Annotated in this window: 63 protein-coding genes; 9 read left to right on the top strand and 54 right to left on the bottom strand. The window is 42.8% G+C overall.

All coding sequences use genetic code 11. The features are described 5' to 3' along the window. Positions 1-336: 336 nt before the first annotated feature. The 3 genes from serS to KI210_RS07610 form a co-directional block, all read right to left on the bottom strand. Entirely contained in the window at positions 337-1644 is a 1308-nt protein-coding gene (serS, locus tag KI210_RS07620; RefSeq protein ID WP_212781288.1) for a serine--tRNA ligase, read from the bottom strand. 219 nt (positions 1645-1863) lie between these two features. Continuing rightward, a complete protein-coding gene (locus tag KI210_RS07615) occupies positions 1864-2412 on the bottom strand; it encodes a GNAT family N-acetyltransferase (protein ID WP_212781287.1) in 549 nt (182 codons plus the stop codon). Between the two features lie 6 nt (positions 2413-2418). Then, positions 2419-3024, bottom strand: coding sequence for a TVP38/TMEM64 family protein (locus KI210_RS07610; RefSeq protein ID WP_212781286.1), 606 nt, complete (start codon positions 3022-3024; stop codon positions 2419-2421). A gap of 148 nt (positions 3025-3172) precedes the next feature. On the opposite strand from KI210_RS07610, the gene KI210_RS07605 reads away from it, so the two are divergent. Then, the gene (locus KI210_RS07605; protein WP_212781285.1) at positions 3173-3964 is read left to right on the top strand and encodes an alpha/beta hydrolase; all 792 of its coding nucleotides are present in this window, start codon (positions 3173-3175) and stop codon (positions 3962-3964) included. 31 nt (positions 3965-3995) lie between these two features. On the opposite strand, the gene KI210_RS07600 is transcribed toward KI210_RS07605, so the two are convergent. After that, positions 3996-4499, bottom strand: coding sequence for a nucleoside 2-deoxyribosyltransferase (locus KI210_RS07600; RefSeq protein ID WP_212781284.1), 504 nt, complete (start codon positions 4497-4499; stop codon positions 3996-3998). Positions 4500-4665: 166 nt separating this feature from the next. Here KI210_RS07600 and KI210_RS07595 point away from each other — a divergent pair, with 166 nt between their 5' ends. Continuing rightward, on the top strand, positions 4666-6048 hold the full coding sequence (locus tag KI210_RS07595) for an NAD-dependent succinate-semialdehyde dehydrogenase (protein WP_212781283.1): 1383 nt from the start codon (positions 4666-4668) through the stop codon (positions 6046-6048). 97 nt (positions 6049-6145) lie between these two features. On the opposite strand, the gene KI210_RS07590 is transcribed toward KI210_RS07595, so the two are convergent. The 8 genes from KI210_RS07590 to KI210_RS07555 all read right to left on the bottom strand — a co-directional run bounded on the left by KI210_RS07590 (position 6146) and on the right by KI210_RS07555 (position 13396). After that, positions 6146-6364, bottom strand: a complete 219-nt coding sequence (locus KI210_RS07590) for a P8 family protein (RefSeq protein ID WP_212781282.1) — start codon at positions 6362-6364, stop codon at positions 6146-6148. Between the two features lie 70 nt (positions 6365-6434). Next, the gene (locus KI210_RS07585) at positions 6435-7022 is read right to left on the bottom strand and encodes a hypothetical protein (RefSeq protein WP_212781281.1); all 588 of its coding nucleotides are present in this window, start codon (positions 7020-7022) and stop codon (positions 6435-6437) included. Between the two features lie 175 nt (positions 7023-7197). Then, positions 7198-7950: a 23S rRNA (guanosine(2251)-2'-O)-methyltransferase RlmB gene (rlmB, locus tag KI210_RS07580; protein ID WP_212781280.1), complete on the bottom strand. Its 753-nt coding sequence runs from the start codon at positions 7948-7950 to the stop codon at positions 7198-7200. Beyond that, positions 7937-8380: a Mini-ribonuclease 3 gene (locus tag KI210_RS07575; protein WP_212781279.1), complete on the bottom strand. Its 444-nt coding sequence runs from the start codon at positions 8378-8380 to the stop codon at positions 7937-7939. The genes rlmB and KI210_RS07575 overlap by 14 nt, the downstream gene beginning before the upstream one ends. Next, positions 8373-9794 (bottom strand): cysteine--tRNA ligase, encoded by a 1422-nt coding sequence (gene cysS / locus KI210_RS07570; protein ID WP_212781278.1) that lies wholly within the window; start codon positions 9792-9794, stop codon positions 8373-8375. The genes KI210_RS07575 and cysS overlap by 8 nt, the downstream gene beginning before the upstream one ends. A gap of 95 nt (positions 9795-9889) precedes the next feature. Then, a complete protein-coding gene (gene gltX, locus KI210_RS07565) occupies positions 9890-11392 on the bottom strand; it encodes a glutamate--tRNA ligase (protein WP_212781277.1) in 1503 nt (500 codons plus the stop codon). 80 nt (positions 11393-11472) lie between these two features. Continuing rightward, positions 11473-12849, bottom strand: coding sequence for a DNA repair protein RadA (gene radA / locus KI210_RS07560; RefSeq protein ID WP_212781276.1), 1377 nt, complete (start codon positions 12847-12849; stop codon positions 11473-11475). A 4-nt stretch (positions 12850-12853) separates the two neighbouring features. Then, complete coding sequence (locus KI210_RS07555; RefSeq protein WP_212781275.1) at positions 12854-13396, bottom strand: dCTP deaminase/dUTPase family protein; 543 nt, start codon at positions 13394-13396, stop codon at positions 12854-12856. Between the two features lie 138 nt (positions 13397-13534). Here KI210_RS07555 and KI210_RS07550 point away from each other — a divergent pair, with 138 nt between their 5' ends. Continuing rightward, complete coding sequence (locus tag KI210_RS07550; protein WP_212781274.1) at positions 13535-13810, top strand: hypothetical protein; 276 nt, start codon at positions 13535-13537, stop codon at positions 13808-13810. Between the two features lie 80 nt (positions 13811-13890). Next, positions 13891-15240, top strand: coding sequence for an aminopeptidase C (pepC, locus tag KI210_RS07545; RefSeq protein ID WP_212781273.1), 1350 nt, complete (start codon positions 13891-13893; stop codon positions 15238-15240). A gap of 49 nt (positions 15241-15289) precedes the next feature. Here pepC and KI210_RS07540 read toward each other — a convergent pair whose 3' ends face one another. The 6 genes from KI210_RS07540 to KI210_RS07515 form a co-directional block, all read right to left on the bottom strand. Continuing rightward, the gene (locus KI210_RS07540; protein ID WP_212781272.1) at positions 15290-16225 is read right to left on the bottom strand and encodes an AAA family ATPase; all 936 of its coding nucleotides are present in this window, start codon (positions 16223-16225) and stop codon (positions 15290-15292) included. Positions 16226-16327: 102 nt separating this feature from the next. After that, a complete protein-coding gene (locus tag KI210_RS07535) occupies positions 16328-17008 on the bottom strand; it encodes a 2,3-bisphosphoglycerate-dependent phosphoglycerate mutase (protein WP_212781271.1) in 681 nt (226 codons plus the stop codon). Positions 17009-17012: 4 nt separating this feature from the next. Continuing rightward, complete coding sequence (locus KI210_RS07530) at positions 17013-17183, bottom strand: hypothetical protein (RefSeq protein ID WP_212781270.1); 171 nt, start codon at positions 17181-17183, stop codon at positions 17013-17015. A gap of 2 nt (positions 17184-17185) precedes the next feature. Continuing rightward, positions 17186-18079 carry a cation diffusion facilitator family transporter gene (locus KI210_RS07525; RefSeq protein ID WP_212781269.1) on the bottom strand — a complete coding sequence of 298 codons (894 nt, stop codon included), beginning with the start codon at positions 18077-18079 and terminating at the stop codon, positions 17186-17188. 67 nt (positions 18080-18146) lie between these two features. After that, on the bottom strand, positions 18147-18833 hold the full coding sequence (locus tag KI210_RS07520; protein ID WP_212781268.1) for a histidine phosphatase family protein: 687 nt from the start codon (positions 18831-18833) through the stop codon (positions 18147-18149). Positions 18834-18872: 39 nt separating this feature from the next. Then, positions 18873-19634 (bottom strand): sulfite exporter TauE/SafE family protein, encoded by a 762-nt coding sequence (locus KI210_RS07515; RefSeq protein WP_212781290.1) that lies wholly within the window; start codon positions 19632-19634, stop codon positions 18873-18875. A 92-nt stretch (positions 19635-19726) separates the two neighbouring features. On the opposite strand from KI210_RS07515, the gene KI210_RS07510 reads away from it, so the two are divergent. Next, positions 19727-20302, top strand: coding sequence for a DJ-1 family glyoxalase III (locus KI210_RS07510; protein WP_212781267.1), 576 nt, complete (start codon positions 19727-19729; stop codon positions 20300-20302). Positions 20303-20399: 97 nt separating this feature from the next. On the opposite strand, the gene KI210_RS07505 is transcribed toward KI210_RS07510, so the two are convergent. After that, positions 20400-22313, bottom strand: a complete 1914-nt coding sequence (locus KI210_RS07505) for a PTS sugar transporter subunit IIABC (protein ID WP_212781266.1) — start codon at positions 22311-22313, stop codon at positions 20400-20402. A gap of 176 nt (positions 22314-22489) precedes the next feature. On the opposite strand from KI210_RS07505, the gene treR reads away from it, so the two are divergent. The 4 genes from treR (at position 22490) to KI210_RS07485 (ending at position 26687) form a co-directional block, all read left to right on the top strand. Beyond that, on the top strand, positions 22490-23191 hold the full coding sequence (gene treR, locus KI210_RS07500; protein WP_212781265.1) for a trehalose operon repressor: 702 nt from the start codon (positions 22490-22492) through the stop codon (positions 23189-23191). 10 nt (positions 23192-23201) lie between these two features. Next, complete coding sequence (gene treC / locus KI210_RS07495) at positions 23202-24860, top strand: alpha,alpha-phosphotrehalase (RefSeq protein WP_212781264.1); 1659 nt, start codon at positions 23202-23204, stop codon at positions 24858-24860. A gap of 109 nt (positions 24861-24969) precedes the next feature. Next, positions 24970-25494: a GNAT family N-acetyltransferase gene (locus KI210_RS07490; protein ID WP_212781263.1), complete on the top strand. Its 525-nt coding sequence runs from the start codon at positions 24970-24972 to the stop codon at positions 25492-25494. Between the two features lie 14 nt (positions 25495-25508). Further along, positions 25509-26687: an MFS transporter gene (locus KI210_RS07485; protein ID WP_212781262.1), complete on the top strand. Its 1179-nt coding sequence runs from the start codon at positions 25509-25511 to the stop codon at positions 26685-26687. 82 nt (positions 26688-26769) lie between these two features. Here the strand turns inward: KI210_RS07485 and rpsI are convergent, their stop codons facing one another. The 35 genes from rpsI to rpsJ form a co-directional block, all read right to left on the bottom strand. Further along, on the bottom strand, positions 26770-27165 hold the full coding sequence (gene rpsI, locus KI210_RS07480; RefSeq protein WP_212781261.1) for a 30S ribosomal protein S9: 396 nt from the start codon (positions 27163-27165) through the stop codon (positions 26770-26772). A 13-nt stretch (positions 27166-27178) separates the two neighbouring features. Next, positions 27179-27622, bottom strand: a complete 444-nt coding sequence (gene rplM, locus KI210_RS07475; protein ID WP_212781260.1) for a 50S ribosomal protein L13 — start codon at positions 27620-27622, stop codon at positions 27179-27181. A gap of 109 nt (positions 27623-27731) precedes the next feature. Then, on the bottom strand, positions 27732-28514 hold the full coding sequence (gene truA / locus KI210_RS07470) for a tRNA pseudouridine(38-40) synthase TruA (protein ID WP_246487337.1): 783 nt from the start codon (positions 28512-28514) through the stop codon (positions 27732-27734). Then, positions 28514-29311, bottom strand: a complete 798-nt coding sequence (locus KI210_RS07465) for an energy-coupling factor transporter transmembrane component T family protein (RefSeq protein WP_212781259.1) — start codon at positions 29309-29311, stop codon at positions 28514-28516. Before KI210_RS07465 ends, truA begins: the two co-directional genes overlap by 1 nt. Beyond that, positions 29308-30168, bottom strand: a complete 861-nt coding sequence (locus KI210_RS07460; protein ID WP_212781258.1) for an energy-coupling factor transporter ATPase — start codon at positions 30166-30168, stop codon at positions 29308-29310. Before KI210_RS07460 ends, KI210_RS07465 begins: the two co-directional genes overlap by 4 nt. After that, positions 30144-30995 (bottom strand): energy-coupling factor transporter ATPase, encoded by an 852-nt coding sequence (locus tag KI210_RS07455; RefSeq protein WP_212781257.1) that lies wholly within the window; start codon positions 30993-30995, stop codon positions 30144-30146. The genes KI210_RS07460 and KI210_RS07455 overlap by 25 nt, the downstream gene beginning before the upstream one ends. A gap of 180 nt (positions 30996-31175) precedes the next feature. After that, the gene (rplQ, locus tag KI210_RS07450) at positions 31176-31559 is read right to left on the bottom strand and encodes a 50S ribosomal protein L17 (RefSeq protein ID WP_212781256.1); all 384 of its coding nucleotides are present in this window, start codon (positions 31557-31559) and stop codon (positions 31176-31178) included. A gap of 24 nt (positions 31560-31583) precedes the next feature. Then, positions 31584-32522 (bottom strand): DNA-directed RNA polymerase subunit alpha, encoded by a 939-nt coding sequence (locus tag KI210_RS07445; RefSeq protein ID WP_212781255.1) that lies wholly within the window; start codon positions 32520-32522, stop codon positions 31584-31586. A gap of 45 nt (positions 32523-32567) precedes the next feature. Continuing rightward, a complete protein-coding gene (rpsK, locus tag KI210_RS07440) occupies positions 32568-32957 on the bottom strand; it encodes a 30S ribosomal protein S11 (protein WP_212781254.1) in 390 nt (129 codons plus the stop codon). A gap of 24 nt (positions 32958-32981) precedes the next feature. After that, entirely contained in the window at positions 32982-33332 is a 351-nt protein-coding gene (gene rpsM / locus KI210_RS07435) for a 30S ribosomal protein S13 (protein WP_212781253.1), read from the bottom strand. Positions 33333-33350: 18 nt separating this feature from the next. Next, positions 33351-33467, bottom strand: coding sequence for a 50S ribosomal protein L36 (gene rpmJ / locus KI210_RS07430; RefSeq protein ID WP_212781252.1), 117 nt, complete (start codon positions 33465-33467; stop codon positions 33351-33353). Positions 33468-33478: 11 nt separating this feature from the next. Beyond that, the gene (gene infA / locus KI210_RS07425) at positions 33479-33700 is read right to left on the bottom strand and encodes a translation initiation factor IF-1 (protein WP_212781251.1); all 222 of its coding nucleotides are present in this window, start codon (positions 33698-33700) and stop codon (positions 33479-33481) included. 68 nt (positions 33701-33768) lie between these two features. After that, positions 33769-34422, bottom strand: a complete 654-nt coding sequence (locus tag KI210_RS07420; protein WP_212781250.1) for an adenylate kinase — start codon at positions 34420-34422, stop codon at positions 33769-33771. 11 nt (positions 34423-34433) lie between these two features. Next, a complete protein-coding gene (secY, locus tag KI210_RS07415; RefSeq protein WP_212781249.1) occupies positions 34434-35729 on the bottom strand; it encodes a preprotein translocase subunit SecY in 1296 nt (431 codons plus the stop codon). After that, positions 35729-36169 carry a 50S ribosomal protein L15 gene (rplO, locus tag KI210_RS07410; protein WP_212781248.1) on the bottom strand — a complete coding sequence of 147 codons (441 nt, stop codon included), beginning with the start codon at positions 36167-36169 and terminating at the stop codon, positions 35729-35731. The genes secY and rplO overlap by 1 nt, the downstream gene beginning before the upstream one ends. A 20-nt stretch (positions 36170-36189) precedes the next feature. After that, a complete protein-coding gene (gene rpmD / locus KI210_RS07405; protein ID WP_212781247.1) occupies positions 36190-36375 on the bottom strand; it encodes a 50S ribosomal protein L30 in 186 nt (61 codons plus the stop codon). A gap of 11 nt (positions 36376-36386) precedes the next feature. Then, positions 36387-36902 (bottom strand): 30S ribosomal protein S5, encoded by a 516-nt coding sequence (gene rpsE, locus KI210_RS07400; protein WP_212781246.1) that lies wholly within the window; start codon positions 36900-36902, stop codon positions 36387-36389. A gap of 16 nt (positions 36903-36918) precedes the next feature. After that, on the bottom strand, positions 36919-37278 hold the full coding sequence (rplR, locus tag KI210_RS07395) for a 50S ribosomal protein L18 (RefSeq protein ID WP_212781245.1): 360 nt from the start codon (positions 37276-37278) through the stop codon (positions 36919-36921). A gap of 23 nt (positions 37279-37301) precedes the next feature. After that, positions 37302-37832: a 50S ribosomal protein L6 gene (gene rplF, locus KI210_RS07390; protein WP_212781244.1), complete on the bottom strand. Its 531-nt coding sequence runs from the start codon at positions 37830-37832 to the stop codon at positions 37302-37304. A 24-nt stretch (positions 37833-37856) separates the two neighbouring features. Next, positions 37857-38255: a 30S ribosomal protein S8 gene (gene rpsH / locus KI210_RS07385; protein WP_212781243.1), complete on the bottom strand. Its 399-nt coding sequence runs from the start codon at positions 38253-38255 to the stop codon at positions 37857-37859. Between the two features lie 23 nt (positions 38256-38278). After that, positions 38279-38464 (bottom strand): type Z 30S ribosomal protein S14, encoded by a 186-nt coding sequence (locus KI210_RS07380; protein ID WP_212781242.1) that lies wholly within the window; start codon positions 38462-38464, stop codon positions 38279-38281. Positions 38465-38476: 12 nt separating this feature from the next. Then, on the bottom strand, positions 38477-39019 hold the full coding sequence (rplE, locus tag KI210_RS07375) for a 50S ribosomal protein L5 (RefSeq protein WP_212781241.1): 543 nt from the start codon (positions 39017-39019) through the stop codon (positions 38477-38479). A 17-nt stretch (positions 39020-39036) separates the two neighbouring features. Then, positions 39037-39276, bottom strand: coding sequence for a 50S ribosomal protein L24 (rplX, locus tag KI210_RS07370; RefSeq protein WP_212781240.1), 240 nt, complete (start codon positions 39274-39276; stop codon positions 39037-39039). 18 nt (positions 39277-39294) lie between these two features. Then, positions 39295-39663 carry a 50S ribosomal protein L14 gene (gene rplN / locus KI210_RS07365; protein ID WP_212781239.1) on the bottom strand — a complete coding sequence of 123 codons (369 nt, stop codon included), beginning with the start codon at positions 39661-39663 and terminating at the stop codon, positions 39295-39297. Positions 39664-39689: 26 nt separating this feature from the next. Continuing rightward, the gene (rpsQ, locus tag KI210_RS07360) at positions 39690-39956 is read right to left on the bottom strand and encodes a 30S ribosomal protein S17 (RefSeq protein ID WP_212781238.1); all 267 of its coding nucleotides are present in this window, start codon (positions 39954-39956) and stop codon (positions 39690-39692) included. An 18-nt stretch (positions 39957-39974) separates the two neighbouring features. Then, a complete protein-coding gene (gene rpmC / locus KI210_RS07355; RefSeq protein WP_212781237.1) occupies positions 39975-40172 on the bottom strand; it encodes a 50S ribosomal protein L29 in 198 nt (65 codons plus the stop codon). After that, a complete protein-coding gene (rplP, locus tag KI210_RS07350; RefSeq protein WP_212781236.1) occupies positions 40162-40602 on the bottom strand; it encodes a 50S ribosomal protein L16 in 441 nt (146 codons plus the stop codon). The genes rpmC and rplP overlap by 11 nt, the downstream gene beginning before the upstream one ends. Further along, on the bottom strand, positions 40602-41264 hold the full coding sequence (rpsC, locus tag KI210_RS07345; RefSeq protein ID WP_212781235.1) for a 30S ribosomal protein S3: 663 nt from the start codon (positions 41262-41264) through the stop codon (positions 40602-40604). The genes rplP and rpsC overlap by 1 nt, the downstream gene beginning before the upstream one ends. Before the next feature lie 13 nt (positions 41265-41277). Next, positions 41278-41631: a 50S ribosomal protein L22 gene (gene rplV / locus KI210_RS07340; RefSeq protein ID WP_212781234.1), complete on the bottom strand. Its 354-nt coding sequence runs from the start codon at positions 41629-41631 to the stop codon at positions 41278-41280. A gap of 18 nt (positions 41632-41649) precedes the next feature. Further along, a complete protein-coding gene (gene rpsS / locus KI210_RS07335) occupies positions 41650-41928 on the bottom strand; it encodes a 30S ribosomal protein S19 (protein ID WP_212781233.1) in 279 nt (92 codons plus the stop codon). An 18-nt stretch (positions 41929-41946) separates the two neighbouring features. Then, entirely contained in the window at positions 41947-42783 is an 837-nt protein-coding gene (gene rplB, locus KI210_RS07330) for a 50S ribosomal protein L2 (RefSeq protein WP_212781232.1), read from the bottom strand. A 15-nt stretch (positions 42784-42798) separates the two neighbouring features. Beyond that, positions 42799-43104, bottom strand: coding sequence for a 50S ribosomal protein L23 (gene rplW / locus KI210_RS07325; protein WP_212781231.1), 306 nt, complete (start codon positions 43102-43104; stop codon positions 42799-42801). Further along, positions 43104-43721 carry a 50S ribosomal protein L4 gene (gene rplD / locus KI210_RS07320; RefSeq protein ID WP_212781230.1) on the bottom strand — a complete coding sequence of 206 codons (618 nt, stop codon included), beginning with the start codon at positions 43719-43721 and terminating at the stop codon, positions 43104-43106. The genes rplW and rplD overlap by 1 nt, the downstream gene beginning before the upstream one ends. A 14-nt stretch (positions 43722-43735) precedes the next feature. Next, the gene (gene rplC, locus KI210_RS07315; RefSeq protein WP_212781229.1) at positions 43736-44374 is read right to left on the bottom strand and encodes a 50S ribosomal protein L3; all 639 of its coding nucleotides are present in this window, start codon (positions 44372-44374) and stop codon (positions 43736-43738) included. 24 nt (positions 44375-44398) lie between these two features. Then, complete coding sequence (gene rpsJ, locus KI210_RS07310; protein WP_003549023.1) at positions 44399-44707, bottom strand: 30S ribosomal protein S10; 309 nt, start codon at positions 44705-44707, stop codon at positions 44399-44401. Positions 44708-45083: the final 376 nt, after the last annotated feature.

The following is a 45083-nucleotide window of genomic DNA, read 5'->3' as shown; positions in this document are numbered from 1 at the left end:
GGCTTCTTTGTCAACTGCTTTTTTTGATATCTGCTCGCCGCCTTGGCTCCTCGCCAAGCGACGTATATTACTTTACAGGTCCTCGCCTCTTTCGTCAACTATTTTTTGTAACAGTGTTTTGTTCGGCTTTGGTTAATATTTCGCCTGCTTTTTTACTATTATCGGAATGAAACAATCTAAACTTTTCTAATTTCAAGGCTCTTTAATGCGATAAGATTGGATATTTTGCTTAATTTACGAATTATGCTTTTTAAATTGCTGCGATAATTTTTTTATTTATATGAAAAAAAGGCGCAAACTCTCACGAATTTGCGTCTTTAATTGAGTTTATTTACTTTAAATCAAACTATCTTCTTTAGTAATCTTGGTCATCCCATGCATGTATGGAACCAATGCATCTGGAACTGTGACTGTACCGTCTTCGTTTTGGTAGTTTTCCAAAATTGCGGCTACAGTACGACCAACAGCTAAGCCTGAGCCGTTCAGAGTGTGTGCCAAGTGCAGCTTGCCATTTTCATCACGGTAACGAATTTGAGCACGCCGAGCTTGGAAGTCAGTACAGTTTGAACAACTAGAAATTTCACGGTATTTGTCTTGGGCAGGCATCCAAACTTCCAAGTCATAAGTCTTTGCACTAGTGAAACTTGCATCCCCAGTTGACAAAGCAACTACGTGGTATGGCAAGTTAAGCTTTTGCAGCAAAGATTCAGCTTGGTGGGTCAGGTTGTCCAATTCCTTCCAAGATTCATCTTCTTTACAGATCTTGACCATTTCTACTTTGCGGAATTCGTGCATTCTGATTAAGCCACGCGTATCACGACCAGCAGAACCTGCTTCACTTCTGAATGCTGGTGATAAGGCAGTCACATTAATTGGCAGCTTTTCACCGTGAATAATTTCATTTCTAAAGTAGTTGACCAAAGGTACTTCAGCCGTTGGAATCAAAGTTAAGTCCAAAGGCTTGTCTGGGTCGTCGTTATCAACAATCGTGTAGACGTCTTCGTGGAACTTAGGGAATTGACCAGTTCCTTGCATTGAAGCATCGTTTACCAAGTATGGCGGCAAAACTTCAGTATAGCCAGCCTTCATGTTTTCATCCAAGAAGAAATTGAAAACAGCTCTTTCTAGCAAGGCGCCAGCACCCTTGTAGTAAACAAAACGAGCAGCTGACACTTTAGCAGCCCGGTCCCAATCCAAAATATCAAGATCAGTACCCAAATCCCAGTGAGCTTTAGGTTTAAAAGCAAACTTAGTTGGTTCGCTCCACTTGCGAACTTCTTCATTGTAGCTGTCATCTGGGCCAATCGGGTCAGAATCGTCTGGGAAGTTAGGCAAACGTAACAAAATATAGTTTTGCTTATCTGCTAATTCCTTGATTTCACCATCAAGCTTCTTAATTTCAGCCCCTACTTCACGCATGGCGCTGATGGCGTCTGAAGCATCTTGCTTGTTGCGCTTAGCTTCCGCAATTTGCTTGGAAACTTCATTCCGCTTAGCCTTCAATTGTTCACTTTTAACCATAGCATCGCGACGCTTTTGGTCAATTTCAACCAATTCGTCTAATGTTTCCGGCTTGATGCCGCGAGTTGCTAACTTTTTCTTCGCCCAGTCGAGCTTTTCACGAATAACTTTAATATCAAGCATTGATACAAAAACCTCCGAAAAAAAGAGCCGATCCATCCTCATATTGGGACGAATCGGCTCATACGGCTTCGCGGTACCACCCAGTTTCAGCTGCTGATGCAGCTGCACTCATTTGTGACGATAACGGTGCCTACCGTGCAAGTATTAGTTGCCCACTTGAATGAAGGCTGGAAACGACGTCCGTTCACTCACACCACCCGTGAACTCTCTGAAGCTGTCTTAGGCCTTCGTGTTTGCTTTTATTTTATGCCATTTGCTGCGTTTGAGCAAATAATATTTTTCATCATGAACCATCCCATAACGAGCTAATACAGAAAGATCCACCGTATACTGGTATACAAAGCCCAGGCGTTCAAGCAAACTCTGGGAACGAGTATTAAAATCAAAAGTTTTAGCCCATAGTTCTCGCTGGTTTAAGTCATCAAACGCATAGTCAAACAGGATCGTTAAAGCTTCGGTCATATAGCCGCGATTCTCAAAATCACGGTCAAGCATGAAGCCAAGATCTTTAGTTTGCAAAAATTCCCCTGGAACCGTCCCGCGTTCGTATAATTCAACCAGTCCAATCATTTGATTGTTTTTCAGCAAACAAACCGCAAAACTGTACGGTCTCTGCGCATAAATTTCTGCTCCTTTATGGGCTGCTAATAAGTCCTGATAGGGTTCTAGCCCAGCAGTAATTTGATAATGCGGGTCTTGTGACCATTTAAATAAAACCGGCGCATCCTCAATTGTGATGCGCCGCAAATATAGACGTTGATACTTCAAAACTCTTTATTTTCCTATTAGTTTCATAACCCACTTGCTGCCCCAACTGAGTCCCAGACTATAAACCGCAATAGTCCACGGCTTGCAGAGTATGATTATCCAAAAGTAGGTCGATACTTTCATTTCCGTTAACCCAGCTATTAAGCATAACACATCATCAGGGGCAACAGGCGCCAAAATACAGACCGCAAAGAACCAGTTGAACTTTTTCTGATTTTTGGTCCATTTCATATATTTATTCAAAGTTTCTTCGGAAACAATATGTAAAATGAATGGACGACCATAATAGCGTGCCAGGAAAAAATTAATAAACGAACCAATGCAAATACCAACATAGTTATAAATAAACCCTTGCAATGGTCCAAAAAATACTACCCCCGCCAAGAGGGAAACTCCACCTGGAATGATTGGCACAACAACCTGCACAATTTGGATTAACACAAAAATAATCGGCCCAATAATTCGTTTATTGCGCAGGTAGGCGTTCATCTTTGCTTGACTGGTAAAAATCCCCAAATTGTACCAATAGATACACAAAAGTACAATAATTATTGCTGATGCTACAGTCAAAATACTGATCAAACGTCGACTGGCTTTAGGTGATAAGTGCATAGCAATTCTTCCTCTCCATCAACCTTTAGTAGCTTAATTTTATCAAAAACTACTCTAGGGAATATTTTTTTGACTGATTCTCAAGAAAAGATTAAGGTTTTTTCGCATTTGACGCTTATACTATAAATATACAGAAAGGAGCTACCATATGGTTGTAATAAAAAAAGACATTGTTTTTGACCCGGCCCACAAGCTGGCAACAGATATCTACTATCCAAATGATACCAGTTCAGCCACCAAAATCCTGATTTTCTGGCATGGTGGCGGTTGGTTCCGAGGAGATAAAAAGGGCCTCAAAAGTTTAGGCGTTGACATGGCTAATGCCGGTTTCATGACCTTTATCCCTAACTACCGTTTAGCCCCAGGCGACATTTTCCCTGCAGCCCATCAGGATTGCGAAACTTTTGTCAAATGGCTGCTGGCAAGCGAGTACACCGATCCCGACGATCAAGCTAACATTTACCAAATCGGTGCCAGTTGTGGCGGCACGATGGCCTTGGCGTTAGCTGGTAAATACGGATTTCCAACTATCACTTGGTCGGCTCCAGTTGACTTTAGCAATTGGTTTAAAAACCATCCTGAAGTTGTTCCATCCCCTCAAGCCAAGGAAGAATTGGGCCTAGAAAAGCGCGAAGATATCGCGAAGGCTTTTTATAAGTATTTCGTTCAAACCTATGCTGGTTCGGCTGATCAAAAGGTTTTGCAAAAGCTTGATGCCACCAGCTACGATTATCAAAATTTAGGACCGCTGTTCATGTTGAATTCCGTTGCCGAATTAACGCCGCTTTCAGGGGTCTTGCAATTTATCAGTTTCTTAGGTGAACAAAACAAGTCAGTACAATTGCTGACCCTGCCAGGTCACGGTCACGCAATGGATTATAGTGCAGAATATTTGGATGAAAGTTTGGACTATTTGCGCCAAATTGCCAAACGGCGCTAAAAAGGGACCCCGGAAGGGATCCCTTTTAGAATTATAAAATTACGTAACCAGTTACTGGGTTAGCAGGAACATCGTTAAAGTCAAAAGTCTTCAAGGCTTCAAAATTAGTGGTTCCATCAATCAGCGTAGTAACGCCATTGGCCAGCATTAAATTCATTTGTTTTTCTTTTTCTGGATGCTTGGTGAATGGTACCAGGACGACTGGCTTGTGCAAGGCCCGCATAAAGCCGATCTCAAAGGCAGAACCGTCATCAATCATATCCATATCGTATAAGAAAACCCCAACGGTTGCCGTCACGATATTGTTAACGTCATTTTGGTAGGTTGCTTCCCGCCAAAGCATGCTGCGTTTGCCCTTGGCTTCCTCTGCCGTTTCATTTGGGTCAGTAAAGTTTTGGTCGAATGGGAAAAAGACCCGCTCCACGGTTGGATTTTGGGCTAAATAATCCTTCGCAATATCAACGCGCTTGCGTTCATCATCGCTGTAGAATGGAGAACCTAAATAAATATTAGCGGTTCTTGGAGTATCACTCATTTTGGTTGCCTTTCTTTTTACTAATAACTTTTTTCGGTTTGGCTTAATTCTACCATGCTAGACCAGTCGTAACAATCGATCATTTTAGTAGACTTATTTCAAGTAAGCGCTTTATAATAAGACTGTTACCACTACTGTAGTTTTGGAAAAAAATAGAGGTAAATAAATGGCTAAATATCAATCAATAAATCCATATACCAATGAGGTATTTGCAAGCTTCGATAATCCTACTAGCGAGCAGATTGAAGATGCGCTTAACTTAAGCGATCGCTTATATCACAAATGGCGTCATGAGGACCCAAGCACTCGAGTAGCCCAGCTAGCCAAAATCGCTGCTGAAATGAAAAATAGTCGGGAAGAATTGGCTGCTTTAATGACCAAAGAAATGGGTAAGCGAATTGCTGAAGCTCGTGAAGAAGTAGATATTTGTGTTGAAATTTGTGACTACTATGTGAAACATGGCGAAGAATTGCTTAAACCAACTCCCCTTCCTACGACTTTGGGGTCTGCTTACTATGCCAAGCAAGCTACCGGGGTAATCATGGCTTGTGAGCCGTGGAACTTTCCGCTTTACCAAATCATCAGAGTATTTGCGCCTAACTTTATCGTCGGCAATCCGATGCTGCTGAAGCATGCGCACAATGTTCCAAGCACGGCTGCATATGTTGCTAAGTTGGTAAAAAGAGCAGGAGCTCCTGAAGGGGCTTTACTCAACTTATATTTAAGCTACGAGCAACTAGCTGATGTCATTGCTGATCCGCGAATCCAAGGCGTAGCCTTAACTGGTTCAGAACGTGGCGGTGCAGCGGTAGCTGAAGAAGCTGGCAAAAACTTGAAAAAGTCAACAATGGAACTTGGTGGCAACGATGCCTTTATCGTCCTGGATGATGCCGATCCGGCTTTGTTGAAAAAAGTATTGGCTGATGCCCGGACCTACAACAATGGGCAGGTATGTACTTCATCCAAGCGCATAATTGTAACGAGCAAGCGGTACGATGAAGTAGTTAATGATTTAAAGGAATTATTTGCTAACTTAAAACCGGGCGATCCGCTTGATGAAGCAACCACCTTGGTTCCAATGAACAGCATGCGGTCCAAGGAAAAATTGGAAAAGCAAGTTGCCGAAGCTCTTGGCCATGGTGCTAAGGTTCTTTACCAATATCCTGAAATTAAAGAGACCGGTGCGTTCTTTAGACCAGTCATTTTAACGGACATTAGCAAAGACAATCCTGCATACAACCAAGAATTGTTTGGTCCGGTAGCTGAGATTTATCAAGTTAAGGATGAAGCAGAAGCCATCCAACTTGCTAATGACTCGAGCTATGGTTTGGGATCTTCCGTAATTGGTCAAGATGTGGCTCACGCCCAAAAAGTTGCCGAGCAAATTGAAACCGGGATGACCGTGATCAACGGCCGCTGGATTACTGCCGGCGAGTTGCCATTTGGCGGAGTCAAGCGGTCTGGTTACGGCCGAGAGCTAGGACCTCTAGGCATTATGGCCTTTGTCAATGAACACTTAGTAATCGATGTCACCAAAGCAAATTCATAAACTTGCCCAAACAAAAACGGCCCGCTAAAAAACGGGTCGTTTTTTGGTGGTCAAACTTGCGTGACCACGGTGCGTAGAACATTGTTATAGTCGGATGTTACTTCTTAAGATTTTCGTTGACGAAGCTTTCAATCTTGTCGTCAGAATAGTCTAGGAATGGAAGCATATCTTCTTCCGTCTTCATGGTATCTCTACCATTCTTTTCCATAAAGTAGTCCCAAAGGGCGTCTCTAACAGGAGTTTCAGAATCGCTCCAGTCAAAAACTTCCTTCATGTGACGGTCTAACAATGCAGTCTTTACTAATTCGTCTGCCATCTTAAATTACCTCCTAATAAAATATTCTACGATTCCTATTATACCTTTCTAATAACTAAAATGCGCATTTTTATTCTGGTGGATTTAAAAGCCTTTTTCGTAAAGCAGATTTAGTTTTTAGAACACTCTCTGGCTTATACCCATAACGCTGGCACACCTCGTGCAATTCATAAGCACCGGTAAATACCAACAAGCCAGCCAATTCTCTTTGCGTTAGTGAACCAATGATTTTTTCATATGACGTGGACAAGGGGATTTCACAAGCCTGTTCGCATCCCAAACAAGTCTCTTTCAAAACTTCATCCCCATCATAGGAAATTGCTCGCTGATTACCCACCCGGCGGGCACATAAAGTGCGTCTAAGGAGCGTTTTGCTCCAATTCAGCAATTTAACGCGATAAAATGAGCGCCAACTACCACGCGCTTCGTCATAGCAGAGGGCCGCTTCATAACAGACCAGCATCCCCTCTTGTTCCCAATCTTCATCGCTCATCATTCTAATATATGATCGTCGTTTCACATTTAGCAAGATCCAGTGGTACTTATTGTACAAACGAACCAAAGCATCTTCATTTCCGTCAATTTTGATCAGTTTTACCAAAGCCAAGTCTTCAATTTGGGCTTGTACTTCCTGGGGTGATAGTTCTCTCGGTTCCATAACCATTTCTCCTCCAAAAATTAATAAATTGAGGATAATGGATTTCAGCTGGTGGTTGGGGCAAATCAGCAGATTGTTTGACACTTTAAAATAAGTGTCCAAGCCCCGCTACACAGTTATTTGAAGAATGTAAAAAAAGCCATCTTCCGGCGTGAAGACAGCTTTTAAGACTTAATTACGATAAAGGATTTCGAGAATTCAGCATTTGATATAACAGGATCCCGGTAGCAACACTAGCATTCAAGGATTGAACGTGCCCCACCATCGGCAAGGTTAAAGTTTGATCCATTTGCTTTTTCAACAAAGGACTAATCCCCTTGCCTTCATTGCCAATGACTAGCACCGTCTTGCCCTTGGCATTCCAGCGACGATAATCTGTCCCCTGCATATCGGTTCCAAACAGCCAGTAGCCCCGATCTTTCAAAAGCTGGCTCGTTTGGACCAAATTATTTACGCGCGCAACCGGTACATGGTCAATGGCTCCCGTGCTAGTCTTAGCAACCACTGAAGTCAAGCCACTAGCCCGGCGTTTAGGAATAATAATCCCATCAACCCCAGTCGCATCAGCCGAACGCAAAATTGAACCTAAATTATGCGGATCTTCAATTGAATCCAGCATTAATAAAAAAGGTTCTTCCTTTTGGTCCAGCTGGTCCAGCAATTGGTCAAAATCCGCATATTCAAAACTTGAGACCGCCAGCACCAAGCCTTGGTGGTTGCCCCCATTAGCCAGATGATCAAGTTTGTGTTTCGGAACTTCTTGAACCACCAAGCGTTTCTTTTTCGCTAGCGCATAAACCTGACCAGCGAAATCATTCGCCACGCCAGTTTGCAAAAAGACTTTGTTAATGCGGTCAGCACTCTGCGTTTTCAAAAAATCAATTCCGGAATGCCGACCAAAGACAAAATCGCCATCATTCAAACTCATAATCAGCTAACCCTCCATCTTCTACTGTTTTTATGCACCAACGAGCTAGTTCAGCTACTCGTTCATCTTGGCCTGCCAAATTCAAATAGCCAATCAGACACTCAAACCCAGTAGAAAACTGATAGGTCCTCAGCTGGGTATGTTTTGCTTTAGTGTAGGTTTTGGCGTTACGCCCGCGTTTAAAAATGCCTTGCTCCTTTTCACTAAGCAAGCCGTCGTCGATCAGCTTCATCACTAATCCAGCTTGTGCTTTAGCGGAGACATAATGCGTAGCATCGCGTTGCAAAACCTGCGGGCGCACTACGCCGCCACGAATTAGGTGTTTGCGAATAAAAGTTTCATAGACGGCATCCCCCAAATAAGCGAGCGTTTGGCCGCTTAAAGTCTCTGGGTTCACATCTTGTTCAGTTAGCTTTTTGATCTTACTCACGAGTCCACCTCGTTCCCTGAGGCGTATCTAACAACTTGATGCCGCGTTTAGCTAATTCGTCCCGGATTTGGTCGCTGACGGCCCAATTCTTTTCTTTACGTGCCTGATCCCGCTTTTTAACCAAAGCATCGATTTCGGCATCGTCAGCAGCTGCAGAGCTAGTTAAGTTATCCAAATCAACGCCAAATACTCCCAGCCAGCCTGCTAAATGCTGTAAAAAGCTAGTTAGTTCGGTCTTAGCTACTTTTTCTTGGCTAGCCTGCTTATTTACCAGGGGCAACAAGTCATAAATTGCAGTTAAGGCATTTTGGACGTTAAAATCATCATCCATAGCCGCAACAAACGCATTTTCGGTCTTTTCAATTGCCTTAGCCAGTTCTGGCGCAGTGGTTTCGGCAGCCTTTCCAGCTAACCGGTATTGCACGCTTTCGACCGTATTCTTGAAACGATCCAAAATGGTTTTGGCCTGGTCCAAATTTTCTTCGGAATAGTTAATCTGGCGCCGATACTGTACACTGGCCATAAAGAAGCGCAAAATTTGCGGATCGATTTCTTGCAAAATATCATGCACCGTCACAAAATTGTGCAATGACTTAGACATCTTTTCTTCGTCCTTGCCCACAGTCACAAAACCATTGTGCAGCCAATAATTGACAAACTTCTTACCGGTCTTAGCCTCGCTTTGGGCAATCTCATTTTCGTGGTGAGGGAACTCTAGGTCTTGGCCACCACCATGAATATCAAACGTGTCGCCTAAATATTTAGTTGACATGACTGAACATTCAATATGCCAGCCGGGACGACCTTTGCCCCAAGGAGAATCCCACGCAATTTCGTCGGCCGTTTTTTGGGCTTTCCACAAGGCAAAATCAATTGGATCTTCTTTTCTGGCCTGTTCTTCATCATTGACGTGTTCAGAAGCGCCCTCTTCAAGTTCGGCAATATTTTGATCACTGAGTTTGCCATAATCTGGGAATTTCTTAGCCCGATAATAAACATCGCCATCAGCTTCGTAAGCATAGCCCTTGGCGATCAAGGTTTGCACAAAATCAATAATTGCCGGGATTTCCTGGGTAGCCCGCGGATGCAAGGTGGCTGGTTCAACATTTAGCGCTGCCGTATCTGCCAAAAAAGCCTTGATGTAGCGATCAGCCAATTCCGGCACACTGGTCCCCTCGTTTCTGGCCTCGTTGATCATCTTGTCATCAACATCAGTAAAGTTAGAAACATATTTGACCTTGTAGCCACGATATTCGAAATAGCGGCGAATCGTATCAAAAGCAATCACGCTCCGAGCATTGCCGATGTGGATATAGTTGTACACAGTTGGTCCACATACATACATGCTGACTTCACCTGGAACCAGGGGTTTAAATTCTTCTTTTTGTCGTGTTAGGGTATTGAAGACTTTCATGCTAAAACCTTTCTACTGCTTGTTTTATTTACTTATTTTAGCATTTTTCCACTTACCAAAAATGACTGACCGTCAGGCCAGCCATTTTAGTTTATTTACTTAATTCCTGCTTGGTCAAGTTCAGCTAGGGTTTGATCAAGATGACCCATTACCTTTTCCTTGCCCATCAATTCAATCGCTTCGCCAATACCAGGTCCAACCATTGACCGCGTAGCCGCAATCCGAATTGGCATAAAGAGCTTGCGACCCTTAACGCCAGTTGCAGCTCTAGTAGCTTGAATGGCATTCATTGCTTGTACCGCAGTAAAGCGTGGAACAGCGTCTAATTGCTTTCTAAATTCTTCAATTACTGGCCGAGCCTCATCCTGCTTGATTTCTTCAAGTTCTTCGTCATTAAGCTTAGCTGGCGACTTGAAGAAGATCTGTGCTAAGTCAACGATTTGCTTGGTGTAGGACATTTGCACAGCATAAATGTTAACTAATTGACGAACCCATTCCATTTCTTGCGGACTGATCTTTTCGTCAACTAAACCTGCTTCTTGCAAGTTGTTCAAGGCTAAATCTAACAAAGTATCCCGGTTAGCAGACTTAATGTATTGGTTGTTGATCCATTCCAGTTTCTTTTGGTCAAAAGCAGCTGGTGACTTAGACAAACGCTTTGGATCAAATTGTTTGATAAATTCCCGTTTGGTGTAAATTTCCTTTTCGCCAACTGGTGACCAGCCTAATAAAGTGATGAAGTTGAACATGGCGTCTGGCAAGTAGCCAAGATCACGATATTGTTCAATAAATTGCAGCAAGGATTCATCACGCTTAGACAGCTTTTTACCAGTTTCTGAGTTAATGATCAAAGTCATGTGACCAAACTTTGGTGGTTCCCAGCCTAATGCTTCGTATACTACCAATTGCTTTGGCGTGTTAGAAACGTGGTCATCGCCACGGAAGACATGGGTGATCTTCATCAAGTGGTCATCAATAACTACGGCAAAGTTATAAGTTGGCATGCCGTCACGCTTTTGAATGACAAAGTCGCCACCGATAGTGTCAGATTCAAAGCTCAAGTGACCCTTAACAATATCATCCCATTCATAAGTTTCCATTTCTGGAATGTGAATCCGAACAACTGGCTGCAAGCCTTTAGCCCGTGCTTCTGCTTGGGACTTAGCAATTTCTTCAGCAGTCATGCCTTCATATTCGTAAGTGTAGTGCGGCGCAATGCCCATGGCCCGTTGTTCTTCACGTTGGGCTTCCAGCTCTTCTTCCGTCTTGAATGAGTAGTAAGCTTTGCCTTCATCCAAAAGTTGTTGAATGTATTTGTTATAAATTTCTTTACGTTCTGATTGACGGTAAGGGCCGTATTCGCCACCCTTATCCGGTCCTTCATCCCAATCAATTCCCAACCAGTGCAGGTTTTCCATTTGAGATTTTGAACCACCCTTGACGTTTCTGGCCAGGTCGGTATCTTCGATCCGCAAAACCAAAGTACCTTTGTTGTGACGAGCAAATAAGTAGTTGAACAATGCAGTTCTAGCGTTACCAATGTGTAAGTGCCCTGTTGGACTTGGAGCGTATCTTACACGAACTTTTTCTTTAGCCAAAATTCATGCCTCTTTCAAAAAATAGTAGATTTAAACAAGAATAGTTTACTCGTTAAATAAGAAATGAGCAAATCTAATTACTAGCCAAAAACCAGCTTCATCGCCTGGGCAATGCTGGCAACCGGAATAACTTCAATTCCATAATTGGGCAATTGGTCAGACATATTATGTCGCGGAATGTAAATGCGTTTAAAGCCAACCTGGGCTGCTTCCTTAATGCGGGCTTCAATTTTATTGACGCGCCGAACTTCGCCAGTTAGGCCCACTTCGCCCACAAAGGCATCAGTAGAAGGAATTTCCATACTCTTATAACTGGAAGCAATGGCCATGACAATTGCCAAATCAATTGCCGGCTCATTCAAGCGCATCCCGCCGATAGAAGTTAGATAGGCATCCTGGTTTTGCAGCATCAAATTGCCTTGCTTTTCTAAAACAGCTAGCAGCAAGGCGGCCCGATTATAATCAATGCCACTAGTGGTCCGCTTGGCGTAGCCAAAAGCGGTTGGGGTCACTAAGGCTTGGATTTCTGCTAAAATCGGCCGCGTTCCTTCAAGGGAAACCACAATGGCGGACCCAGTAGAATTAGGCAAGCGTTCGTTTAAAAAGATCGCCGAGGGATTATCAACCTCTTTTAGACCAGCATTCTCCATTTCAAACATGCCAACTTCATTAGCTGCCCCAAAACGATTTTTAACAGAGTGCAAAATGCGGTATGCGTGGTGCTCATCGCCTTCAAAATAAAGCACCGTATCAACCATGTGTTCCAAAATTTTAGGTCCGGCAATTGCGCCTTCTTTGGTGACATGGCCAATCACAAAGACCGTAATCGTATCGATTTTAGCGATTTTCATTAACTCGCTAGTAACTTCCCGCACCTGCGAAGCCGAACCTGTCATGGCGTCAAGGCTCGGTTCATTCATGGTTTGAATTGAATCGATCACCACAAAGTCAGGCTTTATTTCATCAATCGTATCGCGGATTTTTTCCATATTGGTTTCAGGATATAATAACATCCCGCTCTGGTCTAAGCCCAAACGCTCAGCCCGTAATTTAATTTGCCCGGCTGACTCTTCTCCTGAGATATACAAGACCTTGTATTTTTGAGCCAGTTCGCCAGTGACTTGCAGCATTAAAGTCGACTTGCCAATTCCCGGGTCCCCACCAATTAGGACCAAGGATCCAGGTACGATGCCGCCGCCCAAAACTCGATCCAATTCTTCCATGTTGGTAGAAATGCGGGACTCGACTTTTGCCTCAACCTTAGCCATGGCCACGGGCTCATTGTTGCCAATTGCTGAAATCATCCGACTAGGCGTTGCTTTATTTGAAACTTTTTTTACTTCTGAAGTCTGTTTTTCAAACTGATTCCATGCGCCGCAATTAGGACAGCGTCCTAAGTAAGAAGCAGAAATATAGCCACAAGATTGACATTTATATTGGGTTTTTACTCTAGCCATAAAATTATTCCTTATTAGTGGAGCCAAAGCCGCTCACGCGCTGGCGATTAATTGGATTATCATCATCAGTCCGTAAGTACTTGGTAAAAATAGCTTGGGCAATTCGTTCGCCTTTTTTGATGTGCAGAGGACGGACGCCATAATTAATTACCTGCACGCCCAATTCGCCTTCATTGTTAGGATTGTTGTAGTAGTCGCTATCAACGACGCCAATGCCATTAGGCAAGGTAAAATTGCGCCGAAAAGTGTTGGAAGACCGATTGGCAATAATTAAAACCTCATCTTCTGGCATATAAGCCTTTAAGCCAGTAGGAATAATGATCGGTTTTAAAATTTGGTCAGCCATGTGATAGTCGCGTTCATATAATTGGTGACCATTTCTAATCATGCGAAAAATGCGCACGAAATTTAACCGCCAAATACTTGGAATTACCATATCTTCGGCTGCTTCTAAATCATATCCAGCTGAACCTGGAGTCTGGCGACGAGGCAGCTTGATCCCCTGATCTTGATACTTGCTGATTACTTCAAAGCCCCTGGTTTTCATAGTTTTTTAGCTTGCTCCTTTTTTTAGTCAGAAATCTATTCTACACTAGTTTTGTTACAAAAACCTCAGTTTATCCATGCTTATTTTAAGCGAATTTTCGTTAGCTTGGATAAAAATTGTTTACAAAAAGGCAGAAAAATGGAAAAAGAAATTTATAGTTTTGAACACCGCACCGATCAGCTGCTCAGTCGCGTTGAAATCGACCTGGTTTCCCGCCCTGAGGGGAAAGTTTGGGCCGTTGGAGCCGTGATGGTCAACCCCAGCGCTGATCAGACCGCAGAATATGCCAACCTGTATGGGCAAATTGCTAAATTTAATCAAAAGTACAATTTTCCGCTGTGGCTGTTAGACCCCAGTTTTAAGTCATATATCGTAGAGCATGCACCAGCTAACGAAGTGCTTTACCGAAATTAAGAGACTAGCCCCTTGCAGGAAAATAAGATAGAATGATAATTATATGATATAGATGATATTGTTATTCTGAGGAGGATTTTATGGCAAAAGAAATTACTAATAAAACCATTGCTGATTTTGAAGCTGATTTAGCCAAGCATCCCGCATATAAAGTGGCTGCGCGGGCTGCGCAAGAAAATGGCATTTTTAAGGCTAGCCAAGATTTAGAAACTAAGAAGAATTTAACGCCAACTTTTTCAATTGAAATCGACACTGGCAAAGTCTCGAATCAATTACGGTCTGGTCGCTGCTGGATGTTCTCAGCCTTGAACACCATGCGCCACCCACTGCAATCCAAGTTCAAGATCAAAGACTTTGAACTTTCTCAAAACTACACTAACTTCTGGGACAAGTTCGAAAAGTCCAACTGGTTCTTTGAAAATGTAATTGCTACTGCCGACCAAGAATTGGGCGACCGGAAGGTTTCATTCTTATTTGCTACCCCGCAACAAGACGGTGGTCAATGGGACATGCTTTGCGGAATCATTGAAAAGTACGGCATCGTACCAAAATATGCCTACCCAGAAACTGCTAACTCTAACAACTCCAGTGCTTTGAACGACACTTTGAACCACTTGCTGCGTAAAGATGGGTTGAAATTGCGTGAATTAGTAAGAACCGGCAAGAGCAGCGACGAAGTTGAAGCGCAAAAGCAAGCAATGCTAAACGACGTCTTCCGAGTTTTAGCTACTTCATTAGGCGTTCCACCAAAGAAATTTGACTTTGAATACCGGGATGACGACAACAACTACCACCGCGATCCAGATTTGACGCCTCAAGAATTCTTCAAGAAATATGTTGGCATGAACTTGACTGACCATATTTCTACCATCAACGCCCCAACTACTGACAAGCCATGGCACAAGGTCTTCTCCGTTGAATACCTAGGCAACGTCGTGGGCGGCCGCCAAGTTCGTCACTTGAACTTGCAAATTGATGAAATGAAAGATTTAATCATCAAACAACTCAAGGACGGCGAAGTGGTATGGTTTGGTTCAAACGTTGTCAAAGATTCTGAACGCCAAGCAGGCTTTTTGGACACTGCCCTTTACCGGCGTGATGAACTGTTTGATGTTGACTACTCCATGACCAAGGCTGAAGCCCTTGACTCAGGCGAATCAATGATGGACCACGCCATGGTTATCACTGGGGTTGATTTAGTTGACGGCAAGCCAACTAAGTGGAAGATTGAAAACTCCTGGGGTGAAAAGGCCGGCTTCAAGGGTTACTTTATTATGAGCGATGCTTGGTTTGATAGCTTTGTTTACCAAGCCGTAGTTGATAAAAAGTACTTGCCAGCAGACTTAAAGCAAGCCTTTGAAGAAGGCAGCAAGAACCCAATCCAATTATTGCCTTGGGACCCAATGGGTGCTTTAGCTGACTTATATTAATTGCTAATAAATAAACAAAAATCGCGATCGTTAATCGATCGCGATTTTTTTACCAAATATGCAGCAAACGAGTTGGATCAAGTTTGCTTAAATTGAACTGGTGCACGTGTTGTTGCTTGTTTTCAGGGAATTCCTTAACAAAATCAGCAACGTTGTAGAGCCCCGTGCTATAGCTCCAGACCCCTTTGACCTTATGAATTGGATCCAGCATTTCATTTCTAATCGGATAAGCCGAAACCAAGAAATGCTTATGGTGGAATTTAAACACAAAATACGGCAACTTAAATTCATTTACCGCTTCGTCAATCGTCTTGGCAATCGTCACGACATTGCGGTAGCTGCCATACTTGGCAGTGAATTTATCGTTGAATGAAAAATAAAAATTAGAGATATGCACATGGGGAAAATCCGCTTCTTCTACCTTGTCAGGTACGGCAATCACATGTGCATAACGATCCAAATTAGTTTCTCGCTGCATTAAGGCTTTATCCATTTGCGCAGGACTAATTTGGTGTGCCCATTCTGGAACCTCCGGATGCGCCTTATAGGCCCGGTACATTGACTTGATTACCTCAGGTTTAACCCAGTCATATTGCATTCTAATTTCATTGCGCTTCAGTAGACCTGCCAAGTCATTATGAGCCATCAAATCCACCACAAACAACTCATAGTGGTACTTATCCACCCATGGCTTAAAGTGTTCAATGGCGCTAGGAACAATGTGGGTTCCATCAACAATTACGGTTTCGCCATAGGACATTTTATGTTCCACTAAGTTATCCACCATTTGTTCAGTTCGCACAGTTACGTGCCGGGGAATAACCTGATGAAGCGAATCAGTTGAATCCTCATAATACACCGTCAAGTCCGCCAATAATAACCGAATCTGATCACGACTGATCGCATACGGTGTTAAGTGATGGCGAGCAATAAAAGAAGATTTCCCGGAGCCTGGTGCACCTCGTAATAAAAATATTTTACGCATGCATGTTCTCCAAACTAAGAAAAATAAATACTAAATAGTCATGATAGATTTTACCACAAAAGTACCGTTTTTTGATAGTTCGTAATTATCCCCAGGAAAAATTTATCCCCTGAGGATTTCCTTGTGGATAATATTTAGGTGTTGATCAAAAGTATAAACAATTGGTTCGGCATTGGGAACTTCCAACTTGATGATGTCATGATCATTGATCGCTTCAAGATACTTGATCAAAGCTCGTAAACTTGACCCGTGCGCAACCACCAGTTGATCTTGCCCCTGAACGAGACGCGAGGCTACTTGGTCCTCATAATAAGGCAAAAGTCGCAGCTGCGTTTGGTGCAAACTTTCGGCTCTCGGCATTAAGCGCTGGTCAAATTTAGCATAACGGCGATCAATCACTGGTGACCCTTGAGCTGGTGGCACGGAATCAAACCCCCGACGCCATTCCAGCACTTGTTCTTTACCAAATACCGCGCGCGAAACATCCTTATTCAAACCGCGCAAAGCCCCATAATGGCGCTCATTTAAGCGCCAGGTTTTATAAAGCGGCAAATAAAGCCAGTCGCAAGTTTCAGCTACAATATTAGCAGTCATAATAGCGCGCGACAAAACCGAGGTATGAATCGCCGTTGGGTTAAAATCCCCTAATTGTTGAATTAACTGCCCCGCTCTACGGGCTTGCTCCTGCCCTTTTGGCGTTAGCGGCACATCGTTCCATCCAGTATAGACATTTTGCTGATTGGCAATACTTTCACCATGTCTGACTAAAACTAATTTGACCATTTTCCTACCGTAGCACCAGCATAACTATTCCGCCAACCGTGAACAAAACGCCTAAAATGGCAAAGCCAATCACGCCGGTTTTCTTCCCTGGTTGGGACCGACGATTAAAAGCATATGCTAGATCATATAAGCCCACAATCAAAACGATAATCGCCGTAAATAAATTATATTTCACAACTAGTCCTCCTGGCCTTTCGGCTTAATCATGCGATCGTTTCTCCCGCGCTCACATTCTGCCTGTAGGGTAACATGGTTAATTCCAAACTTGCTTTTCAAGACAGCGGCAATTTGGCCATTCAACTCTTCCAACTCGGCCGCACGGCAGTTTTTGTCAACATTAATATGCGCATCCAGCATCACCACATCATCACTATAGCGCCAGAGGTGAACGTGATGCACATTTTCAACTTGGGGAAAAGTTAAAATCGTTTGGTGCACTTGCTCCAAATCAACGTTAGGGTTAGATTCCATCAAAATGTTGGCCGCTTTTTCAGTAATCTCCCACGCTTCATGCAGGATAAATAAGGAAACCAGCAAGGTCAACAAGGGATCGAGCCATGGCAGATCAAGAAAATTCAAAATAACTGCTCCCACAACCACCGCTACGCTCGAAAGCGCATCACTCATCATATGGGCAAAAGTAGCACGCAGATTTAAATTCTTTCCGGTTTGACTGACCACAACCAGCATCGAAATTACATTTGCTGCTAGGCCAATCACGGCAATGATCAGCATCAATTTGCCCTTGACCGGTTCAGGATTAAAGAAGCGCTGAATTGCTTCGCCTAACAAAAACAAGCTAATCACAATTAAAACCACGCCATTGGTAAAAGCAGCTAAGGTTTCTGCCCGCTCATAACCGAAGGTTTTGGAAGTATTTCGTTGGCGCTTGCTAATTAAGTGAGCCACAAAGGCCAAAACAATAGCTCCAACATCGCCTAAATTATGAAAAGCGTCGGATAAAAGCGACAAAGAACCAGACAGTGCACCACCAATAAATTCGGCAATGGTAATAACTAGATTTAGGGCCGTTACCAGCACATATTTTTTAGTTGAACTATCTTTTGGCATCGCAACTCTCCTCTCTATTTAACAGTGTAGCAAAAAAAGAGGCTAAAAAAAGCCTCATTATTTTGAGCTAAATTACGATTTCAGCAGCGTTCATATTGTAGTCGACAATTTCAAAGCTGCCGTCCGAGTGAATTATGCCCCGGGAAATACTCCCATTATCTGGGAAAGGAATATCGTGAATGCCGTCGCTTTCATTCCAGTACTTAATTCCAAGCGTCTTAATGAAATCACCATGACTAACCAAGAGCACCCGCCGTTCATCCAGAGTTAGTTGGTGCAAAACCGCAATTGCCCGTTCCATCCGCTGGTCGAGTTCTTCCTTGTTCTCTGCTAAATGACGCGGGTCAGCCTTTTTAGTGGCCTCGCGAAACTTATAAATGCCAACTTGATTGATAATTTTGACCACATTGTTTGTAGGAGCAAGCCCGGCTGCATTAGCTACTGCTTGCCAGGTTTGGTCAATGTCATCCCCTTCAAATGAGCCAAAAAAGACCTCTCTGAATTCAGGCAGCTTGCGAATTTTGCCAATTGTCGAAACTTGATTGTAATTTTTCATCAAGTGGACCGTATCAATCGCTCTTTTTAAGTCAGAGGAATACATATTATCAAAATGAACCTGTGACAAGGCATTGGCAGTGCGTTTTAAATCATTAATGCCTTTCACGGTGAGTGGCGAATCGCACCAGCCCTGAACCTTGTTCAATTGATTAAACATCGTTTCACCGTGTCGTACCAAATAAACTTCTGTTGTCAAAAGCATTCCTCCATTCATAAAAACTTGCAATTAATTTTACTACATGTAAGCTTGATATCCTAGATAAAGAGCTAAGAAGATGGCAAAAACAAAAGTGATCCACTTAACCGCTTTAATTGGTAAATAGTGAATTAGTTTTTGCCCTAGATAGCCACCGATAAATAAACCAATAGCTAAAGGAATAGCGCGATTCCAGTAAACTTTTGACGTAAAGACAAAGACGAGGAGCGCAATTAGGTTTCCTAAAGAGCCAATCACATTTTTAAAAGCGTTTTGGACGATAAAATCGTCATCCGTTACTTTGGTTAAGACAAACAACAGCAAAACGCCGGCTGCTGCGCCAAAATAACCAGTGTAAAGACCTGAAAGAAAAATTCCAAAATAAGCCGCTAATTTCTTAACGCCGGTCAGCTGTTCGCGTTTATAGGCATTTTTGTCATTGCTAAGCAAGAACAATAAGGCTGATAAAAGTACAAAAAAGGGCACTAATTTTTCGAACACCTTGCCTGGAAAGGCCGTTAACAAAAGACTGCCGCATAATGCTCCAGCCATTGCCAGCCCTAAAATCCACAGATATTTACGCCAAGTTGCTTTAATTTCTTTGAGCGATGATAAAGCGGCTCCGCCACCGGTAAAAATCAAGGCTGCCGTATTAGTCATATTGGCATACACGGGACTGACGCCAACCATCAGCAAGGCGGGGTAAGAAACCAGGGATGCCATGCTAGACACCACCGAAACAATGCCGGCGACGATCCCGGCAAAGATCAAAAATATAAAAATTCCAAATTCCAAGATAATGACCTCCAAAATTGTCACTACCTAAATTCTACCCTTCCACGGAAAAAATGCGTACAATATTGTTAGACATTTGATAAAGAAAGGATGATTTGATGACCAGAGCTGCTGTTGTCTTTGCAGACGGCTGTGAAGAAATTGAAGGTTTAAGCCAGGTCGATGTTTTTCGGCGCTTAGGCGTGGAATGCGACATGGTTGGGTTAAACAAATTAGAAGTTAACGGCGATCATAACATTAAAATCATTTGCGACAAATTAGTCGACGAGTCACTTTTGGATTACGATATGGTTTCCTTCCCTGGTGGCAAACCAGGGGCTATCCATCTGCGTGATTCCGTAAAATTGAACAAGCTCATGAATCAACGCCATGCGGCTGGCAAGTGGTGTGCGGCAATGTGTGCTGCTCCGATTGCCCTTGGCAAGTACGGCTTGCTGAATCAGGCGGAATTTACCTGCTACCCTGGTTTTGAAAAAGAAATCTTAGCCGAAGCCCCAGAAGCCAAATTCTCTGAGGCAATCACGGTAACTGATAAGAAGCAAAAGATTGTAACCAGTCGTGGCCCGGCCACTGCTTTAGCATTTAGTTATGCCTTGGCAGAAGCACTAGGAATTGACACTGACCAGTTACAAGAAGGGATGCTTTACAAGCAATTTAAGCCGCAGAATAGTTAAAAGCATGATTTAAGGATCTAGAAGTTGAAGACTTCTGGATCTTTTTTATTTCCCAGGAAATAAAAAATGACTCTTAAAAGAGTCATTTTATTCTGCACTACTTTGGAGTTGCCTTTTTAGTAACTTTCTTACCCATCTCCATTTCATCGTTGTAGCCCCATACCCAGGTTACGATAAATGAAACGGTGATTGCGACGACGCTTGAAAGCAAGAAAGCATAGAAACTAGTTAAGTCAGCTGGGTTCTTTGGATTGAAGAATGAGGAGAAACCAATCAAAGATCCAGTAAAGCCATACATCGTACCATGCATTAAACCGGTAATGAAACCACCAACGCCGGAGCCGATTAAGCCAGATACAAAGACCTTCCGGTAACGCAAGTTAATCCCATAAATAGCTGGTTCAGTAACGCCGCAGAAAGCTGAAATCATGGCAGCAAAACCAAGTGATTTCATGTCGCTCTTCTTTGACTTAATGGCAACTGCCAAAACGGCTGCCCCTTGAGAAACCATCGTAACTGAGATAATCGCATTTAGAGCACTTTGTCCTGAACCGGCAATTTGTTGTGCAACCAGTGGAACAACACCCCAGTGTAGGCCGAAAATAACCAGCACTTGGTAAAAGGCACCAATGATCAAACCGCCAATCCAGCCTGAGCTCTTAACCAGCATGTTGATTACGTCAGCAATGCCGTTTGCCAAGCCTTGAATTACCGGGCCAGTAATTACAATGGTAATGGTTGAAACTACCAAAATCGTAATCATTGGGTTGAAGATCATCTGCAAGTAAGATGGCAAAACTTTCTTTAGCCAGTCCCCTAATTTCTTAGCCATCCAAGCAGCCAAGATCATTGGGAAAATTGAATAAGTGTAGTTCAAGAATTGGAACTTAAAGCCGCCAATCGCAAACATCGTGTGGTACTTGCCACCCCAAGCGACAATTTGCGGATAAGTCAAGAAAGCCCCGATCACGGCAGCGACAATTGGATCTCCGCCTAATCTTTTGGCAGCAGAGTAACCAACCAAAACCGGCAAGAAGTAGAAGGATGCATCGGCCATTGCGCTAACCGTGATATATAAAGTACTAGTGGTACTTAAGAGACTGCCTAATTGTGGCAAAGTCAGTAAAGCCAAGATCCCTTTGATAATACCTGAAGCGGCAATTACCCCAACTACCGGACTCATCGAACCAGTAATGATGCCGATCAAATTGTTGAAGCCCCGTTGAAAAGCGTTGCCTGATTGGTCAACTGGCGTCGTATCCATATCTGAATCTTGCAGCTTGGGCAGTTTTTTCATTACTGCATCGTAGACGTCAACAACCTCGTTGCCAATCACAACTTGATATTGGCCACCTGCGTGTAAAATGTCGATAACGCCCTTGGTATTCTTTAACACATCATCGTTAGCTTTAGCTTCATCTTTTAAGTAGAAGCGCAAGCGCGTGATACAGTGGATCAAACCCTTGATGTTTTCCTCGCCGCCGACATTTTTAATAATCACATCAGCCAATTCATCATAGCTCAATTTAGTTTTGGCAGCGGTTTGCTCTTTGACATAAGCCGTACCAACTGCATCCCCACCATTTACCGTACCTTCTTCAAAATCAAAACCGGTCAGCATATCTTGGGAGTTGGTAATCACCGTCAAAACCGTGGTTGGCAAGTTTGCCATCTTAATGCTTTCAATGCTCATCTTGGCAATTGCTTGTCCAGCTTCAACTTGAGCATTTTCTTCAACCAAAATATCAAACGGTTCGCCATGCAGCTGAACCGTGTCTAGTCCCATGTGCACCAAAACTTCTAGGCCATCGGCGGTTTTAATTCCCAAGGCATGCTTAGATTCAGCTATCATCGTGATGGTACCTGAAACAGGCGCTTTGATTTCTTCACCGCTCGGCTCAACGCCAAAGCCTTCGCCCATCATTCCTGATGAGAAAACGTCATCCTTTACTTTGCTTAAAGCGATTACGTCACCAGATACCGGTGCGTAAATTGAAATTTTATTAGTCATAATCGTTTCCCTCTGTAAGCGTTTTATCAATTTCTGAACTAAGTATACTATCTTGTCTAGACATGTGTCAATAATTTTATTAAAAGTCTATTCTTAAACTATTTATAACCGCATTTTTCTTGTTTTTAAAGTCTAGACATGATTATAATAAAGGCAAATATAGAAAGGGTTAAATCATGGAAAGCAAGCAGCGTTTAATCGCGAAAGATTTATTAGCAAAAATAAAATCCGGGCAATATCGGCCGGGTGACCTTTTACCAGGCGAAGTCCAATTAACCGAGCTGTATGGCACCTCCCGCGAGACCGTCCGCAAGGCTTTACGGCATCTGGTCGATTTGGGACTGATTCAAAAAGTCCGTGGACGGGGATCAGTGGTACTTAATCTTGATCGCTATAAATTTCCGATTTCCGGCTTGACTAGTTTTAAGGAACTTAACGCTTCACAAGGTTTGAATGCGGAAACCAAAGTTTTAGTTTTGGAAGAACGCCCCTCGCCGGAGTACTTTATGACAGCAGAACTGACAAGCGAGCCAGCCACCTTTATTCGGCGCTTGCGGATTATTAATGGCGAGCCTGATGTGGTCGATGAAGATTTCATTTTAAAATCAGTCGTGCCCGAAATTCCGCTGGGTGAAGCAGCCAACTCACTTTATCGCTACTTTGAAGATGACTTGGGGTTAGACATTTCATATGCCACTAAATTGGTTACTTTTGAAAAAGCTCCCCAACATGTGGCTAAACTGTTGCAAGTTGCTAGCGTTGCGGTTGTTCGCAGCATGGTTTATTTGCAGGACACGCGGCTATTTCAGTTAACCACCTCTTATCACCGACCAGATAAATTCGAATTTTCAGATTTTGCCCGCAGACAGAAACTATAGAGGTATTACGATGACAAATTTAGGAAAGAAAGTTATTTACCAAATCTATCCCAAATCTTTTTATGATGCCAATAACGATGGAGTTGGAGATTTACAGGGCATCATTGCTAAAATCGATTATCTAGCTAAACTTAACGTTGATTTTATTTGGTTCAATCCATTTTTTGTTTCACCGCAAAAAGACAACGGCTATGATATCGCCGACTATTACCAAATTGATCCGCGGTTCGGTACGATGGCGGACTTTGAGGAACTGGCAGCCAAATTAAAAGCCCATCACATTGGCATCATGCTCGATATGGTGTTAAATCACTGCTCGACTGAACATGAATGGTTTAAAAAGGCGCTGGCTGGAGATAAATACTATCAGGACTTTTTCTACCTTCGCCCAGCTAAAGCTGATGGCAATCTGCCCAACAATTGGCAATCCAAATTTGGTGGCCCGGCTTGGGCAAAGTTTGGTGATACTGGTCTTTACTACCTCCACTTATATGCCCCGCAGCAAGCTGACCTCAATTGGCATAATCCCCATGTCCGTCAAGAAGCTGCTAAAATTGTTAATTTCTGGCATGAAAAAGGCGTAACTGGTTTTAGATTTGATGTTTTGAACGTTATTGGCAAAGATGAAAAGCTGGTTGATTCCCAGGATCCAGTCAGTGAAAAACTGCTCTACACCGATACGCCAATTGTTCATGATTACATCAAAGAGTTAAACCGCAATAGTTTTGGGCAAGATCCGGAAGCCATAACTGTGGGGGAAATGTCCTCGACTTCAATTGCAAATTCGATTGGTTACACTAATCCGAAAAATCATGAATTATCAATGGTCTTCAGCTTCCATCATCTGAAGGTTGATTATGACCATGGTGAAAAATGGTCCCAGATCCCCTTTGATTTTGCAAAATTAAAGCAGCTTTTGTTTGACTGGCAAACTGGCATGGATCAAGGCGGCGGCTGGCAAGCCCTGTTTTGGAACAACCATGATCAACCTTGGGCCTTAAACCGCTTCGGCGACCCAGTTCACTACCGGGAAAAATCCGCTGAGATGCTAGCTACCACGATGCACCTTTTGCGCGGAACTCCCTATATCTACATGGGTGAAGAACTCGGCATGGTTGATCCAGATTATCACTCAATTAAGGACTATTGCGATATTGAAGCCCTAAACGCATATCAAGAATTGCTTGACCAAGGCAAGACTGAACAGGAAGCTTTTGCGATTGTTCATGCTAAGGCCCGCGACAATTCCCGTACGCCCATGCACTGGGATGATTCTGAATATGCCGGCTTTAGCACCCACAAGCCATGGCTGACGCCAACCGACCAAAAACAAATTAACGTTCAAAAAGAACTAGCTCATGGTGAAATTTTCAATTATTACCAAAAGTTAATTGCTATAAGGAAGCGTGAAGACCTAGTTAGCGATGGCCACGTTAAGCCAATCGCACCAGAGCATCCCCAAGTTTTTGCCTTTGAGCGTTTCTTGAATAACGAACGCCTATTGGTGGTAAATAATTTTTATGGTAAAAAAACTAAACTAGACCTGCCAGCTGAATGGCAAAATGTGGCTGGTTCAACCCTAATCAGCAATTATGACCGCTCAATAACTAAATTAGGAGTAGCTCTTGAACTAGCACCATATGAAAGTTTAGCCTTTAAATTGCAATAGCAAAAAATCCCGTTTCTCGCTTGAAACGGGATTTTTAATTCAATTAGCTTTTTTCTGTAAGCTTGGTTAGAATAAATTGGTAACTGTAAATAGGAGGAAAGAGAGTGTTATGAGTTTAATCTATATCCAACCAGCTGCAGAAGCAGATCTGGCTGAGATAATGGCGATTATGCAAGACGCCAAGGCTTTTCTCAAATCATCCGGCAGCTCGCAGTGGCAAAACGGGTATCCCGATACTGCTGCTATCAAGAATGATCTTGTCCATTCTGCCGGATGGTTGTTGAAAGTCAACGGAGAAACTGCAGGTTATTTAGCAGCCATTACTGATGGCGAGCCAACATATAAAGCAATCACTGGTGGCTCTTGGCAAAACGACCAAGATCCTTATGTCACTATTCACCGACTGGCAGTCAAAAGCCGTTATCGCGGCCAGCACCTGACCAGTTATTTCTTTGCCAGCATCATCAGTTTGATGTTGCAGGAAGGTTTCCACAATTTCCGAATAGATACTTCACCTGTTAATCAGCCGATGCAGCAAGCAGCACTCAGCCAAGGCTTCAAATTGCGCGGCCATATCTTAGTTGCTACTGATCCCGATTCACCAGACCGTTTAGCATATGAATTAAATCTTTAGGAAAGAAGGAAAACATGCCAAAATATCGAATTCAGTCCTTGATTTTCATCTTGACCACCTTTATGTTGGGATGCAATGAGTACATGATCGTTGGAGTGCTATCAGATATCCACAAAGATTTCGGCACTTCAATGTCGAACCTCGGAATTTTAATCACAGCTTTTGCACTGACTTATGCAATTGCTACTCCACTTGTCAGCATCTTAACATCGAAATTTAAACGACACCAAGTTTATTTTGGGCTGTTAGCAGTCTTTTTTGTCGGTAACACCTGGACGGCTTTAGCCACCAATTACTTATCGCTCATGGGATCGCGCATCCTTACAGCATCTACTGCTGGAGCCATCTGTTCGTTAACTTTAACCATGACCAACTTTGTGGTCCCACAAGAAAAACGGGCTGCTACCATTGCTTGGGTGTTTGCGGGCTTTAATATTGCTTCGGTCGCTGGGGTTCCCTTGGGAACTTTTATCTCGACCAACTGGGGCTGGCACGCAAGTTACTGGCTAGTGGACATCATAGCCGCAATTACAATTAGCTTGTTGATATTTTTAGTTCCGCGCAATACTCCACAGGCTATCCACAAGAAAGATGCTGCAAATGCCGGCGGCGTGAAAGACTTTATGCTGGATAAACGGGTAATTCTCACGGTTAGCTTTATTATGGCAATCTGTGCCGCCCAATTCAGCTTCTACACGTATATCCGGCCAATCATTACCGGACAAATGGGTTTTAGCGTATCCTCGCTTAACCTGCTTTTACTGATTTTGGGCTTAATGGCGATTGTCGGCAACAACCTCGGAGGCTGGTGTGCTGATAATGGCGGGGTCAAGGTCCTACCACGCTTATACGTAATAATGGGGATCTTTTTGATCATAGCTGGTTTGACTATGAAAAATTTAGCCGTGGTCTCATTTATTTGCATCGCTATTGTCTGCATTTTCAATTCAAGTTATGGTGCTACCGTGCAGGTATTGATGATGGACATTGCTTCAAAGGAATCCCCTGCTGCCTTAGATCTCGCTTCATCATTAAACCCAGTCTTTTCAAATGTTGGTATTTCAATTGGGTCATTCCTGGCAGCGCAAATGTTGCACTTCACTACTGTTAACAACATTGTTTACCTGTCAGCAATCTTTGCCTTTGCTGGCTTTGGGATTATTTTCCAACTGAAACGAATTTATTCTAAATAGGCGTGACGACGCCTATTTTTTTACATCAAAAAAACACACCAGCAAATTGCTGATGTGTTTTGAGAAACGCTGATAATAAATATTAACGCTTTGAGAATTGTGAAGCCTTACGAGCCTTCTTCAGACCTGGCTTCTTTCTTTCCTTCATTCTTGGGTCACGAGTAAGGAAACCAGCCTTCTTAAGTGGACCACGGAAGTCTGGGTCAACTTCAAGCAAAGCCCGTGCAATACCGTGACGAATGGCCCCAGCTTGACCTGAGAAGCCACCACCGTTAACGTTTACTAAAACGTCGTATTGACCATCGGTTTCAGTTAAAGTCAAAGGTTGCTTCAAGTCCTTAACCAAGTTTGGGTATGGGATGTATGAGTCAACATCTTTGCCGTTAACAGTAATTGTACCGTTGCCTGGTACTAAACGAACGCGCGCAACTGAATCCTTGCGACGACCAGTACCTGCGTATGCAGCTTGTTGTGCCATTTAGATAACCTCCTTAAATCAATTCGTTGATGTCTAATGCTTCAGGCTTTTGTGCTTCGTGCTTGTGTTCAGCATCTGCGTAAACGTGCAGCTTTAAGAATTCTTGGTGACCAAGAGTGTTCTTTGGAAGCATACCCTTAACTGACAATTCGATCAATCTAACTGGGTTTTCTTCACGCATTTGGCCGGCTGGAGTAGCCTTCAGGCCGCCACGCCATGATGAGTGGTGGTAGTAAATCTTGTCAGTAGCCTTCTTACCAGTCAACTTAACCTTTGAAGCGTTAATGATAATAACGTTGTCGCCAGTGTCAACATTTGGTGTGTATTGAGGCTTGTTCTTACCTCTCAAGATAGTAGCTACGGCTGCAGACAGACGACCTAAAGATACGTCAGTTGCATCGATAACATACCACTTACGTTCGATTTCACCTGATTTTGCTAATGGTGTAGTACGCAATTTAAATTCCTCCGTATTTTTGCAGTTTGAAAACAATAAGTTTCCGGGGCCTATCGTGGACAAACATACTATACTAATGTACGTCGAAATGGCCTAAAAGTCAATTATTTTATTGTAGATCGAGTCGATATTTTGCTGGTACGTCTTCATAGAATACATGATACAAATATAACCCGCTTGCATGGGCCGTTCCTTGAACCTCCAGGCGATTTTTGGCTGCTATTACCCGGGGAATATCATCTACCGGACGCCGGCCATTGCCTATTTCTAGCAGCATGGCAACCAAAATGCGGACCATATTGTACAAAAATCCGCTGCCGATAAAATCAAAAATGATTTCATTATTGGCCTTATCTTCTTGAATATTCACGTAGTAAATGGTTCGCACCTTGTCTTCGATCGACCCGCCACTAGCTGCAAAACTGGTAAAATCATGTGTTCCAATTAGGTCGCTAGCGGCTTTTTGCATCTTAGCTACATCCAAGGGATAGGGAAAATGTCCCGTATAGAAACGCTTAAAAGGATTTACAAAGTGATCCAAGCTGCAGCGATACCGATACCACTTGCCTTTGGCACTGTAGCGGACGTGAAAATCATCATCGACAATTTCGCAATTTGTAAAGATGATATCCGTCGGCATTTGGGAATTGAGTGCCGGTAACATTCTTTCGGCAGGTATTTCGCGCTGCGGGTAATCAAAATGAATTACCTGCCCCATCGCATGTACTCCTGCATCGGTGCGCCCGGAACCTTCCACTTTGACATACTTGCCTTTAGTCATTCTTTTTAAAACGTCTTCAACTACCCCTTGAACGGTCCGTTGATCAGGTTGAACTTGAAAACCATGAAAAAGATGGCCATCATAAGCCATCGTCATTTTATATCTTGTCATTAGCGTATTCTAAAAATCTCTAGTAGTACTATGAGGGCGATAAAACTGCCCAAATTAATCAAATCGTATCTGCTCCAGCTCAGTACCCGGTATTTGGTACGGCCCTCGCTGCCTTGATATCCCCGCGCTTCCATCGCAGTAGAAAGATCTACCGCCACTTCTAGGGAATTGATAAATAGCGGGACGATCAGGGGAGCAATTGCCTTGATCCGCTTGATCAACCCACCGTCGTTGAAATCAGCCCCGCGTGCGCGCTGCGCGTTCATGATTTTTAAGGTTTCATCAAACAGTGTAGGTACAAAACGGAGTGCGATTGACATCACCAAGGCAATTTTTTCTACCGGAACCTTAATCCACTTTAAAGGCCACAGCAGCCATTCAATTCCATCAGCAATTTCTAAAGGCTGCGTAGTAACCGTCATGACCGTTGAGATCAGGATGATTAGGGTAAAGCGTAAGAAAATGTAAATCGCATTGCGAATGCCGTAATTAGTTATCCACAGCCCCCACCAATGCCAATAAACTTTTCCACCTGTGGTAAAAAACAATTGCAACAGCGATGTAAATAGAATCAGGAAAACCATTGGCTTTACCCCATCCCAAAACACCTTTGGGCGCAAATGCGTGCCAATAATTGCTAGTAGAGTATACAAGGTGATGATGCTGTAGGTCACCCAATTGTTGGCTAAGAAGATGACAAACACAAAAATAAAGCACGTCAGCAACTTGCCCCGGGGATCCATTTTATAAATATAGGTATCACCAGGGATGTATCGACCAATTATGATTTTGCTCATGCTTCACCTGCTTTCATTTTTGCTTTTAGAGCTTGCGTTAACTCATTTAAGGTTAAAACCTCGTCATCTAGCTGCAAGCCTTTTTGTGCTAGCTTTTGGGCAAACTTAGCGGCGGTTGGCGAACCCAAGTGGTGAGCAGTCAGCCAAGAAGCGTCAGCAAATACCTCCTTGGGTGTGGCATGCTTGATCAACTTTCCGCCTTCCATGACCAAAACGTCGTCAGCATAGTCTGCAACATCGTCCATATTGTGGGTTACCAAGATTACTGTGTGGCCGCTTTCTTGATATTCTTTGAATAATTCCAGCATTTCTTTGCGCCCGCGCGGATCGAGTCCGGCAGCTGGTTCATCTAAACACAAAATGGCTGGTTCATAGGCCATTACCCCAGCAATTGCAATTCGCCGCATTTGACCGCCTGAAAGTTCAAACGGCGACCGCTCGGCGACGGTTTCATCTAGACCAACTTTCTTTAACCACTTCAGTGCAAGTTCTTTAGCTTCGTCCTCGCTATAACCAAAATTCTTGGGTCCAAAAGCAATATCAGCTAACACTGTGTTTTCAAAGAGCTGACTTTCTGGAAACTGAAATACCAGACTTACATTTTTGCGCAACTGTTTTAGATTTTTGTTGCTAGTGTCTTTATTGATGGTGTATCCCGCAATCGTGATTTCACCCTCAGTCGGTTTTAAGAGCGCATTAAAATGCTGCATTAACGTGGACTTGCCACTGCCAGTATGGCCGATTAAAGCAGTAAAACTATTCTCTTTGATCTTAAAACTTACCTGGTCCAGCCCTTTTTGTTCTAAGGGACTTCCTGGTGAATAGATATAACTTACATTTTTGAATTCAATTGACATAAGTAGTTAACCAACTCTTCTTCTGAGCTAATAGACGATGGCACGCTAACTCCAGCCGCCTCTAGGCTATCGCGAACTTGATAAAAGAAAGGCACGTCTAAGCCGATTTCGCGCAGCAGCTTGGTATGGGAAAAAATCTTGTCAGGCTGGTCATACGCTAGCAGCTTCCCGTCATCTACCACTGCTACTAAATCACTGTTATTAACAGCATTAATGTCATGAGTAATTGAGATTACCGTCAGGTGATCGCGTTTTTGCATTTCACGCACTATGTGCAGAATTTCATCGCGACCTTCCGGATCAAGCATCGAAGTAGCTTCGTCTAAAATGATAATTTGCGGATGAACAGCCAAGATCCCAGCAATCGCGACACGCTGTTTTTGACCGCCTGAGAGGTTGCTTGGCTCTGTTTTAGCATAATCATCCATTCCCACATCTTTAAGGGCCTGAGCGACTCTCTTAACCATTTCTGGGCGGGCAATGCCACGATTCTCTAGGCCAAAGGCAACATCATCAGCAACCGTCGCTCCCACAAATTGATTATCGGGATTTTGAAAAACAATTCCGATCTGCTTGCGTAAATCCCAAACAGTCTCTGGAGTCAATTCTACTCCATCAATGAAGATTTTTGATTTTTCAAGATTGTCTGATGCAATTAAACCATCGATCAGCCTGGTTATGGTTGATTTACCACTGCCGTTATGACCGATGATTGACACCCAGCTGCCCTTTGGAATATCGAGATTTAAATTGTCTACAGCTGGTTTTGAAGCTTCACGGTATGTAAACGTTACATTTCGCATGCTGACAATATTTTCTTGTACCATTTGATCACCACCTAAAACAGTTCAATTTTACCAAAAATAAGTGTAAAAAAAAAATCATCCATGATGAGGGATGATCAAAATCATCTAAGCTAGACTAAGCCTTTCGGCCATCATCATCGCGCTTATTCTCGCTTCCATGGATAATTCTTAATACGTATTAAGTTTGGTTATCTTTTGCTATTAAACAAGTTCAAGAATAACCATTGGAGCTGCATCGCCCTTACGAGCCTTAGCAAGCTTCAAGATTCTAGTGTAACCACCATTACGGTCTTTGTAACGAGGTGCAACATCTGAGAAAAGCTTTTGTAAAGCGTTCTTTACAACAACTGCATCGTTTTCTTCATGAATGTCAGCAACTTCCTTACGGATGAATGCTGCAGCTTGACGACGAGCAGCTAAGTCACCGCGCTTGCCCAAAGTAATCATCTTTTCAGCAGTCTTGCGGATTTCTTTGGCGCGAGCTTCAGTCGTAACAATGCGTTCGTTGATGATCAATTGAGTAGTCATTTCACGGAGCATTGCTTTTCTGTGAGCACTATCGCGACCTAATTTACGGTATGCCATGAATTTGCCTCCTTGTTCGCAAACTTAGTCTTCTTGACGAAGTGATAAACCTAAGTCTGCTAATTTGTTCTTTACTTCTTCCAATGACTTGCGTCCTAAGTTACGTACGCGCATCATGTCCGCTTCAGTCTTGTCTGTCAATTCTTGCAACGTGTTAATGCCAGCACGCTTCAAGCAGTTGTATGAACGAACTGAAAGATCAAGCTCTTCAATAGTCATTTCAAGCTTCTTTTCTTTCTTGTCGTCTTCCTTTTCAACCATTACTTCGCTGTATTGGGCACTTGCATCTGCCGATTCAAATACCTTGAAGTGTTCAACCAAGATTTTGGCAGCAAAACTAAGGGCGTCATTTGGCTTGATTGAGCCGTCAGTCCAGATCTCTAAAGTTAGCTTGTCGTAGTCATCTCTCTTACCAACACGAGTAGCTTCTACTTGGTAGTTAACTTTCTTGATTGGTGAGTACAGAGAATCAACTGGAATAACACCGATAGGCATATCATCAGTCTTGTTATCACTTGCAGCAATGTAACCACGACCATTGTTGATCGCAATTTGCATGTGCAAGTGGCCACCTTCAGCAATGGTACAAATGTACTGATCTGGGTTAAGAACTTGAACATCTGCATCAACTTTTAAGTCGTCAGCAGTGACCGTAGCCGGACCTTCAACATCAAGCTCAATAATCTTCTGCTCATCAGAAAATGACTTAAGTTCAAGTTTCTTCAAGTTCAAGATGATCTTGGTTACATCTTCTCTAACACCTGGGATGGTAGAAAATTCATGCAACACTCCATCGATTTGAACGTAGACGAGTCCGGTGCCCGGGATCGAAGTTAGCAAAACTCTGCGCAATGAGTTGCCTAAGGTCGTCCCAAAGCCACGTTCAAGTGGTTCAACAACAAATTTACCGTAAGCTTCATCTTGATCAATAACGGTAATATTTGGTTTTTCAAATTCAATCATTACTGGGCCCCTTTCAAAACGTAACGTCCTCCATCAAGGACAAGATTAAACACGACGACGTTTTGGTGGTCTGGAACCATTGTGTGGAACTGGCGTAACGTCACGAATTGCAGTAATTTCAAGACCAGTAGCTTGAAGTGAACGAATAGCTGATTCACGACCAGCACCAGGACCTTTAACTGAAACTTCTACGTGCTTCATACCTTGGTCCATAGCAGTCTTGGCTGCAGCTTCAGCTGCCATTTGAGCAGCAAATGGAGTTGACTTACGTGAACCCTTAAAGCCCAATGCACCAGCTGAAGACCAAGCAACGGCGTTACCTTGAACGTCAGTAATCATGACTAAAGTGTTGTTGAAAGTTGAGTGAATGTGAGCTACGCCGCTTTCAACATGCTTCTTCACACGACGCTTACGCGCTGTTTTCTTTGCAGGCATTAATAAACCTCCTTAAAACCTAAATTAACGACTTCTCTTTGAACCCTTGCGAGTACGGGCGTTGTTCTTAGTGTTTTGACCACGAACCGGAAGTCCACGGCGGTGACGAATACCACGGTAAGAACCGATATCAACAAGCCGCTTAATGTTCATGCTGACTTGACGACGCAAGTCACCTTCTACACGGTACTTGTCAACTTCTGAACGAAGCTTTTCTTGGTCTTCTGGAGTTAAATCCTTTGCCCGAATATCTTCAGAAACACCTGCATCAGCACAGATCTTCTTAGCAGTTGCATCACCGATCCCGTAAATGTAGGTCAGCGCGATAACGACTCTTTTTTCTCTTGGTAAGTCTACACCAGCAATACGTGCCATCTATTTGCACCTCCTATTTTAACCTTGACGTTGCTTGTGCTTTGGGTTTGCTGGGCAAATAACCATCACACGGCCATGTCTCTTGATAACTCTACAATGTTCGCACATTGGTTTAACAGATGGTCTAACCTTCATGTTTACCTCCGTTATTTAATAAATCGATACGTAATTCTACCTTTAGTTAAGTCATATGGAGATAGTTCAACAGTTACTCTGTCTCCAGGCAAAATACGAATGTAGTGCATTCTGATTTTCCCTGAAACGTGGGCTAAAATTTCAGCCCCATTCTCCAATTCAACTTTAAACATAGCATTAGGTAAGGTATCAACTACCTTACCTTCTACTTCAATGACATCATCTTTTGCCAAAGTTGTTCCTCCGCAATTTAAACAGTCATACTTTGAAATTATAGCACGCCAAAAAATTAATTCAACAATTAATCTCTTGACAAAACTGCGTCTAGATCTTTAAAGACTTTTTCAGGAGTTTGTTCACCGTCAATAACAGTTAACAAACCTTTCTTTTCGTAAAAGTCTTTCAAAGGAGCATTCATTTTTTCGTTTACTTCCAAACGATTCTTAACTACTTCTGGCTTGTCATCTTCACGTTGATAAAATTCGTGGCCACCACAACGATCACAAGTGCCTTCAACTTTAGGCATCTTAGTAAGCTTGTTGTAAGTTGCACCACAATTCTTACACATGAAGCGGGCTGACAAACGTTCAATCAAAGTTTGTTCATTGACATCGAGTGAGATGACATTTGATAAAGGCTTGTTTACTCGTTCAAGAATCCCGTCCAAAAGTTCAGCTTGCTTAGTGGTTCTTGGAAAACCATCCAAGATGAAGCCTTCTTTGATATCAGGTTGGTTTAAACGTTCTTCAACCAATTTGGCAGTTACTTCATCAGGTACCAAATTACCTTTATCAATGTAGCTCTTGGCTTCAAGACCAACTTTAGTCTTGTTAGCCATAGCTTCCCTAAACATATCCCCAGTTGAGATATGTGTTAAGTGATACTTATCAACGATTCGCTCTGAAACAGTACCTTTACCAGCACCAGGCAAACCCAAAAGAATCAAGTTAATCATTTTTTCCGTTCCTATCTAATGAATCCTACATATTCCTTCTTCATCAACAAACCATTGATTTGCCGTGAAAGTTCTAGAACAACACCAATTACGATTAATAAACTTGTCCCGCCCAAGCCAATTGAACTTGGTAAGTCAAAGATATTTGTAGCAAGTTGTGGCAGCAATGCAACCAAACCTAGGAAGACCGATCCTACTGTTGATAATCTGATCAAAGTCTTTGATACAAATCCTTGCGTATCTTTCCCTGGCCGAACACTTGGAATATATGCACCTTGCTTAGTCAAGTTTTCAGACAGCTTTTCAGGATTTACCTGAACAAAAGCGTAGAAGAAAGTAAACAAGATAATCAACACAGTATAAAGAATCACACCTGGAGTAGTTTGCATACTGAAGATTTGACTACATACTTGGTACCAAGTTTCATCACTGTGCGAGTTTTGGAACAACATCAAAATAGTTGCTGGTGTCACAATAAATGAACTGGCGAAGATAACTGGAATAACCCCAGACACATTAACTTTTAAGGGTAGAAAACTTTCTGATCCGCTAGTCGTCGCTCTTCTCGTATATTGAATTGGAATACGACGATCTGCTTGTTCTACCCAAGTAACAATTTGAGTAACGATCAGAATAACAAGAATGAGTCCGACAAAGAAAAGAACACCTTGAAGCCGATCGCTTGAACTAGCATCCGTAATGTATTCCTGGAAGACTGAAGCCAGTCCATTTGGAAGACGTGCGATGATTCCCGCAAAGATAATTACTGAAACACCATTTCCTAAACCTTTATCAGTAATTTCGTCACCCAACCAGGTCAACAGCATCGTACCACCAGTCATGATGATGGCAATTTCAACGTAAGATAAAGCAGTTTGAGTCTTAACCAGTCCTAAAGACGTTAAGGAGTTAAATCCTAAGGTAATTCCCAAACTTTGAACGAAGGCAACCACCAAAGTTAAGTATCTTGTTACCTGGTTCGTCTTTCTTCGTCCAACTTCACCCTGCTTGCCCCATTCAACAAGTGTAGGCACAATATCCATCTGCAACAACTGAATAACAATTTGTGCAGTGATGTATGGTGAAACACCCAAAGAAAAGATTGAATAGTTGTCAAGTCCACCACCAGAAACAGTATCAAGCATTGATACAAGTCCCGTTGATGATACCTGACTGATCGCTTTCGCATTGATTCCTGGGACAGTGATATTAGCACCAATCCGATAAATCAATAGAATAAAAAGCGTGAAATATATTTTCTTTCTAATCTCTTTATCCTTAAAGGCGTTCTTCAAGGTCGAAAACATTAGATCACCTCAACAGTACCGCCAGCAGCTTCCACTGCCTTCTTAGCAGCTTCTGAAGCCTTGTTAACTTTAACAGTTAACTTAACTTTCAATTCGCCACTTGCGAGTAACTTGACGCCTGACAATTCTTTCTTAACCAGGCCTTGTTCTTTAAGGTTTTCGATAGTTACAACGCTACCTTCTTCAAACTTGTTCAAGTCTGCTAATTTAACAATAGCGTATTCTTTACGATTAATATTCTTAAAACCACGCTTAGGCATAGTTCTGAATAAAGGCATTTGTCCACCTTCAAAACCTAAACGGGTGTGACCGCCTTGACGAGCCAATTGACCCTTTTGACCACGGCCAGAAGTCTTACCGTAACCACTAGAAGTACCACGACCAACGCGCTTTCTTGCACGACGTGAACCTTCTGCAGCATGTAATTCATGAAGCTTCATTAACTAGGCACCTCCTGTAATTATTTGTTGATTTCTTCAACTGAGATCAAGTGAGCGATCTTCAGCAATGCGCCACGAACAGATGCACTGTCCTTAAGCACAACTGAGCTGTTAACCTTGCCCAAACCTAATGATTTAACAATCTTGCGTTGGTTTGGAAGACGGTGGGCAGCACTTCTAATTAAAGTTACTTTTAAATCAGTCATCTATGTTCTCCCTAATCTTCTAAACTCTTTGCTGATTGACGGAGCTTCAAAACATCTTCACGAGTCTTAAGCTTCTTCAAACCATCAATGGTTGCACGAACTACGTTAATAGGAGTGTTTGAACCAAGTGACTTTGAAGTAACGTCAGCAACGCCGGCCATATCCATAACGATACGTACGGCACCACCGGCAGCAACACCGGAACCAGCTGCGGCAGGCTTCAATAAAATTTCACCTGAACCGTAGTGACCGATAACTTCGTGAGGAATAGTGGTACCAACAGTTGGAACAGCAATCATGTTCTTCTTACCAGCTTCAACTGCCTTACGGATAGCTTCTGGGACTTCTTGAGCCTTACCAGTACCGAAGCCAACGTGACCCTTCTTGTCGCCAACAACAACAAGAGCAGCAAATCTCATCCGACGACCACCCTTAACAACCTTGGTGATCCGGTTAACTGCAACTAATTGGTCTTCGATTTCGTCCTTAGGTCTACGATCTTTGCGAGAATCGTTGCGGTTTGCCATGTGTTAATCTCCTTTCCTAGAATACTAATCCGTTTTCACGAGCAGCGTCAGCTAAAGCTTGAACACGGCCGTGGTATAAGTAACCACTTCTGTCAAAGACAACAGTTTCGATGTTCTTGGCTTTAGCAGCTTCAGCGATGGCCTTACCAACAGCTTGAGCTTGTTCTACCTTAGTAGCATCTTGAGAAACAGATTTGTCTAAAGTTGAGGCACTTGCAAGCGTTACACCCGCTACGTCATCAATTAATTGAGCGTAGATGTTTTTGTTAGAACGGAAAATACTTAAGCGTGGGCGCTCAGCAGTACCAGAGATCTTACCACGAATACGTTTATGACGCTTTAAGCGTAATTTGTTTTTATCTGGTTTAGAAATCACAATTTCACCTCAAAATTTATCTATTATTTACCAGTCTTACCTTCCTTACGACGTACGTATTCATCAACATAACGAATACCCTTGCCCTTGTAAGGTTCTGGTGGACGTACGTCCCGGATTTCGGCTGCAAATTGACCAACGTCTTGTTTTGAAATACCTTCAACTTCAACGTCGGTTGCTGAAGTGGCCTTAACAGTTACACCTTCTGGAGCTTCCAGAACAACTGGGTGTGAGTAACCAACGTTCAAGGTTAACTTGTTACCTTGAGCAACTGCACGGTAACCAACACCGATAAGCTTCAAGCTCTTCTTGTAACCATTAACTACACCTTCAACCATTGATGCAAGGTTAGCTCTTTCAGTACCGTGTAAAGCCTTGTCAGCTTCACTAGTACGTGAGAAGTTAATCTTACCATCGTTTTGTTCAAACTTGATCTTTGGATCAAAGTGGCGAGTTAATTCACCCTTAGGGCCCTTAACAGTGATAAATTCACCATCCTTGGTAACAGTGACACCTTCGGGTACTTCAATAGTCTTTAAACCAATACGACTCATTGATTTTTCTCCTTTCTGTCAGAATTACCAAACGTAAGCGATAACTTCGCCGCCGACGTTCTTTTGTCTTGCTTCCTTGTCAGTAATAAGGCCAGCAGAAGTGGAAACGATGGCAATACCTAAGCCGTTAAGAACCTTAGGTAAGTTATCAGCGCCAACGTAGTTTCTAAGACCTGGCTTAGAAATACGCTTCAAACCTGAAATGACACGTTCTCCGTTTGGACCATACTTCAAGAAAATCTTGATAACGCCTTGCTTACCGTCTTCGGTTACTTCGTAATCGCGGATGAAACCTTCGTTCTTCAAGATTTCAGAAATAGCCTTCTTAATGTTTGATGCAGGAACTTCTACTGAATCGTGCTTTGCCATGTTGGCGTTACGAATTCTAGTTAAGTAGTCTGCGATCGGATCTGTCATAACCATTTAATTCTATCCTCCTAACTGTATTACCAACTAGCCTTCTTAAGACCAGGAATCTTACCTTCGTGTGCCAATTCCTTTAAGCAGATACGGCACAAACCAAACTTACGGTATACAGAATGTGGACGGCCACATCTCTCACAGCGAGTGTATTCGCGTGATGAGAACTTAGCAGGACGTGAATTTCTGATTTTTTGTGATGTTTTAGCCATTAATGTCCTCCATTATTTAGCAAAAGGCATACCAAATTGAGTTAAAAGTTCACGAGCTTCTTCGTCAGTGTTGGCAGTAGTAACGATAACAATGTCTAAACCTCTAGTGCGGTTTACCTTGTCAAAGTCGATTTCTGGGAAAATCAATTGTTCCTTGACACCCAAAGTGTAGTTACCACGACCGTCAAATGAACGGCTTGAAACACCACGGAAGTCACGAACACGTGGAAGGGCAACGTTTACGAGCTTGTACAAGAAGTCGTACATTCTGTCGCCTCTTAAGGTAACCTTTGCACCGATTGACATACCTTCACGTAAACGGAAGTTGGCGATTGACTTCTTGGCCTTGGTAATTAATGGCTTTTGGCCTGAGATTAAAGTCAATTCTTCAACGGCTTCATCCAAGTTCTTTGCGTTTGAAACGGCGTCACCGACACCCATGTTCAAAACGATCTTGTCGATCTTAGGAACTTGCATTACTGACTTGTATTCAAATTTGTCTTCTAAAGCTGGAACAACTTTTTCTTTGTATTGTTGAGCTAAAATACTTGCCATGTGTATCCTCCCTTCTCTTACTTGTCTTCCTTAGTTGCCTTAGCAATTACTTTAACGTTTGATGCGTGAATTGAACCTTCTTGTTCAACTACACCACCATTAGCGTTAGTTTGTGAAGGCTTTTGGTGCTTCTTAATTACGTTAACGCCCTTAACAACTACGCGGTTCTTCTTAACGTTAACTGAAAGAACAGTACCTTCCTTGCCCTTGTCCTTGCCGGCAATAACCTTTACTTTGTCACCAGTTTTAACAAACATTAGCGCACCTCACTTAGACTATAATACTTCAGGAGCAAGAGAAACGATCTTCATAAAGTCGCCTTCACGCAATTCACGTGCAACAGGCCCGAAGATACGAGTCCCACGAGGGCTCTTGTCTGCGTTAATAACTACGGCTGCGTTTTCGTCAAACTTGATGTATGAACCATCAGCACGACGTGCACCTGACTTGGTTCTTACAACAACGGCCTTTACAACGTCACCCTTTTTGACAACGCCACCTGGTGTTGCTTGCTTAACAGTAGCTACAACAATGTCACCGATGTTACCAGTCTTACGCTTTGAACCGCCTAAGACTCTAATAACAAGTAATTCTCTGGCACCAGAGTTGTCGGCAACCTTTAAACGAGATTCGTTTTGAATCACTGTGGAATCCTCCCCTCAATCCGCAATTAAACAGATTTCTTAACGATGTTAACTAAACGGAAGCGTTTGTTACGAGACAATGGACGGGTTTCCATGATACGAACAGTGTCGCCAACCTTAGCTTCGTTGTTTTCGTCGTGAGCGTAGTACTTCTTTGAATACTTAATCCGCTTGTTGTAAGTTGGGTGATTCTTGTAAGTATCAACGACAACAGTGATGGTCTTGTCCATCTTGTCAGAAACTACGCGTCCTTGATAAACGTGACGACGATTTCTTTCGATTGATTCGCTCAAGTTAATAGCTCCCTTCCGTTAGTTATTTTCTAATTCTTTTTCGCTCAAAATTGTCTTAATTCTGGCGATGTTCTTGCGGACTTTGTTTAAGCGAGCGGTATTTTCTAATTGACCGGTTGCTTGTTGGAAACGCAAATTGAAGAGTTCTTCTTTGTATTGCTTTTCCTTTTCTACCATTTGATCAGTGGTTAATGCTCTGATTTCTTTAGCCTTCATTAGATTCGCCACCTACTTCCGAACTCTTTGTAACAAACTTACACTTGATTGGCAACTTGGTAGCAGCAAGACGTAAAGCTTCACGAGCAACATCTTCTGAAACGCCGCCAATTTCAAACATGATCTTTTCTCTCTTAACTACAGCTACCCAGCCTGCAGGTGCACCTTTACCTGAACCCATACGTACACCTACACCTTTTGCAGTGTAAGACTTTTGAGGGAAGATTCTGATCCAAACCTTACCGCCACGCTTCATGTAACGAGTCATGGCAACACGGGCAGCTTCGATTTGACGGTTAGTAATCCAGTGTGATTCTAAGGCTTCAAGACCATATTCACCAAAAGCGATGGTCTTACCACCCTTAGCAGCACCACGCATCTTACCACGGAATTCACGACGGTGTTTTACACGTTTTGGTACTAAAGGCATTACTTGTTTCCTCCCTTCACAGGCTTGTTCTTGCGAGTAGGCAAGATTTCACCACGGTTGATCCATACACGAACACCAATTTCACCATAAGTAGTGAAGGCGTTAACCCATGCATAGTCAATGTCGGCTCTCAAAGTTTGTAATGGAACACGACCTTCAGTGTGCCATTCACGCCGTGCCATGTCAGCACCATTCAAACGACCTGAAGTTTGAATCTTGATACCCTTGGCACCAGCACGCATTGAACGTTGAGTTGCTTGACGCATAGCACGTCTGAAAGCAATACGAGCTTCAAGTTGACGAGCAACACTGTCAGCAGTCAATTCGGCGTCTAAATCAGGCTTCTTGATTTCAACAATGTTGATGTGAACTTGCTTGTTAGTCAAAGCGTTTAATTCTTTACGTAAAGCTTCAACTTCTGAACCACCTTTACCAATAACCATACCTGGCTTAGCAGTGTGGATTGAAATGTTAATCCGGTTTGCTGCACGTTCGATTTCTACAGTTGAAACTGAAGCGTCCTTCAACTTCTTTGAAATGAAGTCTCTAATACGAAGGTCTTCGTTTAAGGTTTCCTTGTAATTCTTGTCAGCATACCATTTTGATTCCCAATCGCGGATAACGCCAAGACGGAAACCATTTGGGTTAATCTTTTGACCCATTAATATACCTCCCTTAATCGTTCTTTGTTGAAACTACAACAACTACGTGACTAGTTCTCTTGTTAATTGGAGAAGCCATACCCTTAGCACGTGGGCGGAATCTCTTCAAAGTAGCACCTTCGTTTACGTAAGCTTCTGATACGTAAAGGTCAGCACTTTCAAGATCGTAGTTGTGTTCTGCGTTAGCAACAGCTGAACGCAAAACCTTCTTAACGATTGGGGAAGCAGCTCTAGGCGTAAATTCCAAGATTGCTAATGCTTCAGCAACGCTCTTGCCACGGATTAAGTCAACAACTAAGCGGGCTTTTCTAGGAGCGATGCGAACAGTTCTTGCTTCAGCGCGAGCTGAACTAATTTGTTCTGCCATTTAAGTGTTTCTCCTTCCTTACTTGGTAGCTTTGTCTTCAGAAGCCTTGTGGCCACGGAAAGTTCTAGTTGGAACAAATTCGCCCAACTTGTGACCTACCATGTCTTCAGTAACATAAACTGGGACGTGCTTTCTACCATCGTAAACAGCTATCGTCAAACCAACAAATGAAGGGAAAATAGTTGAACGACGTGACCAAGTCTTAATAACTTGCTTCTTATCTGCATCTGCTTGTGCATCGACCTTCTTTAACAGGTGTGCATCAGCAAAAGGACCTTTTTTAATACTACGGCTCATTAATTAACCCTCCTTCTGTTACTTGCTACCCTTACGGTGACGGATGATAAGCTTTTCGCTAGCCTTCTTAGTGTTGCGAGTCTTAATACCACGTGACTTCTTGCCCCATGGGGTCATTGGTTGTGGACGACCAACAGGAGCCTTACCTTCACCACCACCATGTGGGTGATCGTTAGGGTTCATTACAGAACCACGAGATTGTGGACGCTTGCCCAACCAACGGCTACGACCAGCTTTACCCAGTTGGATCAATGAGTGTTGTTCGTTACCAACAACACCAACAGTTGCACGGCAAGTTGACAAGATCTTGCGAACTTCACCAGATTGTAATCTTACTAAAGTGTAGTTGCCGTCAACACCCAAAACTTGAGCACTAGCACCAGCACTTCTTACAAGTTGGCCACCCTTGCCAGGCTTCAATTCAATGTTGTGGATAGCAGTACCAGTAGGAATGTTCTTAAGTGGTAATGCGTTACCAACCTTGATATCTGCGTTTTCACCAGATTCAATAACAGTACCAACAGTCAAGCCCTTAGGAGCTAAGATGTATGCCTTAACACCATCAGTGTAGGTAACAAGGGCAATGTTAGCAGTTCTGTTTGGATCGTATTCGATAGCCTTAACGATTGCCTTTGCGTTATCCTTGTTACGCTTGAAATCGATAATACGGTACTTTTGCTTGTGACCACCGCCACGGTGTCTTACAGTAATGTGACCGTATGAGTTACGACCTGCAGTGTGTGATTGAGATTCAACCAGTGAACGTTCTGGTTTAGTCTTCGTGATTTCTGCAAAGTCAGATGAAGTCATATTACGACGACCGTTGGTAGTTGGCTTGTAGACTTTAATAGCCAATTGTCTGACCTCCTATTACTTGTCTTCTTTTTCGTCTTCGTTGTTGAAAATCTTAATGTCGTTTGAGTCGTTAGTTAAAGTAACGATTGCCTTTCTACGACGAGCAGTCTTACCAGTGTAACGACCAACACGCTTATCCTTGCCGCGAACGTTCATAATGTTAACGCTCTTTACCTTTACGTCAAAGATTTCTTCAACAGCTTCGCGAACTTGAGTCTTGGTTGCAGTCAAGAGAACATCGAAGGTGTACTTCTTGTTGTCCATCAAGTTGGCGGACTTTTCAGTAATAACAGGTCTTAAAATGATATCGCGTGCGTTCATTAGGCCAAAACCTCCTCGATCTTCTTAACAGCATCTTGAGTTAAGATCAGCTTGTCGTAATCAACTGCGTCAACTACGTTCAAGCCGTTAACTGGAACAACCTTAACCTTTGGCAAGTTGTGAGCTGAAAGTTGAACGTTCTTGTCGTCAGAAACAACCAAAACCTTACCTTCAACCTTTAAGTTGTTCAATAATGCAACAAAGTCCTTAGTCTTTGGTGCAGCAAAAGTTAAACTGTCCAATACGATTAATTCGTTGTCAGCAAGCTTTTGTGAAAGAACAGACTTGATAGCCAAACGGCGTTGCTTTCTTGGCATACTGTATGCGTATGAACGTGGAGTTGGGCCAAATACCGTACCACCGCCACGCCATTGTGGAGCTCTGATAGAACCTTGACGAGCACGACCAGTACCCTTTTGTCTCCAAGGCTTCTTACCGCCACCGCTAACTGCGGATCTGTTCTTAACCTTTGAGGTACCTTGACGCTTGCCAGCTCTTTGTCTAATGATTGCGTCGAACACAACGCTTTCGTTAGGTTCAATACCGAAAACTTGGTCGTTTAAGGTAACTTCACCAGAGTCTTTACCGTTTTGATCGATAACTTTTAAATTAGCCATGTAAGTCCTCCTCCCTATTTATCAGCTTTTACAGCTTTAGCAGCTGACTTAACAACGATTAATGAGTTCTTGGCACCTGGAACGTTACCCTTAACCAATAATACGTTCTTATCTGCAACTACTTTTTCAATTACTAAGTTTTCAATGGTAACTTTCTTCACACCCATGTGACCTGGCAATTTCTTACCCTTTGGTACACGGTTAATGATTGAACCCATTGAACCTGGGATTCTGTGGTAACGTGAACCGTGGGTTTCAGGCCCTCTAGATTGGTGGTGACGCTTAATGTTACCTTGGTATCCATGACCTCTCGTAATTCCAGTAACGTCAACAACGTCACCTTCCTTAAACGTGTCCACAGTAACTTCTGAGCCGACTTCATAGTCCTTAAGCTCAACACCGCGGATTTCCCGAATGAAGCGCTTAGGCGAAGTCTCTGCTTTAGCAGCATGACCCTTTTCTGGTTTGTTGCTCAAAACTTCACGCTTGTCTTGGTAACCTAATTGAACAGCTTCGTAGCCGTCAGATTCAACCGTCTTAACTTGCAAAACAACGTTTGGAGTTGCTTCAACAACAGTAACGGGAACCAGGACACCATCTTTGTTGAAGATTTGAGTCATACCGACTTTTCTTCCTAAGATTCCTTTGGTCATGTTTACACCTCTTTCTATTTATGATTACAGCTTAATTTCGATGTCAACGCCGCTTGGAAGATCAAGCTTCATTAATGAATCAACCGTCTTAGGGGTTGGGTTCAAAATGTCGATTAAACGCTTGTGAGTGCGCATTTCGAATTGTTCACGTGAGTCCTTGTTCTTGTGTGGTGAACGAAGAACAGTGAATAAAGTTCTTTCTGTTGGAAGTGGTACAGGACCTGAGATTTCTGCACCAGTTCTTTTAGCAGTAGCTACGATCTTAGCAGCTGATTCATCGAGAATACCATGTTCGTATGACTTAAGTCTGATACGAATAGTTTGACTTGCCATCAAATTACCTCCTTAACGTCTTCTTTGATAAGATGACTAGCTCGGCAAAAATTCCCCGCACGCCACTGTGGCAATGCAGCCTGGCGTGCCGCAACCTTTTGCGTCAACGCTTAACAACAAAATAGTGCATAGGGCATAGTTACCCTTCATAAATGCACTTTACCTAGTATAGAGGATCAAGCCTTTTAATTCAAGGGTTTAGCAGCATTTATTTTTGATTTTTTTTGCGGAATTTTCCGCGCAAAAATTTCTGCTTTTTTCAAAAAATTTTTTTCCGTAAATTGCAATAATAAATTGAACATTTATACTGCTTGATAGATATGATCTAATTCTTTCTCAAAGATTTCATCTGGAGTATGATATGCCAAGATCTTTC

Origin of the sequence: Lactobacillus corticis, from assembly GCF_018327645.1 — a bacterium.
Classification (GTDB): domain Bacteria; phylum Bacillota; class Bacilli; order Lactobacillales; family Lactobacillaceae; genus Lactobacillus; species Lactobacillus corticis.
This window is presented reverse-complemented; position numbering and strand designations above follow the sequence as displayed.

Coding starts and splice junctions, on each gene's coding strand:
- rplD (WP_212781230.1), bottom strand. CDS start 43,721: ATGGCTAATTTAAAAGTTATCGATCAAAACGGTAAAGACTCTGGTGAA.
- rpmC (WP_212781237.1), bottom strand. CDS start 40,172: ATGAAGGCTAAAGAAATCAGAGCATTAACCACTGATCAAATGGTAGAA.
- KI210_RS07555 (WP_212781275.1), bottom strand. CDS start 13,396: ATGAAAACCAGGGGCTTTGAAGTAATCAGCAAGTATCAAGATCAGGGG.
- rpmJ (WP_212781252.1), bottom strand. CDS start 33,467: ATGAAGGTTAGACCATCTGTTAAACCAATGTGCGAACATTGTAGAGTT.
- rpsK (WP_212781254.1), bottom strand. CDS start 32,957: ATGCCTGCAAAGAAAACAGCGCGTAAGCGTCGTGTGAAGAAGCATGTT.
- KI210_RS07490 (WP_212781263.1), top strand. CDS start 24,970: ATGAGTTTAATCTATATCCAACCAGCTGCAGAAGCAGATCTGGCTGAG.
- KI210_RS07445 (WP_212781255.1), bottom strand. CDS start 32,522: ATGATTGAATTTGAAAAACCAAATATTACCGTTATTGATCAAGATGAA.
- rplF (WP_212781244.1), bottom strand. CDS start 37,832: ATGAGTCGTATTGGTTTAAAGACTATTGAAGTACCCGAAGGTGTCACT.
- KI210_RS07460 (WP_212781258.1), bottom strand. CDS start 30,168: ATGTCAATTGAATTCAAAAATGTAAGTTATATCTATTCACCAGGAAGT.
- treC (WP_212781264.1), top strand. CDS start 23,202: ATGACAAATTTAGGAAAGAAAGTTATTTACCAAATCTATCCCAAATCT.
- truA (WP_246487337.1), bottom strand. CDS start 28,514: ATGACAAGATATAAAATGACGATGGCTTATGATGGCCATCTTTTTCAT.
- KI210_RS07380 (WP_212781242.1), bottom strand. CDS start 38,464: ATGGCTAAAACATCACAAAAAATCAGAAATTCACGTCCTGCTAAGTTC.
- rplW (WP_212781231.1), bottom strand. CDS start 43,104: ATGAACGCACGCGATATCATTTTAAGACCTGTTATTACTGAAAAGTCC.
- KI210_RS07510 (WP_212781267.1), top strand. CDS start 19,727: ATGACCAGAGCTGCTGTTGTCTTTGCAGACGGCTGTGAAGAAATTGAA.
- KI210_RS07600 (WP_212781284.1), bottom strand. CDS start 4,499: ATGAGTGATACTCCAAGAACCGCTAATATTTATTTAGGTTCTCCATTC.
- rpsM (WP_212781253.1), bottom strand. CDS start 33,332: ATGGCACGTATTGCTGGTGTAGACTTACCAAGAGAAAAAAGAGTCGTT.
- KI210_RS07485 (WP_212781262.1), top strand. CDS start 25,509: ATGCCAAAATATCGAATTCAGTCCTTGATTTTCATCTTGACCACCTTT.
- KI210_RS07585 (WP_212781281.1), bottom strand. CDS start 7,022: ATGGAACCGAGAGAACTATCACCCCAGGAAGTACAAGCCCAAATTGAA.
- rpsS (WP_212781233.1), bottom strand. CDS start 41,928: ATGAGCCGTAGTATTAAAAAAGGTCCTTTTGCTGATGCACACCTGTTA.
- KI210_RS07590 (WP_212781282.1), bottom strand. CDS start 6,364: ATGGCAGACGAATTAGTAAAGACTGCATTGTTAGACCGTCACATGAAG.
- secY (WP_212781249.1), bottom strand. CDS start 35,729: ATGTTTTCGACCTTGAAGAACGCCTTTAAGGATAAAGAGATTAGAAAG.
- KI210_RS07420 (WP_212781250.1), bottom strand. CDS start 34,422: ATGATTAACTTGATTCTTTTGGGTTTGCCTGGTGCTGGTAAAGGTACT.
- KI210_RS07525 (WP_212781269.1), bottom strand. CDS start 18,079: ATGCCAAAAGATAGTTCAACTAAAAAATATGTGCTGGTAACGGCCCTA.
- rplX (WP_212781240.1), bottom strand. CDS start 39,276: ATGTTTGTTAAAACTGGTGACAAAGTAAAGGTTATTGCCGGCAAGGAC.
- rpsC (WP_212781235.1), bottom strand. CDS start 41,264: ATGGGTCAAAAGATTAACCCAAATGGTTTCCGTCTTGGCGTTATCCGC.
- KI210_RS07505 (WP_212781266.1), bottom strand. CDS start 22,313: ATGACTAATAAAATTTCAATTTACGCACCGGTATCTGGTGACGTAATC.
- KI210_RS07455 (WP_212781257.1), bottom strand. CDS start 30,995: ATGGTACAAGAAAATATTGTCAGCATGCGAAATGTAACGTTTACATAC.
- radA (WP_212781276.1), bottom strand. CDS start 12,849: ATGGCTAGAGTAAAAACCCAATATAAATGTCAATCTTGTGGCTATATT.
- KI210_RS07610 (WP_212781286.1), bottom strand. CDS start 3,024: ATGCACTTATCACCTAAAGCCAGTCGACGTTTGATCAGTATTTTGACT.
- serS (WP_212781288.1), bottom strand. CDS start 1,644: ATGCTTGATATTAAAGTTATTCGTGAAAAGCTCGACTGGGCGAAGAAA.
- rpsE (WP_212781246.1), bottom strand. CDS start 36,902: ATGGCAAACCGCAACGATTCTCGCAAAGATCGTAGACCTAAGGACGAA.
- KI210_RS07540 (WP_212781272.1), bottom strand. CDS start 16,225: ATGCGTAAAATATTTTTATTACGAGGTGCACCAGGCTCCGGGAAATCT.
- KI210_RS07535 (WP_212781271.1), bottom strand. CDS start 17,008: ATGGTCAAATTAGTTTTAGTCAGACATGGTGAAAGTATTGCCAATCAG.
- rlmB (WP_212781280.1), bottom strand. CDS start 7,950: ATGAGTTTGAATGATGGCGATTTTGTCTTTGGTCGGCATTCCGGAATT.
- rpsH (WP_212781243.1), bottom strand. CDS start 38,255: ATGGTTATGACAGATCCGATCGCAGACTACTTAACTAGAATTCGTAAC.
- rpmD (WP_212781247.1), bottom strand. CDS start 36,375: ATGACTGATTTAAAAGTAACTTTAATTAGAAGTGCTGCCCACCGTCTT.
- treR (WP_212781265.1), top strand. CDS start 22,490: ATGGAAAGCAAGCAGCGTTTAATCGCGAAAGATTTATTAGCAAAAATA.
- KI210_RS07595 (WP_212781283.1), top strand. CDS start 4,666: ATGGCTAAATATCAATCAATAAATCCATATACCAATGAGGTATTTGCA.
- rplC (WP_212781229.1), bottom strand. CDS start 44,374: ATGACCAAAGGAATCTTAGGAAGAAAAGTCGGTATGACTCAAATCTTC.
- rplP (WP_212781236.1), bottom strand. CDS start 40,602: ATGCCTTTAGTACCAAAACGTGTAAAACACCGTCGTGAATTCCGTGGT.
- rplE (WP_212781241.1), bottom strand. CDS start 39,019: ATGGCAAGTATTTTAGCTCAACAATACAAAGAAAAAGTTGTTCCAGCT.
- KI210_RS07605 (WP_212781285.1), top strand. CDS start 3,173: ATGGTTGTAATAAAAAAAGACATTGTTTTTGACCCGGCCCACAAGCTG.
- rplV (WP_212781234.1), bottom strand. CDS start 41,631: ATGGCAGAACAAATTAGTTCAGCTCGCGCTGAAGCAAGAACTGTTCGC.
- rplQ (WP_212781256.1), bottom strand. CDS start 31,559: ATGGCATACCGTAAATTAGGTCGCGATAGTGCTCACAGAAAAGCAATG.
- pepC (WP_212781273.1), top strand. CDS start 13,891: ATGGCAAAAGAAATTACTAATAAAACCATTGCTGATTTTGAAGCTGAT.
- KI210_RS07465 (WP_212781259.1), bottom strand. CDS start 29,311: ATGAGCAAAATCATAATTGGTCGATACATCCCTGGTGATACCTATATT.
- cysS (WP_212781278.1), bottom strand. CDS start 9,794: ATGAAAGTCTTCAATACCCTAACACGACAAAAAGAAGAATTTAAACCC.
- KI210_RS07550 (WP_212781274.1), top strand. CDS start 13,535: ATGGAAAAAGAAATTTATAGTTTTGAACACCGCACCGATCAGCTGCTC.
- rpsI (WP_212781261.1), bottom strand. CDS start 27,165: ATGGCACAACAAGCTGCATACGCAGGTACTGGTCGTCGCAAGGATTCA.
- rpsJ (WP_003549023.1), bottom strand. CDS start 44,707: ATGGCAAGTCAAACTATTCGTATCAGACTTAAGTCATACGAACATGGT.
- rplO (WP_212781248.1), bottom strand. CDS start 36,169: ATGAAGCTTCATGAATTACATGCTGCAGAAGGTTCACGTCGTGCAAGA.